We start from the raw sequence: 57,671 nt of genomic DNA on the forward strand, positions 1-57,671 counted from the left end.
TCTCCCAATCCAAATAAAAATCACCCTTTTTTAGAGTTTTTTTCAAACACCTGATTACTCGAATTTTACAAATGTCATTCGTCGATGTTTTGCTTTTCGAAGCGTTTTTAAAAACACAAAACCTGCTCATTTAGCCCCGATAGGAGCTGGCTACCATGTAGCGCGGATAGCGGGACGACGAGTCTTTAAGACAGCTATTGTTCTGCTCCTGATAAATCTTTCCCATATTATACCCTATATATATTGTATGTGTTTTGTTAATCTGTTATATTTGCAGTCCATAAAATTTTAGGAATGATAAAGATTACACTACCTGACGGATCGGTTAAGGAGTTTGGACAGAATTCAACTCCGATGGATGTTGCGAGAAGCATCAGTGAAGGATTAGCACGAAATGTGATTTCGGCAGCCTTTAATGGTACAACCATTGAAACGGAAACTCCATTAACGACCGACGGTTCTCTTATATTATATACATGGAATGACAAAGAGGGTAAAAAAGCTTTTTGGCATTCGACTTCGCACGTGATGGCGCAAGTATTGGAAGAAAAATTTCCAGGCATCAAATTAACCCTTGGACCTGCGATTGACAATGGATTTTATTATGACGTAGACTTTGGGGATAAAAAAATCACCGATGCCGACTTTAAAGCCATTGAAGACCGTGTGTTGGAAATCTCGAGAGAAAAACATGAATTTAAAATGCGTGCCGTTTCTAAAGCAGAAGCTTTGGAAGTTTATAAAAATAACGAATACAAAACCGAATTGATTTCGAATTTGGAAGACGGAACGATTACATTTTGTGATCATGCCAATTTCTTTGATTTGTGTCGTGGTGGTCATATTCCGAATACCGGAATCATCAAAGCGATGAAAATCATGAGCGTTGCCGGTGCTTATTGGCGCGGTGATGAGAAAAATAAGCAGTTGACTCGTGTTTACGGAGTTTCGTTTCCTAAACAAAAAGACTTGACCGATTATTTAGAATTACTGGAAGAAGCGAAACGTCGTGACCACAGAAAACTAGGTAAAGAATTAGATTTATTTACATTTTCACAAAAAGTAGGTCAAGGTTTACCATTATGGTTGCCGAAAGGCGCGGCTTTGAGAGACAGGCTAGAGCAATTTTTGAAAAAAGCACAGAAAAAAGCCGGTTACGAACAAGTAGTTACACCACATATCGGGCAAAAAGAATTGTATGTCACTTCGGGTCACTATGCTAAATATGGTGCTGACAGTTTCCAACCGATTCACACACCGGCAGAAGGCGAAGAGTTTTTGTTAAAACCCATGAACTGCCCGCACCACTGTGAGATTTACAACAACAAACCTTGGTCATACAAAGATTTGCCAAAGCGTTATGCAGAATTCGGAACCGTTTACCGTTATGAGCAATCTGGAGAATTACACGGTTTGACTCGTGTTCGTGGGTTTACTCAGGATGACGCACATATTTTCTGTACACCGGATCAATTGGACAGAGAGTTCAAAAATGTAATCGACCTTGTACTTTATGTATTCGGTTCGTTAGGCTTTGAAAACTTTACTGCTCAGGTTTCGTTGAGAGACAAAGAAAATAGAGATAAGTATATCGGAAGTGATGAAAACTGGGAAAAAGCTGAAAGCGCGATTATCAGTGCGGCCAGCGACAAAGGTTTGAATTACGTGATTGAATATGGCGAAGCCGCTTTCTATGGCCCGAAACTGGATTTCATGGTCAAAGATGCTTTAGGTAGACAATGGCAATTGGGAACGATTCAGGTAGATTACAATTTACCGGAGCGTTTTGAATTGACTTATAAAGGTGCGGATGACAAATTACACCGACCGGTGATGATTCACCGAGCGCCATTTGGTTCGATGGAACGTTTTATCGCTATTTTATTGGAACATACGGCTGGAAATTTCCCACTTTGGCTGATGCCGGAGCAAGCTATTATCTTGTCTTTGAGTGAGAAATATGAAAATTATGCGAAAAAAGTTTTAGAATTGCTAGAAAATCACGAAATTCGCGCCCTAATTGACAACCGCAACGAGACGATTGGAAAGAAAATTCGAGAAGCAGAAGTGCAAAAAATGCCGTTTATGCTGATTGTTGGTGAGGAAGAAGAGAAAAACGGTACGATTTCTGTACGTCGTCACGGACAAGAAGGAAAGGGAAATATCACGGTTACAATTGAGGAATTTGCCAAAATTGTAAACGAAGAAATTGCCAAAACATTAAAAACATTTGAAGTTTAATTTAAATAAGTAAGCCATAGCAATTAGAAACAACAGAGGTTACCAACCTCGAGTAGAAAAAACAGCAGCCCACAGAATTAATAACTTAATTCGTGGTGTAGCAGAAGTTCGTTTAGTCGGAGAAAATATAGAACCGGGAGTGTTTAAGTTTTCCGATGCAATGCGTCTCGCAGAAGAGCAAGAAGTAGATTTGGTAGAGATTTCTCCAAATGCGGATCCACCTGTTTGTAAGTTAATGGATTATGGGAAATTCATTTATCAACAAAAAAAGCGTGATAAAGAATTAAAAGCAAAGTCAACGCAAATCACCGTTAAAGAGATTCGTTTCGGACCTCAAACGGATGAGCATGATTATGAATTCAAAAGAAAGAATGCAGAAAAGTTCCTAAAAGAAGGCTCAAAATTAAAAGCTTTTGTATTCTTCAAAGGACGTTCTATCATTTATAAAGAACAAGGTCAAATCTTATTGTTGCGTTTAGCACAAGATTTGGAAGAATACGGAAAAGTGGAAGCCATGCCCGTATTAGAAGGAAAGAGAATGATTATGTTCATTGCTCCTAAAAAGAAAAGTAAGTAAGTTAAATTAAATAAACTAGGAAAAGATGCCTAAAATGAAAACAAAATCCAGTGCTAAGAAGCGATTCAAAGTAACTGGCTCTGGAAAAATCAAGAGAAAACACGCTTTTAAAAGTCACATCCTGACTAAAAAATCTAAAAAGCGTAAATTGGCTTTAACTCACTCTGCGTTGGTTCACAAAACAGATGAGAAAAGTATCAAACAACAATTAAGAATTATCTAATTTAGTGATTAGTAATTAGTGACTAGTAATTAGTCGTTAAGCTTTTCAATAAATAAAATTCTTTAGGTTAAAAAATTATTTAAAATAACCTTGGAGTATGGCTTTAAAGTTCCCTTGATTCAATTCGGGACGCCTGCTACAAAAAAACAGAAAAATTATGCCAAGATCAGTAAATTCAGTTGCTAAAAGAGCAAGAAGAAAAAAGATAATGAAGCAAGCCAAAGGTTTCTTTGGTCGTCGTAAAAACGTTTGGACAGTTGCTAAAAACGCAGTAGAAAAAGCCATGTGCTATGCTTACCGCGATAGAAAGCAAAACAAAAGAAACTTCCGTTCACTATGGATCACGCGTATCAACGCTGGTGCTCGTTTGGAAGGAATGAGTTACTCACAATTCATGGGATTAGTTAAGAAAAACGGTATCGAATTGAACCGTAAAGTATTGGCTGATTTAGCAATGAATCACCCGGAAGCTTTTAAAGCTGTTGTGAAAAAAGTAAAATAAACGTTTGTACAAACTCAATTTAACTTACTTACATAGAAAATCCCAACCACTCGGTTGGGATTTTTTTTATTTCCTATATTTGACAAAAAAAGCCATGAAAACAAAATCATTAATCAAAACAATACTCTTACTAATTACGCTCACTTTGGGCAGTAGTTGTTCCAAAGACGATAGCGCTCCTGAAGGAGATGTCAGCTTACTGTACAACAGATGGTGGTACAACGATAATGATTCAGCTCCGGCGCCTGATTTGTTATTTAATTCCATAGGTGCTTATCAACAACACCAAGTGATTTCGGGAGTTAGCATTTTTTATAACGGAACTTGGATTTGGGAAAACCAAGACCAAAAAATTATGAAAGTCACTCACGACAACGGAACCGGAACGACAACTACGATTTGGTATCAGTTTTCAGGAATTCAGGAAGGTCGCTTTAAAGTCAAACAATCCACTGATGGCGTCACTTTCTCGAACACCACTTTGGTTTACCTTTATACTAACGAATAAAACCAAGTCCCAACACATTGTTGGGATTTTTTTTATGGCGTGACCACAAGGGTCGCGCTGTCCGCAGTACATGGTACTTCGCTTCCATCGCTCACGCGACAACTTAGACTTCAAGTTGACTAATAATCAATCTTCTTCTTTACAACCAAAGGTCAACCACACCCATTCATTTTAACATTTGTTTTTAAAAATGACACCATTTGATTCCTTACTTTTGGGCTAAACTAAATCCATTATGAAAAAAATTATAATTGCAAGTTGCTTCTTACTCGCCGTGAGCACAACAATAGCACAAAACTATTCTACAGAAAAAAAACAAGACACTCAAGGGTACACTTATGAAACGGTAAAAAACGACAAAACCGGCGTTAGAGTATACACCTTAAAAAACGGACTAAAAGTCTATTTAGCCCAAAATACAGACGAACCTAGAATTCAAACCTATATTCCCGTAAGAACCGGTTCCAACAATGATCCCGCTGACAATACCGGATTAGCGCATTATTTGGAGCACATGGTTTTCAAAGGAACCAGCAAAGTTGGCACCCAAAATTGGGAAACCGAAAAGAAACTCCTTGCCCAAATTTCAGATTTATACGAGCAACACAAAGCAGAAACTGATCCTGAAAAAAAGATTGCGATTTACAAACAAATCGATCAAGTTTCTCAAGAAGCTTCGAAATATTCGGTTGCCAATGAATATGACAAACTAATTTCATCACTTGGTGCTAAGGGAACTAATGCACACACTTCGCTAAACGAGACCGTGTACAAAAACAACATTCCGGCCAATGAATTAGAGAAATGGATGATCGTAGAAAAAGAACGATTTTCTGAGTTAGTGTTGCGTCTTTTTCACACCGAATTAGAAGCTGTGTATGAAGAATTCAACCGCTCTCAAGACAATGATGGGCGTTTGGTTAACTTTGAATTAATGGCTGCTTTATTTCCGGATACGCCTTATGGGCAACAAACCACAATCGGTAAATCGGAACATTTGAAAAACCCTTCTATGGTTGCCATTCACAACTATTTCGATACTTATTATGTGCCTAATAATATGGCTGTAGTTTTAGTAGGTGACTTAGATTTCGATAAAACCATCAAAATGGTAGACCAATACTTTGGTACATTCCAATACAAAGAATTGCCAATGAAGAAAAAAACAGTCGAAAAACCAATGACCACTATCGTTTCAAGAGAAGTTAAAAGCCCAACGGCCGAACGTTTAAATATGGCCTGGAGAACTTCCGGTGACGGAACCAAAGAAGCACAATTAGCAGAAATGGTAGCCGAAATATTGTCAAACGCCGGCGATGTTGGTTTAATTGACATTAATATCAACCAAAAACAATTGGCTTTAAATGCCGGTGGATTCAGCACTACTTTCAATGAATACGGCTATTTAGGCATGAGCATCACCCCAAAAGAAGGGCAAACACTAGAAGAAGCTAGAGATTTACTGCTTACTCAAGTAGAAAAAATCAAAAAAGGCGAATTCGATGAGTGGATGATTCAAGCCATCGTGAACAACATGAAATTAAACCAAATGAAGGCTTATGAATCGGGCGACGGGTTAGCAACTAGCTTATACCGCGTTTTTATTCAAGGTAGAAGTTGGGAAGAAAACCTAGCCGAAATCAATGAGTATTCGAAAATTACCAAAGCGGATATCGTAAAATTTGCCAATGATTTTTTCAAAGACAACTATGTAATTGTTTACAAAAGAAAAGGTGTTAATGACAAATTGGTTCGTGTTTCTAACCCAAAAATCACCCCAATTCAATTGAATCGCGATGCGCAATCAGAGTTTTACAAAAACTTTGCTAAACAAACCGCAACCGATTTAGCACCGGTATTTGTTGATTTCAACAAAGAAATCCAAACCAAAAAAATAAAGAATACCAATGTTAGTTTTATCAAGAACAACACAAATTCTATTTCAAGTTTGTACTATATTTTCAATATGGGTTCAGACCATGACAATAAATTACAATTGGCTGCCGGTATGTTAGATTATTTAGGCACGGATAAAATGAGTTCGGAACAGGTAAAAAAAGAATTTTACAAAATCGGAATCTCTTATTCAGTGAACTTTACTAATGATATGACTTACATTTCGCTTTCGGGCTTGGAGAATAATTTACCAAAAGGAATTGCTTTATTGGAAGACTTATTGAAAAATGTAAAACCGGATCAAAAAGTATATCAAACCCAAGTAGAAAGTATTTTAAACGCTCGAAATAATGCCAAAAAGCGAAAAGAAAGCATCATAAATGCCTTAGTAAATTATGCTAAATACGGTAAAAATTCTCGATTCAGAGATATCATTTCTGAACAAGAATTGAAGGCAATGGATGTGGCCAAACTAACTGATATGATTAAAGGAATGACGAGCTATGAACACCAAATTTTCTTTTATGGAACCGATATGAATCCCATAGTAGCGGCTTTAGAAAAGAACCACAATTTGGCAGCCAACAAACCAATTCCGGCACCAAAACCATATACAGAACCGGAAACAGCCAACAAAGTTTACTTTGCCAATTACGATATGGTTCAAACCGAAATGACCAGAGTTGCCAAAGGCACTCAATACAATCCTAAAATGACCGGAACAGTCAATGTATTTAATTCCTATTTCGGTTCCGGATTGTCTTCCATTGTATTCCAAGAAATCAGAGAATCTAAGTCTTTGGCTTATTCAGCTCGAGCTAATTATGTTATGGCTAACGATAAAAATCTAAGCGATTATATGCAGGTAGCCATCGGAACTCAAGCCAATAAATTACCTCAAGCGGTGGAAGCTATTAATGCTTTATTATCCGAAATGCCCAAAATTGACAAACAATTCAACAATGCCAAAGAGTCGAGTTTGAAACAAATCGCCAGCAGCCGAATTATGAAAACCAATATTTTCTTCAACCAACTTAACTTGAAAAAATTAGGTTTCGATTATGACATTCGTCAAGACATTTATAAAGACATTCAAGGGTTGACTCTAGAAGCAACAAATGATTTTTTCAACAAAGAAGTAAAAACTAAAAAGTACAATACCGCCATTATCGGTAAAAAAGAAAGTTTAGATTTCGCTGCCTTACAAAAATTAGGTGAAATTGAAGAAGTAACTTTAGAGGAAATCTTTAATTACTAATAGTACTCTTTTTAATTATTATAAAAATCTCGGTCTAGCAACCGAGATTTTTTTTTATAAGCGAGTCCAGTTAAAAAAAACTTAAGATTTGCATGTTACATCAAATATTATAGTACTTTGGTTAGTTTTTTAAGACTAACACTTAACCTTATTCATCAATCTATTTAAATTTTTAACTATGAACAAAATTAGACTTACGTTCATGCTTTCTTTAGCGGTACTTCTTAGTTCCGGGTTGTCTCAAGCACAAGACAAATCGAATCGTAAAAAGAAAAACGAAAAAGAAGTGGCTGCGGCAAAAGCAGATTCAATTAAAAACAAAAAGCCGGCTAAAGTTTCTATCACAGATAAGATAAAAACCAGCAAAAAAACAGAAGGCCTTTTTACCATTTACCAAGATACGGTAACCGGAAGCATCCAACTTTACATCAAAAATGACCAATTAAACAAAGAGTTTATTTATCAAAGTTATTCGATGAACGGACCAACAATGCTAGGATTAAACCAAAGCATGCACAGGGCTACAAATATCTTTAACATTAAAAAGGCCAATGACAAAATCGAATTTGGCTTAGTCAATACCAGTTTTTATTATGATAAAGACAATGCGGTAAGCAAAACAGCCGGAACCGACATTGCAGAAGCTATTTTCTTAGCCGAAAAAATTGTGGCCAAAGACAGTACCGGTTATTTAATTGCTGCAGACGGTTTATTTTTAAGTGAAAAATTAGATCCGGTTAAACCGGTAATGCCTCCCGGAATTCCACCGGGTGCAGTTTTTAATTTAGGAAATTTCAATGCTGCCAAATCAAAGTACCACAGTGTTCGCTCGTATCCAAACAATACTGATGTTTTAGTAGACTTAGCTTATGACAATCCTGCTCCTTTAAATGGTGGAGGCGAAGACATTACCGATGCACGTTATGTACGTGTTCGTATCCAACATACTTTTCTAGAAATCCCGGTAAACAACTTCAAATCTCGAAGAGATGATCCACGTGTGGGTTATTTTGGGCAAACCATCAATGACCAGACTAGTATAAAACCAACACCTTACAGAGATATCATCAACCGATGGTATTTGACCAAAAAAGATCCTGCAGCTTTCCTGAGTGAACCGTTAGAACCAATCGTTTGGTGGGTTGAAAACACAACCCCGATAGAGTACAGAGAAACAGTTGTAAATGCAGGAAACAAATGGAACGAAGCTTTTGAAAAAGCAGGTTTTAAAAATGCTGTAGTGATGAAAATCCAACCGGATGATGCTGATTGGGATGCCGGTGATGTTCGCTACAATGTAATTCGATGGGTAGCTTCCGCTAATCCTCCCTATGGTGCTATCGGACCAAGCTTTGCCAATCCTCGTACCGGTCAAATTTTAGGTGCTGATATTACTATTGAATGGGCTTCGGGAAGTAATTCTCCTACTATGGATGAATTGTATTCTGCAAAAACTTCAGAAGAATCAGAAGCACATCTCAATCATTATTTCCACAAAGACGGAACAGCTTGTACCTTAGCAAACGAACTAAAAAATCAGTTCTTAATGGGTACAACGTTAGCTGAATCTTTTGGAGAAGACAAAGCAACCCTATTGAAAGTACACGAAGAGTTTTTATACTATTTGGTTTTACATGAAATGGGACATACGCTTGGCTTAAACCACAACATGAAATCGAGCCAAATGTTGAGTCCGGCTGATTTACACAATAAAGCCATAACAGAAAAAATTGGACTTATCGGTTCGGTAATGGATTATCCGTCGATCAATCTTTCTTTAGACAGAAGCAAACAAGGTAATTACTATACCACTAAACCGGGACCGTATGATCTTTGGGCTATTGAATATGGATACAAAGAATTTGATGAAAAATCAGAAGAAGCTGAATTAGCGAAAATCCTAAGCAGAAGTACTGATCCAAATTTGACTTTCGGAAATGATGCTGATGACATGAGATCACCGGGCAAAGCCATTGATCCTAGAGTAATGGTTAACGACTTAAGCAGCGATGCCGTTGGAAATGCTGAAGAAAGATTTAAATTGGTTAACAATATAATGACCAAATTAAAAACAAAATATAGTAAAACAGGCCAAAGTTATGCCGAATTGAGATCTCGTTTCGGCATGTTAAATGGACAAAGAAGAAATATGGCTTCAGTGGTAAGCCGATATGTTGGTGGAGTTTATGTAGACCGAAGTTTTGTGGGACAAAATACAACCCAAAAACCTTTTACACCGGTAACGGAAGCCCAACAAAAAAGAGCGATTGACATTTTAAATAAATATGTTTTTGCACCGGATGCTTATGATGCCGACGCACCATTGTATCCTTATTTGCAAATGCAACGACGTGGATTTGGTTTCTTCTCTTCTACAGAAGATCCCAAATTAGGCAGTATCTATCAATCGATACAAACTGATGCTACTTTAGGACACATTCTTCACCCAACCACTTTACAAAGGGTTTCCAATTCAAGTTTATATGGCAATACTTATTCTGTTGCTGAAATAATGGGAGATTTAACCAACGGTATTTTTAAAGCAGATTTAGTAGGTAAAGTAAACATGCAACGCCAATACCTTCAGACATATTTTGTTAAAGAAGTGGCTAAAATTGCTGATGTTGATGATGCCAGAAGCAGACACGATGATATTTCAAAAGCGGCCGCACGTCAAACTTTAAAGAAAATTAAATTGATGCTTGCCACTGCTTCCTCTTTAGACGAAAGTACCAGAGCACACAGAAACTATATTGCCTTTTTAATTGAAAATGCTTTAACCATTAAGTAATTGATTTACTTAAAAACATAAATCCCAATTTCGTTTTAAAAAGCGAGATTGGGATTTTTTATTTCTATTTCAAAAAGGTCAACTAAAAACTTCCTCTTTCAAACCATCAAAACTCGCAAAAACCATACTCGGATGCGAATCTTGGTGAAAGATATTTCCTTTTTTATCAATCGCAATAGCGCCGGCAAAACCGTCGAAAGGTTTGAGTTCGTTGAACGTTTTTTCAAAGGCTTGTGCCAATGTAAATCCGTCCGTTACACGAGTTACAATCTTAGCCGCTACAGCACCACTAACAATGTCCTCGCCTACTCCGGTTAAACTTACGCCACAAAATTCGTTGGCATAATTTCCGGCCACGGTAGCTGAATCTGAAATTCTGCCCGGAATTTCAAATCCTTTTCCGCCAGTTGAAGTCGCTACCGCTATTTTACCTTCAGCATCTAAAGCCACACAACCCACAGTCCCGGTTCCGGTTGCTGCTAATTTGGCTTCGTATTCTGCGCTGCGCTGTGGAATTTCGGTAGAAAACTTTTCAAATCCGTGTTGGCGGGCGAAATTCGTAGCACCACTTCCACCCAAGACTTTATCATCATAATTCAACAAAACTTGTGCGACTTGCACCGGATTTTTGACTTCTTCAATATTAATCACACCACTCATTTTCATCGTCGAACCATCCATCAAAGAAGCACTCATTCTGATTTTTCCGTCGCTTTGAATTTGGGAACCAATCCCGGCATTAAACAATTCATCATCTTCCAAAAGAGTAACGGCATAAACAACCGTTTCTAAGGCAGAATGACTTTGTAAGTAAGCATACGATTCTTTAGCAATTCGCAATAATGCTTGCTGTTTCGCTACTTTAGTTTCGTGATTGGTTGATGATTCAGAGAAAAATCCGCCGTGGATTATGATTTTAGACATGTTAGATTATTAGATTGTTAGACATTTTAGACGTCTTAGATAGTTGACTTTCTAAAAATCTAACAATCTAAGCAGTCTAATTATCTAAACATATTGTGAAGACTTAATCGTCATTTTAAAAGTATCCAAATCGAATGTATCACTTTTACTCATTACGTGAGTCACCAAATGATTGATAGAAATGGGTTGACCCAATTCCACTTGAGTTAAATTTGTGTCTTTAATTTCTCTTCCATCCACCAAAATTACCAATCCCGAACCTAAGGCTTCCATTTGACGACCATTGGTAATTAAAAGTCCGGTGTCTTCTCCGAGTCCGATTCCCAATACTTTTGGATTCCCGACTACGGCTTGAAACAAACGTCCGATTCGACCTCTTTGCACAAAATGGGTATCAATAACTACATCGTCAATTAATCCCAATCCCGAAGTGATTTTGACTTCGCCTTTTAATAAAGCTTCATGACTGCTTCCTTGATAAATCATATTATTAGAAGCGGCAGCGGCACCGGCTGAAGTTCCGGCATAGACAAAATCTTCGTTTCGGTATTTACCAATTAGGATTTCATCGAATGTCGTTCCGCCTAAAATGGAGGTCAAACGCAATTGGTCTCCACCGGTAAACATCACCACATCAGCCGCTCGCAGTCTATCCAAAACTTCAGGTTCGGAAGCTTGTTCTCTTCGCTCGATATGAATAACATCTACATTATTTGCCCCTAAATAATTAAAGGCTTTAACATATTCGGGACCAATTTCTCTGGGGATTTTTGAAGCCGTAGTAATGACTTCTATTCTGGAGTTCTCTTTGTTTTTCGATTCCTTGATGATGCGCTTTAAAATACCTTCTTCAAAGAAATTCAAATTCTGCGGAGCGCTTTTGTCCAAATCGGTTTCTGTGAAACTTCCTTTGTCAACCGCACCGCCAATTATTATAAGTTTGCCTTGTATATTCATGTTGGTAAAAATAGGAAAAACTTAAAACTTACCAACCTTTTTTACGATTTTTGAAGCCAATTTATCAACGGACTTATCAAGAATTTCTATTCTCAAATTGTATTATATTTGCCCAATGGAAGTCAATCAAACCCGTATCAATAAATTCTTGTCCGAATCCGGATTCTGTTCGCGTCGCGAAGCCGATAAACTATTGGAACAAGGCCGAATTACCATTAACGGAATTGTACCCGAATTGGGAACCAAAGTTTCTTCGGAAGATGAAATACGTGTCGACGGAAAACTCATTCGTGAAAAAACAGAAAAACCGGTCTATTTGGCTTTCAACAAACCCGTTGGTATTGAATGTACTACGAATCAAAGTGTACGCGACAACATTGTAGATTACATCAATTATCCGAAACGAATTTTTCCAATTGGTCGTTTAGACAAAGCCAGTGAAGGCTTGATTTTCATGACCAATGACGGCGATATTGTCAACAAAATACTTCGAGCACGAAACAACCACGAGAAAGAATATGTAGTGACCGTCGACCGACCGATAACGGACCGATTTATCGAAAGAATGAGCAACGGCATTCCGATTTTGGACACCGTAACCCGTAAATGTAAAGTGGAACAAATCAGTAAATATGTTTTCCGAATCATCTTAACCCAAGGTTTGAACCGTCAAATCCGCAGAATGTGTGAGTATTTGGATTATGAAGTTACGGCCTTGAAAAGAACCCGAATCATCAATATTTCATTGGATGTTCACGTAGGTCGATACAGAGATTTAACTGATGATGAAATTAAGCAGTTGAACAAGTTGATTGAACCTTCGAGCAAAACCGAAGAAGCGAGTTTACCCAAAAAAATCAATCCCAATTTCAATCGCAATAACACTAAGAGATAAATGCTAAAAACGATTTTATATATAGCTTTAGGTGGGGCAATTGGTAGTGTTTTAAGATTTTTGACAACCGTTTTGGTGTCAAAATTTTGGGCAAATCACTTTCCGTTAGCCACCTTTTTAGCGAATATCATCGGGTGTTTCTTAATTGGATTGTTCATCGGTATTTTAGAAAAAAATCAAGTAACAGACAGCAACCTCAAATGGTTTTTAGTCACAGGATTTTGTGGAGGTTATACGACTTTTTCTACTTTTGGAATGGAAAATTACAATTTGTTTCAGAACAATCATTCGCTTTTAGCTTTTGGGTATATAGGTTTGAGTATTATACTCGGACTTTTTGCGGTTTGGTTCGGACTTTTTGTATCCAAATAATTTCCAATTCCTGAAAAAAATGTAACTTCGCCCTCTATGAAAAAAGAAGACATTTTTGCCATCCAACAAGAATTGGCTACGCCGAAAAAAATTGCCATCATTCCGCACCGAAGTCCCGATGGTGACGCTATGGGTTCTACTTTGGCTTTGTACCATTTTCTACTAAAGCTGAATCATCAACCCGTTGTAATTGCCCCAAATGATTTTCCGAATTTTTTAGCTTGGTTACCGGGTTCAGAGACAGTTTTGATTTATGAAAATGACAAAGGGAATTGTACTAAAATTATTCAGGAAGCCGAAATGGTTTTTACCTTAGATTTCAATGCGTTGCACCGAACCGGCGAAATGGAACAAGTGCTCAATAAAGTTACCGTTCCGATGGTAATGATTGACCACCATCAAAAACCTGACAATTACGCTACTTATACTTATTCGGATACAATTTTTGGATCGACTTGTGAGATGATTTACAATTTTATTGCGTTCTTAGGTCACAAGAATTTAATCGATAAAACTATCGCGAGTTGTATTTATACCGGAATAACAACTGATTCGGGTTCGTTTCGCTTTCCGTCAACTACAGGAACCACGCACAGAATTGTGGCTGATTTAATTGATTTAGGCATTGACAACAGTGAAATACACAACCAACTTTTTGACAATAATTCGTACAATCGCTTGCAACTTTTAGGAAGAGCTTTACAAAATATGAAAGTGTTTCCGGAATTTAAAACGTCTTACATCACGCTTTCGCAAAAGGAATTAGACGAATTTCACTATGAAAAAGGAGATACAGAAGGCGTAGTTAATTATGGTTTAACCATTAAAGGCATACATTTTGCGGCAATTTTTATCGAACACCGAGATGAAAATATAATTAAAATCTCGTTCCGTTCGCAAGGAAATTTCGATGTAAATCAATTTGCCAGAGACCATTTCAACGGTGGCGGACACATCAATGCTGCCGGTGGAAAATCATACGAAAGCATGAGAGAAACCATCAAAAAATTTGAACTTTTAATTTCGAAAATAACTATTTAGTACATGAAAAAGAGAAACCAAATTGCTGTTTTACTAATAGTTTTTGTTACAATGATTAGTTGTAAACAACAACAGGCTCGTATGCCGATTTCACGTTCGTCGGGTACTTTTATGAAAGAATCTATTGAACGTAACAAAAAACTAGTGGCAGGAGAAGAAGCTAAAATTGATTCTATTATCAAGAGTAATCCGCAAATTCAATACATTGCTTCAAAAAAAGGGTATTGGTACCATTATGAAAGCAAAAATGAAACCGATACGCTTCGCCCTAAAAAAGGAGACATCGCTAATTTTGACTATGAAATCAAAGACTTAAAGGGCAATGTGGTTTACTCAGAAGTGGAATTGCGCCCGCAAACTTATGCAGTTGATAAACAAAACATCATGATGGGATTACGTCACGGGATTAAACTGATGCGCAAAAACGAGAAGGTGACTTTTCTTTTCCCATCGCATATGGCCTATGGTTACCATGGAGATAATAAACGAATTGGGTCAAACGAGCCTTTAATTTGCACCGTAACTTTAAACGATTTTAAACCTGAAACCAAATTAAAAACCGAAAATTAAAAACTAAAATGAACAAAGCACTCTGTCTTTTTGTATTGGGTTTAGCCTTAATGGTGAGCTCATGTAAAAACGAACACAAGAACTTAAAAGACGGTTTATATGCCGAAATTATTACCTCAAAAGGAACTATTATTTTAGCCTTAGATTATAAAAAAGCACCTATTACAGTCGCCAACTTTGTGACTTTAGCTGAAGGAAATAATCCTTACGTTATGGAAGATTTAAAAGGAAAACCTTTTTATAACGGAACCGTTTTTCATCGCGTAGAAAAAGGATTTGTCATTCAAGGTGGCGATCCATATGGAAATGGTTCGGGAGATCCGGGCTATATCTTTAAAAATGAAATCTGTGATTTAAAACACGATAAGGCAGGTATTTTGGCTATGGCCAATTCGGGACCGGATACCAATGGTTGCCAATTTTACATCACCCAAAAACCAACACCGCAACTCGATGGGAATTACAGCATATTTGGTCATGTTGTTGAAGGCATGAATGTGGTAGATTCTATAGCCATCAATGACGAAATGACTGAGGTAAACATTATCCGAAAAGGAGAAGATGTGAAAAAATTTGATGCCGTTAAAGTATTCTCAGACTTTATCAAAAAACAAAATTCAGCCAAAGATCAAAAAGCTGCTTATTTTAAAGAATTAAAAAAATCGGCTACTAAATCAGCATCGGGTTTAGCTTATAAAATTACACAACCTTCTTCGGCTTCAAGTCCAAAATCAGGTACAGTTGTAATGATTAATTATTCCGGTTACTTAGAAGACGGAACGCTTTTTGATACTAGCGACACTCAAGTAGCCAAACAATTCGGTAAATATGATGAACAAAGGGCTATGCAAAACGGGTATACAAAAATTGCTTTTACCATTGGTGGCCAAAACCAATTAATTCCGGGTTTTGTTGAAGGAATAGAAAAACTGAAAGTAGGAGAAAAAGCAGTACTTTTTATCCCTTCAAATTTAGGATACGGTGAACAAGGTGCAGGAAAAGTAATCCCGCCCAATGCCAATATCATTTTTGAAATAGAATTATTAGAAAAATAAATACAAACGAAATCTATTAAACCATGAAAATAAAAATTAGTATTCTTTGCCTACTTGTCGTGGGATTGACAAGCGGTTTAGCACAAACCAAGAAAAAACCAGCTACCACAAAAACAACAACAGCAGTAGCAGCTAAGCCAAACCCAAATACTGGTAACGAGGGGATTTTTGCTGAAATCGAAACTGATAAAGGTAAAATTTTACTGCAGTTAGAGTATAAAAAAACTCCTATTACCGTAGCTAATTTCATTTCATTAGCTGAAGGAACCAACACTTCAATAGTGGATGAAAAGTACAAAGGAAAACCTTTTTACGACGGATTAAAATTCCATAGAGTAATCGCTGATTTCATGATACAAGGTGGAGATCCTGCCGGAAATGGTTCGGGCGGACCGGGTTACGCATTTAAAGATGAAATTGTTGCCGATTTAAAACACAATCGTCCGGGCGTATTGTCTATGGCCAATTCCGGACCAAGAACAAATGGTTCTCAATTCTTTATCACACACAAAGAAACTCCTTGGTTAGATGGTAAACATACCGTTTTCGGATATGTTCTTAAAGGGCAAGAAGTAGTAACGGCTACCAAACAAGATGATGTTATTAAAAAAATAACTATTACTCGTAAAGGTACAGAAGCCAACAAGTTTGATGCACCAAAAGTTTTTGCCAACTATATGGCCAACAAAGCTGGTGATGAAGCAAAAGAAGCCGCTCTTGCTGCTGAAACCAAAAGAAAACAACAAGAAGCAGAAGCACAAAAACAAGCAGAATACAAAGCCAAATATGGACCGGTTGCCATCGCAAAAGCCAAATATTTAAGTGAAGTGAAAACTACTGCAACTGAAACCACATCCGGCTTAAGATACAAAATCATCCAAACCGGAACCGGAAAAAAACCGGTAGACGGAACTAATGTATTTATTCATTATGCAGGTTATTTAGAAGATGGTTCTTTATTTGATAGTAGCTACGAAACTGTTAATAAAGAATTTGGTAAATTTGATGAAAACAGAGCTAAACAAAATGGTTACCAACCATTTCCTTTTCAATATGGTAAAAAAGACGGACTAATTCCAGGATTTGTTGAAGCATTAGGCACGATGACCTTAGGGGATAAACTAATTGCTTTTATCCCATCTAAATTAGGTTATGGAGAAAGAGGTGCAGGAAATGTGATTCCACCAAACTCCAATATTATTTTTGAAATTGAAATGTTAGAAGCTGTTCCGACTAAATAATTTTCAATTGTTATTAAAAAAAGAGTCCCGAAAATCGGGACTCTTTTTTTATTCTTTTTTATTCATGAACAAATAATACACCGGTATTCCTAAGGCCACTATGACCAAACCTAATCCGGTGTTGACTGTGTCATAAATCAACAAGGCAACACAAATAGCTGCTGTCAAAATAATATATAAGGCCGGAATAATTGGATAACCAAAAGCCTTGTAAGGCCTTTCCGCATCGGGTTCTTTCTTTCTTAGGATAAATATACCGTAAATAGTTAGTATGTAAAAGAGAAGCGAAGCAAAAGTCGCATAAGTCAGTAAGTCGCCATATCTTCCTGATATACAAAGAACACAAGCCCAAAGACATTGAAACCAAAGTGCTTTTTCGGGCACATCATGTTTATTCAATTCGCCTGCTTTTTTGAAGAACAAATTATCTTTGGCCATAGCATAAAACAATCTTCCGCCTGATAAAACCAAGCCACTGTTACAACCAAAAGTCGAAACCATAATCAAACCGGCCATCACAAAAACCCCAATATTACCCATGATCATATTGGCTGCAGCAGCTCCTACTCTATCTTGAGCGGCAAACATGATTCCGTTTTCTACTACCGAACCGTCAGGCGTTCCGGTTAAAGGCAATAAAGCCAAATAGGCAATATTCGCTAAAATATAAATGATGGTAACTATTAAAGTACCCAAAAATAAACTACGCGGAATGTTTTTCTTTGGGTCTTTAATTTCTCCGGCTATAAAAGTCACATTGTTCCAAGCATCACTTGAAAACAAAGAGTTGATTATTGTTGCTCCTATAGCTCCAACTATGGCAATTCCGGTAAGTTTAGTAACAGTAACTGTCTTTGTAGTTTCATCAAAAACTGTTTTACTGGCTTCCCAAGTATTGTCAAAATTATTAGAAAAAGTATCCGTACTGAAGCCTATATACAATCCGAAACCTATTAAAGCAAAGAGCGCAATCAATTTGGCAGAAGTAAAAACCAACTGAATTACCTTTCCGTTTTTAACGCCTTTAGTGTTGATGTAAGTAAGCAAAGCAATGCTCAACATGGCCAAAACCTGGCTGTTTTTAAACACAAAAGAATCGCCTATTCTAAATATTTCATCCTGTAAAAAAGGAAAGAAAACCGCAGCATAATTAGCAAACGTCACGGCTACTGCAGCAATCACTCCGGTTTGAATAACAGTAAAAACAGTCCAACCGTAAAGAAAAGAAGCCAGTTTTCCGTAAGCTCTTTGGATGTAAACAAATTGTCCTCCGGCGGTTGGCATCATTCCGGCTAATTCTCCGTAACTCAATGCGGCTGACATGGTCAACAAACCTGTAATTAACCATGTTACTAATATCCACGCAGCCGAACCTAAATCGCGCGCCATATAAACGGTTACTACAAAAATACCGGATCCTATCATGGAACCGGCAACTATACTGGTGGCGTCAATTAAGCCGAGGGAACGTTTTAATTCGTGTTTTTCTGTCATGTTGGTGGTTTATAGTTTTTGGTTGGTGGTTTAGTTTATCAAATATAGTCAAATAGAGAAAAGAAAATTGAACAAAGAAAAAGACTATTAACTGCTGCTTACTGTGACTGGAAACTGAATACTAGAGTTTTTTCGCTTCTTCCCAAAAGACATCCATCTCTGCCAATGTCATATCGGCTAACGGTTTGCCTAACTCACCGGCTTTGCTTTCCAGATACATGAATCGCTTCATGAATTTTTTATTGGTGCGTTCCAAAGCATCTTCGGGATTGACTTTTAGGAATCGGGCATAGTTAATCATCGAAAAAAGGACATCGCCAAATTCGGCTTCAATTTTATCTTGGTTGCCGGCATTGACCTCAACTTGAAGTTCGGTTAACTCTTCCTGGACTTTGTCCCAAACTTGATGTGGTTCTTCCCAATCGAAACCAACGCCTTTGACTTTGTCTTGAATTCGGCTCGCTTTGACTAAGGCAGGTAAACTTTTCGGTACGCCTTCGAGCACTGATTTTTTACCTTCTTTTAACTTAAGTTTTTCCCAGTTTTGTTTTACTTCTTCTTCATCGGCGACAATTACATCTCCATAAATATGAGGATGACGGTCGATTAATTTGTCACAAATGCTGTTCGCTACATCGGCTATGTCGAAATCATTGGTTTCGCTACCAATTTTGGCATAAAAAACAATGTGCAATAACAAGTCGCCCAACTCTTTTTTGATTTCTTGCAAATCATTATCCAAAATAGCATCGCCCAATTCATAGGTTTCTTCAATGGTTAAATGACGTAAACTTTCGAGGGTTTGCTTTTTGTCCCAAGGACATTTTTCGCGCAAATCATCCATAATATCCAGTAATCGACCGAAAGCTTCAAGTTGTTGTTGACGAGTATTCATAGTTAAGAATTTGTATAAAAATAGAAAATCCTATCATTGCATTGCAACCATAGGATTTGTATTTATAAAGAAGTAATTAACTATTCTTCTTTCTTGGTGTTTTTCTTCGGTGTTTTTTTAGCTTTTACTTCTTCAACCACTTCTTCTTTGATGGCTTCTGCGTTTGCTACTTTTGGTTCTTCTTTAGAAACCAAGCCTTTATCTTGAAGAATATTATACCAATTCAACACTTTTTTAATATCCGAAGCATAAACTCTTTCCTCGTCGTAATCAGGAAGAATTTCTTTGAAATAGGCAATTAGTTTATGGTTGTCTTCTTTGTGAGAAATGGCCGGACCTTCATTTTCTTTGATAGCAATCGCTCTCATAATATCAGCTAACGGTTTCTCTTCGCTATAAGTATACATCGAAATCTCAGAAAGCAAACTCACGTTACTTCTCATTCCTACGGTGATTTTTTTTCCGTCTAATAATGATTCTGCTAAAAACCCGGAACGAGTTTGCAATTTCAATTCGAATAAACCCGGTTTTCCGGCAATAGCTAATATTTTCTCTACGTTCATTGTCTTAATTTAATTTAGGGCACAAATATATTTAAATGTTTATTTCAGCAATGTTAATTATCTTCCTTTTTTGTTGGCAAATTTCATTCTGTAATCAGGGAAAGCTTTGCCATCCATAATGTTTTGTAATTTCTTCTTAATCAATGTTTTTTTCAAGGTCGAAATTTTGTCCGTAAACAAAACACCTTCAATGTGATCGTATTCGTGTTGGATAACTCGAGCAATCAAACCGTCAAACACTTCTGTTTTTTTGTTGAAATCTTCGTCACAATATTCAATCGTGATTCTTTCATTTCTATATACATCTTCGCGCACATCCGGAATACTTAAGCAACCTTCGTTAAAACCCCATTCTTCGCCTTCTTCTTTCAACATTTTGGCATTGATAAAGGTTCTTTTGAAGTTTTTCAACTGGGCCTGTTCTTCTTTAGACAAATCATCGCTGTCGCTGAACGGTTCGGTATCAATGACAAATAATCGGATCGCCATGCCTACTTGTGGCGCGGCCAAACCAACACCATACGCATTGTACATCGTGTCATACATATTGGTGATAATCTCTTTTAAATTTGGATAATCGGGCGTAATTTCTTCCCCAACTTTTCTTAAAACCGGTTCACCATATCCGTAAATAGGAATAATCATTTCTGAATTTTTTTTGCAAAAATAAGGAATTTAAATCATTTTTCTTGTCAAATAATCCTGAAGCAAAATCGTCGCTGCTATTTCATCTACTAAGCCTTTGTTTTGGCGTTGCTTCTTAGATAAGCCACTATCAATCATAGTTTGGAAAGCCATTTTGGAAGTAAAACGCTCATCTACTCTTTCGATTTTCATTTCGGGAAAAGTTGCAGTGAATTTGGTCACAAACTTTTCAATAATCGGCGTACTCTCGGAAGGCTGCCCATTCATTTGCTTGGGTTCACCTATCAAAACTTTAGCGACATTTTCTTTTGAAAAATAATCTTTTAAAAAGGCAATCGCCGTTTCAGACGGAATGGTTGTCAAGCCCGAAGCAATGATTTGCAACTCATCGGTCACGGCTAATCCCGTACGTTTCATTCCATAATCGATGGCGAGAATTCTTGGCATTCTTTATTATTTTGTGGGTTCAAAGGTAGCCAAAATTGCTATTTTTCCTTTCTGAAGTTTAAGAATATTATCTTTAATGGTGTATCGGTCAGTTTCTTCGAGCGCTTTTGAAAAACGGGTTTCCAAATCCATATTGGGACAAGCCATTCGGGTCATGGCAACATTGGAAAATGACAACCCAAAAGCCGATGGCATCACATAACTTCCCATCATCGAATTACATCCGGCATATGCACTAAATCTGCCATCCTTAGAATTTAGCTTCAAAAAATAGTCTTTCTTGCCTTTATGTTCAACTACTTTCCCGTTCAATGTTATTAGTTTCCATTTGGTTTCTGCTAAAGTAACTTTGCCTATAGCAGGATTTACTTTTTTGATCACCGTTTGTGACTCTATTCTATTGTTTAAATCTACAGTTGATTTATCTTTTTCAGTAGTCTCAATAGTTGCATTGGTTTCAGGTTGTTTGGCTAAAACATAAGTCGCCGCCAAATCACCTGTGATTTTTTTACCTGACATATCCAATTGTGTCAAGGTATTTTCACCCACAAAATATTGATTCGGACCATTTTTAACATCTTCTAAAACAATCGCATTACCTTCTTTGTTCCAGGAAAAAGTGCCTTTTTGTTCGAATACTTTGTCTCCTTTGCCTTGGTATTGCGTTTTAATGTTATACGTGTTGTTTTCATTGATGCAGATAACAGTCTCTAAACCTTCGCAATCGGCACAAGGCAATATGCCTTTGTAAGTTCCAATGTAATCCAAGGAATTTTTAGCATTGTGTGCTGCAATATTGTTAAGTGAATCAACCTTTGCAATAGAATCTTGGGTAACTGCTTTGCTATCAGTTTGCTTTTGACAGCTTATAAAAAAGATTAAAAACAATGTAAAAGGTAAAATTTTTGCTTTCATAAGCTATCGTAATTAATGATAAATTAGTCAAGACAAACATACTTATTCTAAAGACTAATACTATGAATTTAACATTTTTTTGATACAATAACCATAGAAATAAATGCTTGGCACTTTCTAAAAATGAAACTATCTTTGCTCAAATTAAAAAACCATGACAACACTACAAAATACCATTGAAAAAGCTTGGGACAACCGCGCTTTATTGCAAGAAGAAACTACTACAACAGCCATCCGAGAAGTGATTGCTTTATTAGATGCCGGAACTTTACGTGTGGCCGAACCAACTTTAGATGGTTGGCAAGTAAACGAATGGGTTAAGAAAGCAGTTGTTATGTATTTCCCAATCCAAAAAATGGAAACCTGGGAAGCCGGAATTTTTGAATACCACGATAAAATGCTTCTTAAAACCGGTTATGCCGAAAAAGGAATCCGCGTAGTGCCACCGGCTACTGCTCGTTATGGAGCTTACATTTCTAAAGGCGTAATTTTAATGCCAAGTTATGTAAACATCGGCGCTTATGTTGATGAAGGAACTATGGTAGATACATGGGCCACGGTTGGTAGTTGTGCCCAAATCGGGAAAGATGTTCACCTTTCCGGCGGTGTTGGAATCGGCGGTGTTTTAGAACCATTACAAGCCGCACCGGTTATCATTGAAGATGGCGCTTTTGTCGGTTCAAGATGTATTGTTGTGGAAGGCGTTCACGTGGGTAAAGAAGCTGTTCTTGGTGCCAATGTATGTCTGACTGCTTCAACCAAAATCATCGACGTAACCGGAAGCGAACCAATCGAATACAAAGGATTTGTTCCGGCGCGTTCCGTAGTCATTCCGGGAAGTTATACTAAATCTTTTGCCGCTGGCGATTACCAAGTGCCTTGTGCCTTAATTATTGGAACCCGTAAACCTTCAACCGATTTAAAAACATCGCTGAACAATGCGTTGAGAGAATACGACGTTGCTGTATAATTTTAAATATCAGATATTAGATATAAATCTAATATTTGAAATCTAATATCTAATATTCCTTATGAAAGTACTGGTAATTCAAATCAAGATGATTGGCGATGTTTTGGCCAGTACTGTCATTTGTGAAACCATCAAAAAAAACCATCCCGAAGCCGAAGTCCATTATCTGATTCAGAAAAATACTTTTGCAGTAGTCGATAACAATCCGTTTATAGACAAGGTGGTTTTCTTTGAACCCGAAGAACATAAAGGTTTTATAAATCTTTATAAATTCGGTAAGGAACTAAAAAAGAGCAATTACGATATTGTCATCGATGCTTATTGTAAATGGGACAGCATTTTGCCGGCTTATTTTTCGGGTGCCAAAACGATTGTCGGGCATTACAAATGGTACACGACTTTTTTCTACACCAAAACCGTAGTTCCGGATGCCGATTGTAATGCAACAGCCAATGCTTATCGCTTATTACTTTCTAAAACGGCGCTGGGCAAAGAAGTGGAAATGATTTATCCACAAATTCATTTACGACAAGAAGAAATCGACAAAGCCAAAGCTTCCGTCAAAATCCATTGCGATACCTCCAAACCTATTTTCATGATTGGTATTTTAGGCAGCGGAAAGAACAAAAGTTTGCCTCCAAAATACATGGCGGAAACTTTAGACATCATCGCGAATACCAAAGATGTCCAGATGCTGTTCAATTATATGCCAAATCAGTTGGAAGAAGTGAAAGCCATTTATGATTTGTGTGTCAAATCTACTCAAGAGAAAATCAACTTAGATTTTTATGCAAAAAGTTTAAGAGATTTTATCGCGCTTCAATCCCAATGCGATGCTTTGATTGGCAACGAAGGCGGCGCGACTAATATGGCTAAAGCTTTGAACATTCCAACCTTTACCATTTATGCTCCATGGATTAACCGAACTTCCTGGAATATCAAAGAAGAAACCGGTTTCTACGACATCGTACACTTAAGTGATTATTATCCTGAATTGTACCTAAAGCACGCCAAAAACTACAAAGGGTTAGCCTTTGAATGGTACGAAAAATTAAAACCGGAATTGTTTGCAGAAAAGTTGAAAGCGTTCGTCAATAGGATTACGAAGTAAACTTATCCAAATACCATTGTACTTGTTGCTCCAACCCTTTTTTGAAGGTGACTTTAGGTTCATAACCCAATAGTTTTCGGGCTTTATCAATCACGGCAGAAGTTCTTTCCTGATCGCCTTTTCGCGCCGGTTTGTGGTCGATTATCAATTGTTTGTTCATGATTGCTTCCACTAAGTTAATTCCTTCTTGTGTCGTGTGAACTTCATCAGTACCTAAGTTGATGATTTCGCCGTTGACGATGTCTTCTTTGCCAATAATAGCAGATAATCCATCTACAATATCGCCCACAAAAGTAAAACTTCTTTCGTGTTTTACGCTGCCTTCAAAAAGAGGAAAAGGCTTGTCGGCATAAAGGTTTTCAATCAGTTTGGTATATAATTTTTCCGGACGTTCTCTTGGTCCGTAAACGGAATACAATCGAATAGAACAGGCATTCATTTTACCCAAACGTTGCAATCCTAAAACCAATTGTTCGGCTGCTAATTTGGTACTGCCGTAAAAAGAAATCGGCTTAGCCGGAACATTTTCATTCACATTCGCCACCAAACCATATACGGAAGACGTCGCAATATTGATAAAGGATTTTAAATTCGGATTGTATTGTAAAACCGCATCGAGTAAATTTTGCGTCGCAAAAATATTATTGGTCACATAATCACTCAAAGGCGTTTCGGCAGAAATTCCCGGTTGCGCCGCTAAGTGATAGATATAATCATAAGGTGTTGAAAAAACCGGTTGCAAGTTGTCATTCAAATCAATTTCGAAAACAGTAATGCCTTTGGTTTTCAAATCGGAAGCGTTTAAACGTTTTAGCGCCGGACTGTAATAATCATTAAAATTATCCAATCCAACCACGTCATGACCTAAATCATGCAGTTTTTCACAAAGATGTGACGCAATAAAACCTGCTGCTCCGGTGACTAATATCCTCATGAACTACTCTTTATCTTTTTTGATACCAAAAGGGGTCCAAACTATTTTTTTGTCCTTTACTTCTTTTCGAATCGCCAAGTTGGCCGCCAAAGATTCTGGCGTTTTGTAACCTCTTGGATGATCTAAATGTAAAACTATGGCTTTGTGCCGAATTTGTTTTCCTTTAATGCCGTTATTTTCCAAACGTTCACCAAATTCTCTATCCGGACCACCGTACTTCATGCGTTCGTCGTACCCGTTAATCGCAATCATGTCTTCTCTGAAACCCGAAGAATTACAGTTGTTGAATGACGCATTGGTTGGCGAGAAGAAATCTAAAATATTAGCCGATAAATCATTAGCTCCGATTTTTAATTTATTCGAAAGGTTTAATTTGTCAATGCTTTTCAACCATTTCAAATTAAAACATCTTCCGGAAAGTATATCGTCTTTGGAAATCTCCGAACTCAATTTCATTGATAACTTGCAGTAACCACCGGAAAGGAATTTTCCTTTTTCGGCATATTTGGCATGAATCTCGACAAAATCTTTTCTGGGAATACAATCACCATCAGTCATCAAAATATATTCGTTAGCCGCTTCCATAATCGCCACATTCAGGATTTCCTGACGCCGGTAACCCAAATCCTCGTGCCACAAATGACGCACCGGAACCGGATAATTTTTAGCATAACTATCAATCAATTCCTTAGTGGAAGATCTTGATCCATCGTCGGCAATAATCAATTCAAAATCTTTGTAAGTCTGAACGCTGTAGCCAATCAATACTTTTTCTAACCATTCTTCGGCATTGTAAGTACTAACGATAACTGATATTTTCATAAGAAGTAATTATGTTGCAAAGGTAATTATATTTTCAATTTATCAATCCCATTCTCGATTCGGATTACGTTGTGCTTTTTGTTGTAGCGCCGGATTTCCATATTTTGCTTGATTTTTTCTTCATCAGCATAGCCTCGAGCATGGTCTAAATGCAGGCAAATCGCACTGTACCGAATTTGTTTGGACAACATACCGTTATTGAACATACGTTCACCCAATTCTCGATCCATTCCGCCATAATCCATTTCTTCGTTGAAGCCGTTAACGTCTAAAATATCTTGCTTAAAACCCGATGAATTGTGTCCATTCCACGAGCGTTTGGTTGGTGTCAACCAATTCATAAATGCGGCAATGTATTTATTATGCGTGAGTTTGGAAACCTTAAAATTGGCTTTCAGCCCTAGTTTTAATAACCATGAAATTTCAAAACATTTTTGGCTTAAAATATCTTCGTCAACAATTGCTTTGGAAATACGCATCGGCAACTTAAAATAACCTCCGGAAAGAAAATAACCTTCCTGCTTTTCTTTGATATGAACGGCAACATAATCCTTTCGCGGAATACAATCGCCATCGGTAAAAAGCAAATAATCGGAATTGGATTTTAGGATCGCTTTGTTGAGAATTCTCGACTTCCGAAAGCCTTTGTCTTCGTGCCAAACGTGCACAATCGGGTATTGAAATCTCCCTTGAAACGTTGCAATAACGTCAGCCGTTTTGGCAGTCGAACCATCATCAGCAATTACCACTTCGAAGTCTTTTTCGGTTTGAACAATGAAGCCCAAAAGTACTTTGCGCAACCATTCTTCCGAGTTGTAAGTAGTAATAATGACTGATAATTTCATCTAAATATAAAAATGGAAATTACACTTTTTTGGGCAACCACCATTGGTTTTTTAGGAGTTTTTTTAAAGCAATATTCTTCGTAAAAGTAACCAATTGGCTTTTAGACTCAAACAAATTGATTATTTTTGGAAAAAAAATATGATTTTTGAGCATTACCTCATTACCAGATTCAATTTAAAAAATCCCAAGTGGAAGTTCACCAAGAACAACGAATTGCTTTTGAATGACCAATGGATGGATGAAAGAATCGAACTTTTTGCCAACTTTTGTCTGCCGTCAGTAGTCGCACAAACGAATAAAAACTTCAAGTGGTTGCTTTATTTTGACACTAACACTTCCGAAAAACACAAAGCACAAATTGCTCAATTAATCCAACCGCATTCGTTTATCGAAGCTTATTATATTGATGGTATGCCGATGTTGGTAGAATCGATTAGAAATTATATCACCACCAATGTTAAGTCGGAATACTTAATTACGTCCCGAATTGACAACGACGACAGCATCAGCAAGCATTTCATTGAAACCATACAGTCGAAATTTGGCCAACAAGAACATTTAGCCGTTGACGTAACTGCCGGATATACCTTGAATTTATCACCGGTGATGATTGGTAAAAAAGAACATTTGTTCAATCCGTTTATGAGTTTGATTGAAAAAAGCGCCAATGCCAAAACCGTTTGGTTCTACGACCATAATATGTGGAAAAAGGAAAAGAACATCATTCATTTATCAAGTCCAAGATTGTGGATGTCCAACATTCACGAGAAAAACAAAGTCAATGAATTTGACGGTTATGGGAACGTGAGTTGGGCCAAAGTGAGTGAAGATTTTATCCTTTCACCCGAAAAAAATGCCGAAATCGCGGCCAAAATAATTCCGCAATCAAAATGGTGGTATTTGAGTTTTAAGAACCAACTTTATGTTAATTTTGGCTTTTATTTAAAACTCATCAAAAAGAAATTAGGACTTTATAAAATCAAATAACAAATGAAAATTGTAATTCTCGCTGCCGGAATCGGCTCTAGACTTGGAAATCCATTCCCGAAACCGCTAACGACGCTCGATGACGGCAAAAGTATCATGGAGAAACAAATCGAAAACATTACGCAATACTTCGACATCAATGACATTTTCATCGTAGTTGGTTTTAAAAAAGAACTGATTATGGAACGCTTTGACGAAGTGGCATATGTGTACAATCCGTTATTTGATTGCACCAATACGTCTAAAAGTTTGTTGAAAGTCCTGAAAAAATTCAAAAACGAACCGGTACTCTGGTTCAATGGCGATGTGGTTTTTGATGCCAAATTGTTATCCGAATTGATGCCGGATATCAAAGCTAATAATTCTTTCGTAGCCGTAAATACTTCCCGAGTTTCCGACGAAGAAGTGAAATATACTTTGACCGATGGTTATATCGACGAATTGTCTAAAGTCGTGAAAAACGGTTTGGGCGAAGCGGTTGGCATTAATTTTATCGGTTCCAATGATTTGCAGCATTTCGTAACCCGTTTGGAAGAAGTCGATGACAATGATTACTTCGAAAGAGGTTTGGAATTAGCCATCCAATTGGACAATCTGAAAATCAAACCGATTGACATTTCTAAATACGATTGCATCGAAGTCGATTTCAAAGAAGATTTGGCGAATGCTAATCAATTATTGAAAAAATAATGAAAACAGTGCTCTTTTGCGAACATGCGTATGCTTTTGGAATATTAGAACCGATTGCCGATGTCTTGAAAGCAAAACAATACGACTATGTTTGGTTTACGACCAAAGCTTTAGCGCCTAAGTTTCCTTTTAAAAACGAACCGCATATCAGCAGCATGGCCGACTTGCGAAAGTTCAAAAGCGACTGTCTTTTCATTCCCGGAAATTACGCTCCGTTTTACATTCGTGGTTATAAAGCGCAAGTTTTTCACGGTTTGGCCGGAGAAAAAGCCTCGCATTTTAAAGTCAGAGGTTATTTTGATGTTTACTTAACTCAAGGTCCGTATTTCACCGAAAGATTCAACGAAATCAAAGGCAAACACCAAAACTTCGAAGTCATCGAAACCGGTTGGTGCAAACTCGATGTCTACGAAAAAAACAAAGCGAGTTATTTAGCTGAGAAAGCCGAATTACTTCAAAAACACCATGCCAAAAAACTGTTGGTCTTTGCTCCTACGCACAATGTCAGTATGAATTGCGCGCCATTTTTGACTGAAGAGTTTGAAAAATTATCGGCGAATAAAGACTATCTGATTGTGGTGAAATTCCACGATTTGACCAAGCCCGAAGTCATGACAGCTTATGAAGCATTAGCATCCAAACACGATAACATCGTGATGTCCAAAGATCCAAATATCAGCAAACTGATTTACATTGGCGACTTACTAATAAGCGATACGTCTTCTGTAGTATATGAATTTATTTTATTGGACAAACCGGTACTGACCTACAAATCAAAAGCAGAAAATATCCTTTGGGACGATGCCAAGGAATACACAAATCTGGAAGAAAAAGTCAAAGAGAATTTGACTATTGATAACTTCAAAGACCAAAGAGCAAAAGTCATCGCCGCTTACAATCCGTATCACGACGGCAAATCTTCCTTGAGAATGATTGAAGCCGTAGAAAAAATGATAGCCGAAAAAGGCGTACCTACATACCGCAAAATGGGACTCGACCGCATGATAGAATCGATTAAGATTTTCAATATAAAAAACCGTTAAATGAATCTCAACGAAGAAGTACACAAAGCTTTTGAAGTCATCCAAAATGGTGGCATCATCCTTTACCCAACCGATACCGTTTGGGGCATTGGTTGCGATGCTACTAATGTGGAGGCCATAAAAAAAATCTACGCGCTCAAACAACGCGAAGAAACCAAAAGCATGATTGTGTTGATGAATGGCGAAAAAATGATGTACAATGTTTTCAAAGAAATTCCTGAAGTCGCTTGGCAAATTTTAGATTTATCCGAAAAACCAACGACCTTAATTCTTGATAATCCCAGAAATGTAGCTGCTAATATTATTGCAGAAGACAAAACCCTTGGCGTGCGAATCGTGAAGGAACCGTTTTGTTTCAAATTGATGGAGCGCATGAAAAAACCATTAGTTTCGACTTCAGCAAATATTTCGGGAATGTTTACGCCAAAATCTTTTAAAGAAATTAGTCCCGAAATTATAAAGGGTGTAGACTATGTAGTAAATTTGCACCACGAAAAAATCTGCGACAAACCATCGACGATTATCAAACTTACGAGTGATAGTCAGGTGAAAATCATTAGAAAATAGTTTTCAGTAGCAGTCGCAGTTTTCAGAACAAAAAGCATGAATTATACCAAAGCATTAGACAATAAAATCTTCGAAATTATTTCAAAAGCTTCTCAAGAACTTAACTTGGAGAGTTATGTGATTGGTGGCTTTGTACGTGACTTTTTATTGCAACGCGATTTCAAAAAAGATATTGATATCGTGGCTGTGGGTTCCGGGATTGATTTGGCGCTGAAAGTTTCCGAATTGTTACCACACAAACCGAAAGTACAAGTTTTCAAAAACTATGGCACGGCGATGTTGCGTTATAAAGAAATCGATATTGAATTTGTAGGTGCGAGAAAAGAAAGTTATACCCAAGATAGTCGGAATCCTGTAGTAGAAAACGGCACTTTAGAAGACGACCAAAACCGCCGTGATTTTACGATTAATGCCTTGGCTTTTTCTTTGAATCCGAATAATTACGGTCAATTGATTGACCCTTTCAATGGTTTAACTGATTTGGAAAACAAACTCATCAAAACACCTTTGAATCCTGATATTACCTATTCAGATGATCCTTTGCGCATGATGCGTGCCATTCGCTTTGCGACGCAATTAAACTTCACCATAGAAGAAAAATCTTTGCAAGCCATTGCCGATAATAAAGACCGTATCAAAATTATTTCTGGCGAGCGAATTGTGGACGAATTGAACAAAATTCTCGAAACCCCGAAACCGTCCATTGGTTTTTTACATTTATACAAAACCGGCTTACTCGACATCATTTTGCCCGAATTGACCGCACTCAACAACGTAGAAGAAATCGAAGGGCATACGCATAAAAACAACTTCTATCACACGTTGGAAGTAGTAGATAATATTTGCCCGAATACCGATGATGTTTGGTTGCGTTGGGCAGCATTGTTGCACGATATTGGCAAAGCGCCAACGAAACGTTTCAATAAAAAACAAGGCTGGACATTCCACGGACATGAATTTTTAGGTGGCAAAATGGTGAAGAAAATCTTTGAAAGATTGCACATGCCGTTGAACCAAAAAATGAAATTCGTGCAAAAAATGGTGATGCTGAGTTCACGCCCAATTGTCTTGTCTGAAGACATCGTAACCGATTCGGCTGTACGTCGTCTGGTATTTGATGCTGGAGAAGATGTGGACAATTTGATGACGCTTTGTGAAGCCGATATCACTACTAAGAATCCAACGAAATTCAAAAAATACCACAACAATTTTGATATTGTTCGTCGAAAAATTATTGAAGTCGAAGAACGCGATCATGTGCGTCAATTTCAACCGCCCATTAGTGGTGAAGAAATCATGGTTCTGTTCAACTTACAACCTTCAAGAGAAATTGGGGTTTTAAAAGAAGCGGTAAAAGAAGCTATTCTAGAAGGAGAAATTCCGAATGAATACCAAGCCGCGTATAATTTTGTTTTGGCGAAAGCCGAGAAAATGGGTTTGAAGAGAGTTATTGAGTAGCTGAGTGGCTGAGTGGCTGAGCATGACCATTTTCTTAAAAAATTAATAAAATATTATAATTTGTTTTTAGTCGAAAAGACAAAGTCAACATAAATTTGCAACTCAAAAACTAAAAAGACTCAGTTACTCAGCCACTCAGTAACTCAGCGACTCAAAAAATATGAAAAAAGACAAATCAGTCATTTATTGGCTACTTTCCGGTTGTATTTTAGTATTTATTATGGTCGTAGTTGGCGGGATTACTCGTTTAACTAACTCGGGTTTATCCATGACCGATTGGCATTTGGTTACCGACACTTTTCCACCGATGAGTGAAGACAAATGGTTTCAAGCTTTTGAAGAATACAAAAAGTTTCCGGAGTACCAAAAAATCAATATCCACAATGATTTTCAATTGGATGACTATAAATTCATCTACTTTTGGGAATGGTTTCACCGTTTTATCGGCAGAGTAATTGGTTTGGTTTTCATCATTCCGTTTGTGTACTTTTTAATCAAAAAACGAATTGACCAAGACACTTTAAAAAAATGCTTTATTCTACTCGGAATGGGCGCTTTGCAAGGTTTCTTTGGTTGGTTTATGGTGAAAAGCGGTTTGGTTGACAATCCGGATGTGAGTCATTTCAGATTGGCGTTGCACTTGACTTTTGCGTTTATCACCTTTGCTTACACGCTTTGGGTTTCTTTGGATTTGATTTATCCAGAAAGAAAAGAAGTGATTGTTCCTTTGAAGAAGTTGGCCCGAATTACGATGTTTTTCTTAATCGCGCAAATCATTTACGGTGGTTTCGTCGCCGGATTAAACGCCGGATTAGTGCACAACCATTGGCCATTAATGAGCGACGGACAATTTTTTCACGACAGCATTGCTTTGGAAAAAGACAGTTGGTTACTGCGTTTCACCGAAGGTAAAAGTGGTGTGCAATTTGTGCACCGAACGATGGCTTACGTTGTCGTTGGATTAGTTTTATATTTGTATTTCAAAAGCAAAAAATATACGCTTTCAAACCAACAACAAAAGAGTTTGAATGCATTAGTGGTATTGGTTTTTGTCCAATTCGCTTTAGGAGTTTTCACGTTGTTGTATGCGGTTCCGCTTTGGTTGGGATTGGCACACCAAGTGATGGCCTTCTTTTTATTGACTGCGATGACTTATACGCTTCATCGTTTGTCAAAATAATACGCTTATCCTGACTATATTGTCGCAATTACCTTGTTTACTAACTTAAATGTCTAAACTTGCCGCTCAAGATAAATTTCTAGATTTATCCGATTACGGAAGATCTTTCGGGAGATTTTTCGCCCTTCAATTAAAAGATTCCCGCTTTACGCCTATTCATGTTACCTTACTTTTTGGGCTATCCGGATTGATTGCCATTTATTGCATATTGGTACACCAATACCTTTGGGCCGGATTTTTCATTCTCTTAAAATCCGGAATTGATGCCGCCGATGGTGAATTGGCCCGATTGAAAAATACGCCTTCCTATTCCGGAAGGTATTTAGACAGTGTGTTTGATATCATTTTGAACTTTATGTTTTTAATGGCGATTTGTTATGTTTCTGAAACCTCGATTTGGTTTACCCTTTTGGCTTTTATAGGGCTACAATTGCAAGGCACTTTGTATAATTACTACTATGTAATTTTGAGAAATAAATCGGTTGGAGGCGATAGTACCAGTAAAATTTTCGAATACAAAACACCCAAAGCTTTGCCGGGTGAGAGCCAAAAATCAGTCAACATCTTATTTAGCATTTACCAAATTGTATACGGTACCTTCGACAAAATCATCCACGCTTTAGATGCAGAAGCTTATAAGGTTAAAACCTTTCCCAACTGGTTTATGACCTTGCTTTCATTATATGGTTTAGGCTTTCAACTGTTAATTATAGCGGTGATGCTGCCATTGGGTTGGATTGAATTAATCGTCCCATTTTTTATTGCTTATACCATTCTAATCTTTGCTTTGATTGGGATTCGAAAGGTTTGTATTAAATAAAAAAGTCCCGATTTTATCAGGACTTTTTGGTTATGCTTTTTTCTTCGTTTTTATAGAACAACCGATGGCTTTGGTTTGTGCCGGCGTAGGTTCAGTTCCGTTGCTTAACGCTCTGATGGCATTTTCAAGATATTTTTCTTTAACGGCTGAGGCATCATCCGAATTGTCATCAATAGCACCAATGTATTTTACGATTAAGTTTTTGTCTAACAAAAATACATGTGGCGTTTTAGTAGCACCATATTGCGGATAAATCTTTTGGCCTTCATCTACTAAATAAGGAAAGGCAAACCCTTTTTCTTTGGCTTTAGCCTGCATTAACTCGTATGTATCTGCCGGTTGCGCTTCAGGATCATTAGGATTGATGGCTAACAAAACATATCCTTTTGGAGTGTATTTTTTAGCTAATGCATTGATTCGGTCTTCATATTTTATGGCAAACGGACAAGTGTTACAAGTAAAAACTACAATAAAACCTTTGGCGTCTTTGTAATCGGCCATGCTGTACATTTTGCCATCAACAGACTTTAATTTGAAATCGGTGGCTTTGTCTCCGGGTTGGTAACCATTGGATACAGTATTTTCTCCGACAAATAAACTGCTTAAGAATAGAATTAATAAGGGTAAAACTTTCATGGTGTAATTATTTAATTAAGATTGATAAATGAGTTAACATAGTCATTGAGCTCAGTAAAGTTCTCAAATTCGCGCTCGGAAAATAAGTGCTTTTTACCTTCTAAGAGTAAAGTAGCCGGAATGGCACCCGACCAATCCTTATCGATTTTAGACAACCAAGTATTATAATCTTTATCGCTTAGGAGCAATACCTCAGCGGTGATTTTTTTTCTTTCTATAAAGGGAATGAGCTTTTTTTCCAGGTCTTTTTGACTGTCGAGACTGACCAATAGTACTTTTACTTTTTTATTCTCTTGATGAAGTTGTTCAAAATAAGGCAATTCTTTGATACACGGTGCGCACCAAGTCGCCCAAAAGTTAATCACATAAACTGTATCATTGGCTTTAATTATAGCCTTTTCAAAATCGTCAAACTTTTCATAGACGGTTATTTGCGCCAAAGATATGTTGGCAAAAGTCAAGGTAAAAAGGATGGATAAGGTGTAAAGTAACTTCATTGGAGAGAATTAAGCATAACGAAGTTAATGAGTTAGAGTTTAGTTTGGAATTTACTTAACAAAATTTTACCAACTTTAACACCCATTTTGTCATTCGGCTTTCCTCTAAAAAGACGAAACAGAATGACAAAAAGGAAAAATAGCCTAAAAACCAACTTTTGAGCATTTTCAAGGCCTCACAGCCCTCAAACGAGCTTCGGACTCCCGCAAACGAGCTTCGGACTCACACAAATATTCTTCGGACGGCCACGAAAAAACTTCGGAAAGACAAGAATGCATTTCGGACATCCAATAACAAGCTTCAGACAACCAAGAAAGGATTTTTAACTCATACAAAACAGCTTCGGAGTTTAGAAATTGTGCTTCGAATGGTAATTGCAGTACTTTGGAAGATGTTTTGGCTAATAACCTCAAATAAATTTAAAACTAATGATGTATGAATCTTTTTTGAAAAAGTAATCTTTACAATAGACAATAATAAGTAAAACCTTTCGTTTACTTTAAATACTTAAACTCAAAGTCAATATGATTAAGTCTTTTTTAATTCTTCTCCTCTTACATGCTTTCCTCTTATTTTCTCAAAACCAAAGTCAATATCCCGATGTAATAATTGATTCCTACAACAGTACGACTAAAACAAAAGATGTTTTTTATGGAGGCTCAAAAGTTCCCTCAAGAAAAACAGTTATCGCTTTAGATTCTCTTTTCTATAAAAATGATTGTTTTATAAGTTTACCACAAGGAAGTTTTGTAGTAGTAGGTTTCACTAATAACTATATCATTGATGCTCCTAATCAAAATGATATTTTTATTGAAGAGGTCGGCGGTGCTGGAGAATATGCAGATGTGTTTGTAAGTTCTGATAATGTGCAGTATACGCTTTTAGGAATCGCTGGTAATGGAAGTGTGAATGAATTTGATTTAGCAACAATTGCCTATAAAAAACAAGTCAAATTCATTAAAATTATCGGGAAAGATAATAAAGGTTCCTCACCAGGATTTGATTTGGGAAGTGTCTATGGATTGCCCGGAGCCAATAAATATGAAGAGGTTGTAATTTTGGAAAGCGTACTATTCCAAACCAACAAATCCGTTTTATTAGAGCAGTCCTTTGCGTCATTAGATAAATTAGCCCTTCAACTTCTGACCAATAAATCAATAAAAATAGAAATAAGAGGCCATACCGATAATGTAGGCAAAGAAGCCAAAAATAAGCTTCTTTCAGAACAGCGAGCCAAAGCAGTTTTAAATTACCTTGTTTCAAAAGGTATTGATGCCAATCGTTTTACCTATAATGGATTTGGGAGTTTACAACCTATCGCTTCTAATGATACCGAAGAAGGACGTAATAAAAATAGGCGCGTTGAATTCTTAAAAACAGAATGAAAGTGCTACTTACCCCAACCACTCCTTAAAATCATTCACTCTTTCTCGCGTCACAACTGCTTTCCCAAAACTTTCCATTAAAAAAATTGTTTAATTACCAAATTTTGGTAACTTTACTTAAAAATGAGATTATCATGGGAAAAAACACCTCAATATCATTAGGCACTCATTTCGAAAGTTTTATTGAAACAACGGTTTCTAAAGGCCGTTTCAGTAATGCAAGTGAAGTTGTGCGTGCCGGACTTCGTCTTTTGGAAGAAGAAGAAAATCGCGTAATGGTTTTGCGCAATGCTATCCGTGAAGGAATTGATAGCGGTCGTGCTGTCGACTTTGATCCGAAAAAACATTTAGAAACACTGAAGTCAACAAAAAAGAATGGCTAAGTTTTACTTAACCAACAAAGCCGTTAAAGATTTAGGAGCTATTTGGCATTATACAGCAGAAACTTGGTCTGAAAACCAAGCCTCAATTTATTATAATTTACTTATTGATTCTTGCCAAGAATTAGCCAACAAACCCAATCAAGGTAAATCATACGAAGTCGTTGAAAAAAACATTTTAGGTTTTAAAACCGGAGAACACCTAATTTTTTACAGAATAATAGCTGTAAATGAAATCGAAATTGTTAGAATATTACACGGCATGATGGATTTAAAAAAACACCTATAAAACGCCTACCCCAACCACTCCTTAAAATCATTCACTCTTTCTCGCGCTACGATTACCTCATCGTCTTTATATGTCGGCAAAATGACTTTAAGCCTTGAATTGCTGTGCAACTGAATCTCTTTAATGGTTTTCATCGGGATGATGAATTTGCGCGAAACACGGTAGAAGTCTTTTGGGTCAAGTTCGGTTTCGAGTTGTTCCAAAGTGTTATCCAATAAATAATCACGATTGTCTAAAGTGTGTAAATAAGTGCCTTTGTTTTCGCTGTAAAAACATTCGACTTCCTCAATATTAATCATCTTCAACTGCTGTCCCATTTTAATGGTGAAGCGCTTTTTGTAGGTTCTGTCTATTGGGTTGACCAACATTTTTTTGATCATTTCAAAATCCAATGAAAGATTCGGCGCTGCGATATTTCTCGCTTTGAATTTATTGACGGCCGTTTCCAAATCGTCTTCGTCAATTGGTTTCAATAGGTAATCGATACTATTCAGTTTGAACGCCCGCAACGCATATTCGTCATAAGCCGTAGTAAAAATCACCGCACTTTTGATGTCAATATTTTCAAAGATTTCAAACGATAAACCATCGGACAATTGGATATCGAGAAAAATCAAATCGGGATGCGGATTCGAGTTGAACCAATGAATCGATTCTTCTACAGAATGTAAAAGTGTATTGATTTGCAAGCCTAGCTTTTCCACTTTGCGTTGGAGTAATCTGGCGGCGGGTTTTTCGTCTTCTATTATTATGATGTTCATTTTTCTTAAGGTTCTGAGGATCTTAGGTACTAAGGTTCTGAGGTCTTTTTACTTAGAACCTTAGTACCTCAGCGCCTTAGCACCTATTTTATTCCCATTTATTATTTTTCTCCTTCTCCATCAACTCTTTAATCTTTTTATCTTCCCAATTTTTGCCCAAAATCATTGTAGGTACAAAAACTGAAAATCCGTGAGCCACTAAACCTATGCCCCAAAATAAAGGCGTGGTAAAGTTTTTCCAGTTTAAAAAACCTTCGGAAGAATTTTGAGTGTTTACGATTAACAGTATGATGTTAATCAACACATAAACCGCAGCATGCGAGTAAAAACCTTTAATTCGCTTCACTCTTTTGGCGGCTTCCTGGTATTTGATTTCGTCTAAATTTTCCATCATTATTCAAATTTATTTCTTTTATTTTCTTTTTCCATGTATTCTCTTATCTTTTTTTCTTCCCAATTATAACCTAAAAATGATAATTTATCAAAAACATTCAATGCATGTATTATTACACCTATTCCCCAAAAAAAAGGAACATAAAATGCGTGCCAAATAGTTTCACCTTCATCAATTTTTTGAGTCTTTTTTACCACAATAAATAAACTAATTAACACATATACAGCTAAGTGAGAATAAAATCCTTTAATTTTTTGTACTCTCTTTACTGCTTCTTGGTATTTTATTTCGTCTAAATTTTCCATAACTATTCGTATTTAGATTTATTATTTTCTTCTTCCATGTATTCTCTGATCTTTTTTTCTTCCCATTCTTGGTTAAAGAATGGCATCCAATTGAACACTTTCATCGCGTGGAAAAACAATCCAATTCCCCAACCCATCATCGACCAAAGAAACCAAAGATATTGCGGTGTGTATTTTAAATTAATAAAGATTAAAATGGCCATTACTAAGATATAAGAAGCCAAGTGACTATAAAATCCTTTGATTTGTTCTACTTGTTTTTTGGCACGCTGGTATTTTTCGTAGTCGTTATTTGTTTCCATGTTTTTTTTTAGTTGCTGAGTGACTGAGTTGCTACTTCTAATCAACTCCATTTGTTGCTTTGACTATTTTCTTTATTCAAAATCTCTTGAATTTTCTTTTCTTCCCATGATTTTCCGTAACCGAAAGTTTCTAGGGCATGGAATGTCAATCCCATTCCCCAACCTAACATTGGGAACCAAAACCATTGAAATCCTCCGCTTTTTAAGTTGATAAAGATTAAAAACGGAATCACGCAACAGTATGAAATTAAGTTGCCGTAAAATCCTTTGAGTTTTTCTACTCGTTCTTTGGCTTTCATGTAAGCCATGTTTTCATTATAAATATTTTTTGTTTCCATGATGACAATTTGTTTGGTTAAAATCGGAATTTTTACTTTGAAAGCGGTTTCGGTTTGGTCTACCAAAACTTTTCGGGCCGAAATCAAAGCATAACGATTGACGATGTTCTGCAGTCCAACGCCTTTTCGGTCTTGCAAGACTTCTTTTTTCTGTAAATTATTCTCAACGATTAAGTAATTATTTTCAATATAAATTTTAATGTGCAATGGTTTTTGCTCGCTAGCCACATTGTGCTTAATGGTGTTTTCCAATAAAAGTTGTAACGATAGCGGTACCACTTTAGCATTCGGATTCTCAAATTCACTTGGCAATTCGTAACTGATGCTGTTTTCAAAACGCATTTTGAGCAAATTCATATACGTTTTGGCGAAAGCCAATTCCTCTTCTACCGAAACCAGTTCTTTGTCTTTTTGTTCCAATACATAACGGTAGATTTTAGACAAAGAAGTCGTAAACTTTTGTGCATTATCGGGGTTTTCTTCTATCAATGAACTCAGTACATTCAAGCTATTGAACAAGAAATGTGGGTCGATTTGGTTTTTTAAACTTTCAAACTGTGCCGATGCAGTGCCGGCGATAACCTTTTGTTCTTTGACTTTGTTTTCGGCGTAAGCTTTGTAAAAATAAAACGCATGAAAAGCCAGTGTAACAAAGAAGGTAATGATAATGGATACCAAATAATTCGAAAGCTGTTCCTTACTTAAAAAATCCGTCAATGAAACACCTTCGACAATCACATCTTCAAAAACTCTCAATAAAAAAATTACCGCAATTGAAACTAAAAAAGAAAATGTAAAGCCAAGAAATATTCTTTTTGGGGTAAACCTATCAGCCTTAAAAACTTGATCCAAATAGATAAAAATGGCAGCATTAGCAAAGTACAACGAGAAACCATAAAGCATGGTGTATCCAAAGTTGACCAACAAAGCATGATTAAACTCAACTTTATTTCCAACAATCAGCCTAATCAATAACAACACAAAAAAAATAGTGATGGAAATGATTATCGCTCTTGGGATTTCTTTGATTAATTGTTTCATTACTTACTTTTTTTAGGTTCTGAGGTTCTGAGGCACTAAGGTACTGAGGTTTTTACTTAGAACCTAAGAGCCTCAGCACCTTAGTACCTTTTTATTTATTTACAATTCTTCAAGGATTGTTGTGCTCTTTCTAAACCCCAATTTGGGTGAAAAGGAGTTTCCGGTTTGAATCTTTCAAACAGTGGAATTGAACTTGCGATTTCCTCGCATAATTTTTTCACATCGGCTCCGGTCCATTGTGCGCCACCCATTTCGAAATCGGCTTTGCTAAAAACTACTCTCGGATTTTCGGGTGCAATGATTCTGGCTTTAGTGTATAATTCCATTACTTTGGGAGAATATTTCATGCCGTTGACCATCGGATCTTGAACAATCATTGCGGTGTAAATCATCGCTTGCATTACCATTAATTCCGGGTTGTTAGGGCTAATCATTGTGGCTGCATCTTGTGCGTTTTGTGCTTTTTCCAACAACGCTGCAACTTTTGCTTTGTTAGCCGGTTTAAAAGCTTCTGTGGTGTTGATTAAAGCTACGTAATAATTTGGTAACCAATTTGTTTTCTCTGCAGCTGAGATGCGTTCCATTAAATCAGAAGCTTCCTGTGCTTTGCCTTCTCCCCAAAGTCCGAGAGATCTTCCCATGCCTTGTTCAAATTGTGTTTGTGCTGATAATAACGAACAAACGAATAATGCGATAGTGGTGATAATTTTTGTCATGTCTTTTAATTTATTTGATGATTAAAACTCTTGTTATTTTATAGTCCAAAAGTATCTCGGTTTTTGTTGTTGTAAAACTTATAGTTACTGAACTGTTGATTTTTGGGGATGAATTGTTTTTCTTGAAGGTTCTGAGGTTCTGAGGAGCTAAGGTTCTAAGGCTTTTCCCTTAGTACCTCAGCGCCTTAGCGCCTCTTAAAGATTATCCAACTGATTCTCCTTCTTATTCTCACTAATCGTCCAAAAGAAGCCTACAAAGAAAAACTGGTCAGCCGTTGGTCTGATGGTTCTTCTGTTGTAAACGCCATCGGTATTTGGTGAGTTTGCATATTCGTAACCAAAAACGTTGGCAGTTCCTAAAACATTCGATACTGAAAAGTACAAAATCTTTTGTTGTGTCATTAAATAAGCCCAGCCTAAACTCAAATTATTGTAGCCTTTGGTTCTGCCATTCATAAATTGTGTCTCATTCGGATTGTTGAATGGTCTTCCAGTGGAAAACGAATTGGTTATACTGACTTGAGATTTTAGTTTGTTAATCCACCATTTGCTTACCACACTTAAACTGTGGTTGGCCACAAAACTTGGGGTTACTTCGGCAGTAAAGTTTTTATAATTTCTTTGGGTATCGATGTAAGAATACGAAATCCAATATTCAACATTTTTGATGGTTTTATTGTCTCTCCAAAACACATCCAAACCTCTGGCATATCCTGTTCCTGAATTATTGAAATCGGAATTAAACTGAGTAGCTTCTGTATCATATTTGACCAAATCGGAATAGTCTTTAAAATAAACCTCAGCACGGAATGTTCTTCGGTCTTTACTGTATTGGTAATTCAAAATATAATGTTGTGCTTTTTCGCTATCCAAATAATCGGCATATTTCAAATAATCTTGTCTTGGTGCTTGGGTAAAGCTTCCGTAAGCAAAAGAAAACTGACCGTTTTTGGAAATTTTATAAGCCAATGATGCTCTAGGAGCAATTACGGTTTCCTGTAACAAATCGTTATTGGATATCCTTGCGCCTAATTTTACGGCAAACTTTTTAGAGAAGAAAATATCCGCTTCGGTAAAGAATGCTGCAATGTTGGCATCGTAACCGCTGTTGAAAGTGTTACCTTCATACGCTTTGAATTCTTCGTCGAATTTTGTGATGAAATAATCGCCACCAAAAGACAATTTAACTCTATCAGAGAATGATTTTTTTAGTTTTAATTTCAAATGAGACGAATGTTCTGAGTTGGCTACATTATCTGAATCAATCCCGATTTTATTTTGGCTGTAACCATAACTTAAACCGGTAAACAATTGCCATTGCGAACCAAAATTACCTTTGTAGGACGAATTCAGATAAAAATTATTATTGTCCAAATCTACTCTGATTTTATCCGGATTGTTGATGGATTCACTGTTGATATCGAATTGAGAAGCATCAAACGCCGCATATAATTTAAACAACCCATTAGTAAAACTGTGTCGGTATACCGATTCACCCGAAAGCGATTGAAAAGGTTTGTTCCAATCGGCACGTTGCGGAAACACTTTTTGGTACGGAGCCAAATTAATATAAGCTGAATTGAAACTTAAGGAGTTGTTGCCCCATTTTTGGGTATTGGCTAAACCTAAACCCACAGTCATCAAAGAAATATCGGTTTTCTCTTCAACGGCTTCGTCTTGGGTGTTTAATAGTAAGACACTCGACAACGCTTCGCCATATTCGGCAGAATAACCACCGGTAGAAAACGACATTCCGCTGAACAAGAACGGTGAAAATCTACCACGAGTTGGTACATTCGCTGTCGTCGCACCATAAGGTTGTGCTACTCTTATACCATCTACAAAAGTTTGGGTTTCATCAGCTTCGCCACCGCGAACGAATAATCTTCCGTCTTCGCCAACGGTTTGTGTTCCGGGTAAGGTTTGCAATGCTGAAACGATATCACCCATCGCACCGGCTGTAGTCACTATGTCTAAGGGTTTTAAAACTGAAACTCTGGCTTTATCGCCTGCGTCAAAAGTTCCGGCTGTTACAATCACAGCATCAAGTGTGTTGACACTTTCTTTAAGCTTGAAGGATTTGTCTTGGCAAGTGGCAACATCAATTGGAGCCTTTAAAGTTTCATACGTCAAAAAACTAATCACTAAAATCTGATTGCCTTTGGCTGTTGTAGTGAATTTAAAATTTCCGTTCTCATCAGACGAAGTGCCATCATAAGTGCCATCGATGAAAATATTCGCCCCGACTATAGGTTTGCTTTTTTCATCAAGCACAGTACCTGAAACAATTTGTTGGGCGTTACCGGTTAAAACAACTAAAAAAAACAGAAAGGTGTAAATGGTCTTCATGGGTTTTATTTTGATGAAGCAAACTTGCGACAAAAAATAAAACTAAGAAATTTAAGTTTACCGAATTGTTGTTTTATGCCGATGAGTTGTAAATGGTTTTCAAAAAATAAAATCCTTTAACTAAAAATACGAATAAAAATTAGTAGCATTGTATCACCAAAAAAAAAAAACTTAACCTATGAAAATTATCAAATCGCTTTTTGCTTTTGCAGCATTCTTTGCTTTCAATTCTGTCTCAGCACAGACTATCATTGAAAAATGGCCTCAAATCAAAGCTTACCACGAAGTAATGTCTAAAACCTTTCATTCTTCTGCAGAAGGAAATTTGAATCCGATTAAAACATACTCCGAATTACTTTTAGAAAAAGCCAAAGCCTTGTCGGTTGAAAACATGCCCGAAGAATTCAGAAGTCCAAAGTTAATCGAATCACTGGTTGTTCTCAAAAGAGACACTAAAACACTTTACGACTTGGTCCAACAAAAAGGCAACGATGACGAAATAACCAAAGTATTGGGTAAACTAAATGACACTTTCCTCAGCATTGTCAGTATGAGTAAAACCGAAAAAAAATAAAGCTAAAAACCTAACTTAACCGTTAGGTTTTTTTGTGGAAATACTTTTCAACAATTTACCTATCGTAAATCGTTTTTACCAAATTAAATTTACCTTTGTGCGCTTATTAAAATTACGATTATGATTTATAAATTCAGAGCAATTCTCGATGCCGAAGAAGATGTTTTCAGAGATATTGCGATTCAGGAAGACGATACTTTAGAAGATTTACACAATGCTATTGTCAACGCTTTTGGTTTTGACGGTTTGGAAGTGGCTTCCTTTTACACCTGTGATGACCAATGGAATCAGGAAGAAGAAATCCCGATGTTTGACACCGGTGATGTTGCCGGCGAACAAAAAATCATGAGTGATTATCCATTGAATCAATTATTAGGTGAAGACCAAACCAAAATCATTTACGTTTACGACTTCATCAATATGTGGACATTCCTGGTAGAATTGGCCGCAGTCGAAGACGAAGAAATTGGTATAACTTATCCAAACCTATTATTCTCTCACGGTGTATTACCGGCTATTGCTCCGGAAAAAGAATTCGAAGCCGAAAACGAAGATTTCTACTCCGAGTTTGAAGATGATTTAGATGAAGACGATTTAGATATGTTTGGCGGCGATGACAGCTTTGAGGATTTTGGGTTTGAGGAGAATTGGAATTAGTATTTAGGTCCTGAGGAACTAAGATTCTGAGGTGCTAAGGCTTGTAATTATAAGATTTTTATTATTTTTAATTAAATTTTAAATCAATTAAAAATGAGCAACTTTAGAAATCTACAAGTATGGCAGAAATCCATGACACTAACTACCAATATTTATTTTTCAACCAATAACTTTCCTAAAGAAGAAATTTTTGGATTAACATCACAAATCAGACGAAGCGCCATATCGATTCCAAGTAATATAGCCGAAGGCTTTGGAAGAGATAGCAACAAAGAATATCTTAGATTTTTAAATGTCTCAATAGCCTCATTATTTGAATTGCAAACACAATTAGAGATTGGGAAAAATAAAGAATACTTAACCGAACAAGAATTTAACAAAATATACGAAGACAGTCGAGAACTTGAAAGAATGTTAGTCTCATTCATCAACAAAATTAAAGAAAGAGACTAAAACCTTAGAACCTCTGCGCCTCAGCACCTTAGCACCTTAGACCAAAAATGATCAACCTATTCAACGCCCACATCGAGTCCTTATCCATCCACCGAGTTGGAAACAAAAGCCGCAACGAAGCCATTTTCCTTTCAGAACAACCTTATGGATTGAATGACGAAATTGTTCCTCTGTTAAAAGAATATTTCTTTAAGCCTTTCCGTGAAAAGGAAGAAAATTATTTTCAGTTTGCCCATGATGTCGATTTGGAATACAATGACATGTTCAACTTGGCGACTGAGATTTTCACCAATCCGAATGATACCCATGAAATTTCTAAAAAGATAACCAAACACTTATTCGAGCAATCCAACCATCCGCATATTAAGAATGGGGAAGTTTATGTTGCCCATTTGACCAATGTTTCAATCGACAATAATGTAGTCGATGCGATTGGTGTTTTTAAAAGCGAGATCAAGTCTGATTTTATGCAGTTTGAGGAGAAAGGCAGTACTTTGGAAATGATTTTGCAACAAGGGATTAACTTGAATAAATTAGACAAAGGTTGTTTAATTTTCAATTATAAAAAAGAAGAAGGTTACAAGATTTTAACCATTGACAGCAACCGTTATGACGCGCGTTATTGGTTGGAGCATTTCCTTTCGGTAGATGCTTTTCAGGATGAAAATTTCTACACCAAAAAGTATTTGAAATTCTGCCAAGGCTTTGCCAAAGATGTAGTACTTCCGGCAGAAGACAAGAAAGAAGAAGTGATGTTTATGAACCGTTCGGTAAATTATTTTGCTAAAAATGACGAATTCGAAGAGAGTAAATTCTTAAACGAAGTATTAGACAATCCTGATTTGATTCCGGAATTCAAAAACTACAAAGTAGACAAAGGTGAAAAATACAGTATAGAAGACATTACCAATTTCCCGATTGCCAATGCTGCCGTAACCGACGCACGAAAATCAATCAAAAACGTGATTAATTTAGACACTAATATTCAAATTAAACTTGATTTCATCAACCCGGAAAGTGCTGAGAAATATGTAGAAAAAGGTTGGGACGAAGAAAAACAAATGTATTATTACTTGGTTTATTTCAACAAAGAACAAAAAAGTTAGAGTTTTAAGCTCCAAATAAATAAGGAATGACAAAAAAATCCTCAATTGTTAAAAGAATTGGGGATTTTTTTTATGTGGTGAATTATTTTATACCTTTCACCATTAGTTAACACAATTCAATGTCCTCAAAGCATTTTATATACTTCCTACTGCTTCTTTTTTGTTGCCAAAATTTATCGGCGCAACAAAAGGAAACTAATAGTGGTAATGATTCTGTAAAAGTATACAAGAACATTGAAAAGTTGTCTAAAAAGAGTAAGTTCAATAAGTTCATTTACAAACTGCTGTTCAAATCTAACCGAAAGGCAAAAGCCTCATCGTCAAGCGTCAAAAGAAGAAGATTCTTAATCAAAAAGGCATTTGATCGAAGCGAAGGAAAAATTGTCAGAAACATCAATATCGAAACCTTAGATCCTTTTGGGTATTCTATTGACAATTACAAAGATGTACCCGAAAAAGGATTTGAAAAATTCGGGAATAGACTCCACCTTAAATCGAAAGTCTGGACCATCCGAAACCTTCTTCTCTTCAAAAAGAATGAACCATTAGATTCTCTGGTTGTCAAGGAATCTGAGCGTTTAATTCGTCGCCAACGTTACACGAGAAGTGTCATAATCAAACCGGTAGAAATTCCGGGCAGCAAAGACTCTGTTGACATTTCAATAAGGGTTTTAGATTCTTGGAGTTTGATCCCAACCGGAAGTTTGTCAAGTACCAGAGGAAATTTTGAGTTAACCGAACGTAATTTTTTGGGATTGGGACACGAATTCAGAAACGATTTCACTAAACGATTTGACACCGGTCAAAATGCTTATTTAGGTCAATATTCGATAAATAATATTAAAAATACTTTTATCAATTCGGTCTTTACTTATGAAAATTCAATCAATAATAATACGACCAAAAGTGCCCGAATTGAACGGCAATTTTTCTCTCCTTTCACCCGATTGGCCGGCGGTGTCTATTTTGAAAATCGATTTTATGTTGATTCCTTATCGTTGGAGAATAGTAATTATGAAACCCAACGGTTTAAACTGGAAACCCAAGAATATTGGTTAGGCCATTCGTTTAAAATATTTAAAGGAAGAGATGAAGATTACCGAACTACAAACTTGGTTACCACCATTGGCTACAAGAATGTTGATTATCGTGAAATGCCATCTTTGGTTTATGATCCTGAAAGATTTTTTGCTTCAGAAAAATTATACTTAGCCACAATTGGATTGAATACCCGAAAATTTGCCGAGGACAAATACTTATTCAACTTTGGGATTATTGAAGATATTCCCTATGGACAAATCTATTCAATTACCGGAGGATTTCAGGATAAAAATGACATGAGAAGAAGTTATTTTGGTGCCCGATTTGCCTACGGAGATTATTTTTCTTTTGGTTATTTAAGTATAAATACGGAATGGGGAAGTTTTTTCAATAACGGTTGTACAGAAGAAACCACTTTTAAAATTGAAGGAAACTATTTTACCAATTTGCAATACTTGGGGAACTGGAAAATAAGACAATTCATCAAACCTAAATTGGTTATTGGAAATCATAGAGCTCCGGTGAGTAGAGACCGTCTACTACTTTCAGATGACAATGGAATAATCGGATTTAACAATCCTTCGATTAATGGCACCAAAAAATTTTCTATGGCCTTGCAAACGCAAACCTATGCTCCGGGCAATTGGCATGGCTTTCACTTTAGTCCGTTTTACAACATGACCTTTGGATTTTTAGGGGATGAAACGGATAAAGTTTTTGATAGTAAACTGTACTCTAAATTTAGTTTGGGCGTTTTAATTAACAATGATTATTTAGTATTTAACAGTTTCCAAATTTCCCTTTCTTATTATCCATCTATTCCCTTTGAAGGTGATAATGTTTACAAAACAAATTCCTTCAAAAATGATGACTTAGCCTTACCGGATTTCCAGATTGGCCAACCAGTAATTGTCCCTTATAAATAAAACCACACTACCTTACTGTTTACTTATTGTAAGTTTTATCATTTATAAATTATTGATATCGTGTAATTTAACGATTATTTTTGGCATTTCAACGTCAAAGAAATAAGTTTACAATACTAAATTAAAACCTTATCCTATGAAACTAAACTACTTAACTCATGGAATGGTAAAAAAAAATTTTCGCTGTTCCTTTCTTGGACATCGGTTTACAGAAACTAAAAAAATCAATATTCATTTTAGTGAATACCAATGTGAAATTTGCAAATTACAAGCAACGAATGACAGTAGAGGTCATAAAATAACATTGACTTCTAAACTCAAAGACATCAACGAAACGCTTTTCTATTTAAATCTGAAAAAGCAATTTATCAATAGGTTTTACTTTCAAAAAAAAGAACAGTAACAAATTCAGATTTCAATCGTCATACCTGAAACCAAAAAAAACTGACCATTGGAATCTACCATTCTCTCCATTAACAAACTCAACAAACGTTACGGCAAAATTCATGCTGTAAAAGACGTTTCTCTAGAAATACACAAAGGCAATGTTTACGGCATACTCGGACCAAACGGAAGTGGAAAATCTACTACTTTAGGTATTGTTTTAAATGTGGTTAACAAAACTTCCGGAGACTACAGTTGGTTTGGCGGCGCCTTGCAAACACATGAAGCTTTGAAAAAAGTCGGAGCCATTATTGAGCGTCCCAATTTTTATCCTTACATGTCAGCCAAAGAAAACCTTGAATTAGTTTGTAAAATTAAAGGCATCAATTATAGTAAAGTCGATGAAAAATTAGAGGTCGTTGGCCTTATCGATAGAAAAGACAGTAAGTTTAAAACTTTCTCACTGGGAATGAAACAGCGTTTGGCTATTGCGTCTGCCCTTTTGAATGATCCCGAAATTTTAATTTTGGATGAACCCACCAATGGTTTAGATCCGCAGGGCATTCATCAAATTCGTGACATTATAAGATTAATTGCTTCCCAAGGCACAACGATACTTTTGGCTTCACATCTTTTAGACGAAGTGGAGAAAGTTTGCAGTCATGTGTTGGTTTTGCGCTATGGTGAAATTCTTTACAGTGGAACTGTGGATGGAATGGTGGCGCATGAAGCCTATTTTGAATTACAAGCAAACGATACTAAAAAGCTTGTAGACACCATCAAGTCGCATCCTGACATAGAGAAAGTTTCAGAAACAGAAGGTAAAGTCATCGTTCATTTTAAAAATGAAGTCGATGCTGCACAATTAAATCAATACTTGTCTGAAAGAGCTGTTTACCTCAATCATTTAGTGGTGAAAAAACTGAGTTTAGAAGAACAATTTTTAGCCTTAACCAATAAATAAAAGCCACGATTATGAAAAGATTAATCTCTATAGAACTCCAAAAAATCTGGAAAAACCGAGCCAGTAAAATTTTAACCATCGGTTATTTTGTCATTCTTTCATTTATCGCATTAATCGCTTCTATAAAGTTTGATATTGGAAATTTTAAAATTCATTTTGCTGAAATGGGTATTTTTAATTTTCCTTTTATATGGCATTTCAACACATGGGTTGCTTCTTTTTTAAAATTCTTTTTAGCCATTGTTATTGTTTCTATGATGGCCAATGAATACAGTTATGGTACTTTAAAACAGAACCTTATTGACGGAATGAGCAAAAAAGAATTTATCCTTTCTAAATTCCTGACAGTAGTTCTTTTTGCTTTGGGCTCAACTGTTTTCATTTTTGTAATGTCATTAATTCTAGGGTATAGTTTCTCTTCTTATACAGAGTTTAGCATCGTTTTTTCCGACATGGAATACTTGTTAGCTTACTTTGTGAAATTATTGGGATTCTTCTCTTTCTGTTTGTTTTTAGGGGTATTAATCAAACGCTCTGCTTTTGCCATCGGGTTTTTATTTATTTGGTTTTTAATTGAAAAAATATCTTATGGCATTTTAAAATTTGAAGTCTTTAACCGAAACCCTAAAGTAGATGACTTTTACGCCTTTATGCCCTTAGAATCAATGAGTAACCTTGTAGTTGAACCTTTTACTCGATTGAGTGTAATCAAAAATATCCAAACTGCTGTGGGAGAAAATAATATAAAAGACTACGACGTTCATTTTTCATCCTTACTGATTGTTTTAGTTTGGTCGGCCATTTTCATTTTCTCTTCTTATAAAATAATCAAAAAACGAGATTTATAAATCAATATTTAATCAATTCTTAAAGAAAGCATAAATAGAAAACTTCTCTTTATGTTTTCTTTTTTATTTGTTATTTTTAGCAAATGAAAAAGAAGTTGTTTTTTTTATTATTTTTCGCATTCCTCACCACAAATTGTTTTTCACAATTTAGTAAAACTCATTACATTCCTCCACTTTCGGGTTCAACAGTTGTTACTGCGGAAGATCAATTTCTCTATATTTCTACACCTAATATCAATCCGATTAATTTCCGAATTATTGAATTAGGCGGAAGCATCATTAACGGAACCGTTTCCAAAAGCACCCCATATATTTACAATGTTGGCTTTGGTAATGACACTCAACTGCATGTTGATGCCAGTCAAACTAACAACATTTTCAGCAACAAAGGCTATATAGTAGAAGCAGATGATTTGATTTATGTTTCTGCCAGAGTAACCGCCGGAAGCGGCAATCAAGCTGGTGAATTAGTTTCAAAAGGAAAAGCATCCCTCGGCAATCGTTTCAGAATTGGTGCCATAACTAATCTTGCTGTTACTAATTATAATGAAATCCATACTACCTTCATCTCCGTTTTGGCTTCTGAAAATGACACTACGGTAAACTTTAGTGGCTTCAGACCCGGAGTACTACCCATCAATAGCAGTACCGGAAACAATCCGTTCAGTATCGTTTTAAATAGCGGAGAAAGTTACGTAATTGCAGTACAAGGGCCACATGATCCCAACCGTGACGGGTTAATTGGAGCCTTAGTAACTTCTGATAAACCGATTGCCTTAAATTGCGGTTCCTTTGGGGGAAGTAATGCACCGGGAAATCTAGATTTAGGCTTTGATCAAATTGTACCGGCAGAGCGCCTCAATAACAATGAATACATTTTTATCAAAAGTACCGGAATTGACATAGTCGAAACCGTTTTGTTAGTCGCGGATGTGGACAATACAGAGGTCTTTTTAAGTGGCTCCACTACACCAGCTTTAACTCTAAATGCAGGAAACTATGCTGTTTTTGACGGTTCCAATTTTGATGCAAACGGCAATCTATACATCAGAACCAATCAAAAAGTTTTTGCCTACCAAACCATTGGAGACAACAGTGCTTCTGACCAACGAAATCAGGAAATGTTCTTTGTACCACCATTGAGTTGTCAAACGCCAAGAATTATCGACAACATTCCTTCGATAGATTTTATAGGAAGCCGACAGTTCACAGGACGTGTGACTTTAGTAACTAAAACCGGTGCAACTTTAAACTTTACTATTGATGGGGTAAATTATACTTTAGCTGAGTTGTCTTTACTAACTAATTTATCAGGGCCAACCAATGTGGTAGGGAACAGTAACTACCAAACCTATGTAATTACCGGGTTAAGCGGTGATGTTTCCGTTTTTTCTACAGAAGAGTTATATTTAGCTGCTTATGGAACCAGTGGTGCAGCAACCTTTGGTGGATTTTACTCCGGTTTTACTTTTGAACCTGAAATTTCATTTACCCAATTAGATCTTAGCCAAGCCAATTGTATTCCGAACACCAGTTTATCTGTAAACACTTTGAGTCCGTTTGATGTTTTTCAATGGTATTTTAATGGAAACTTAATTTCAGGAGCAACTAACAGCACTTATGTGCCTTCAACACTTGGTCCCGGCTATTATTTCGTTTCGGCCACCATATCAAATTGTTCTCTTCCCATAAATTCAAATGAAATACCGGTCAGTACTTGCCCAATTGACTCAGACAATGACGGCGTAAACAACAACATTGACCTTGACAATGACAATGATGGGATAACCAACTGTAATGAATCTTACGGAGATCAAAACGTCAATCTAACCAATAGCGGTAATGGTTCAGTCAACGTTGGTAGTTATATCAATTCCTTTTTAGGTACGGTTGCACTTGCCGGTTCAGGCACTCCTTCGGCAACGCCAATTGTAGGTGATGCTAATGGAAATTTCGTAACCGAAGCTGCCGCGGGAAAACAAAATAAAGTCAGTTATACTACCACTTGGAACAATCCGATAAGCTTAGCTGTTGAATATGCTACTTCAGCAGCAGCTACTGATTTGTTTACTTCTTCAACTGAAATTAGAATTACTTGCCCAATCAATAAAACCTTGACTATTTTAAATCCGAATGATCAGGTTTTGGTGGATACTAATTACGATGGCATTTTCGAAAGCGGTGTTACTGCCTACTCCTCTTTTGAAATCCGTTTCCGTTTAAACGAAAATACCTCTTTGCCGGCCGGAACGGGTTCCTTTTCTGTGAGAGGGAATTTAATTGAAACTATTACTATTACTAACATCAACTTGATTGATGTAACAACCAGTAAAGTAGCCTTGAAATTAATCGCAACCTGTTTGCCAAATGACACTGATAATGATGGTGTTCCTGACCAAATGGATTATGATAGTGACAATGATACTTTGCCTGATTTCTTTGAAACTCAAGGTGAAACTATAACGGCATTAGTAAATGTAGATTCTAATAATGACGGAATTGATGACCTTTTTGGAACCGGTATTACAGCCGCAGATTCTGATGGCGATGGGGTGCCTAACTACTTGGATTTAGACAGTGATAACGATGGTATTTTTGACATCATCGAATCGGGAAGTACCGGAAATGGCTCAAATACTAACGGCATCACAGTTAATCCTGTTGGAAGTAACGGTCTTGATAATAGTTTGGAAACGACAATAAACAATGGTATTCTCAATTATACCTTAGCAGATACCGATGGCGATGGTATTTTAAACTATATTGAAATGGATAGCGATGACGATGATTGTAACGATGTAACAGAAGCCGGTTTCACAGATACTAACAACGATGGCATTGTTGGAGATGATACTCCTGCAGTAATAAGTGGACCAGGATTGGTCATAAGTAGTAGCGGATATGGTGTACCCAACGGTGATTATATTATTAGCGCGCCAATTTCAATTTCGGTTCAACCGGTTGATGTAACGACTTGTGAATTGCAATCAGCTACTTTTACAATAACCTCTGTGGCAGTCGACAGCTACCAATGGCAACTTTCAACGGATGACGAAACCAGTTGGACCGACTTGACCAATAACGCTACTTACTCGGGCGTAAATACGGTTGCACTGACAGTTTCCAATGTTACTCCTGCTATGGTAGGTTACAAATACAGAGTGTTTATTAATAAAAATGGCAATGGCTGCGGACTTTACTCTGAAGCTGCTACTTTGACAACACTTGCCTTACCGGTAGTTACAGCATCCATTTCTTTAATTCAATGCGACGATGATACCGATGCGATTTCTGTATTCAATTTAACACAGAAGAACGATGTGATTTCGGCCAATTATCTTAATGAAACTTTTTCTTACTATACCAATACACTTGCTGCCAATACTGAAGACAGTGCTTTTGAGATTACAACTCCTTTAAATTACACTTCGGGGAATGCTGTGGTTTATGCACGAATAGAAAACAGCGATGGTTGTTTTAGAGTAACTCAAATAAATTTAGTGGTTTCGGTGACTCAAATTCCGGCCAACTTTGTGATTCCGAACCAATATTTGTGTGATGATTATTTGGATGCCATTAATGATGACTATGACGGCATCTCCGGTCCGTTTAACTTTACCGGGATTCAAAATAGTTTAGCGGCTATTTTGCCCAACAACACCACTATCAAATTTTATAAAACAGAAGCCGATTTTTTAGCCGAAACCGATGCGGCAGGAAACTCCTTGGCTATTGCAAATATTGCTAATTATAGGAATATAGGCTTCCCTAATTTACAAAAAATATGGGTTCGTGTGGATAGTACCATTGACAATTCCTGTTTTGGTTTTAAAACATTTGATGTTGTAGTTGAATCGCTACCGGTGGCTTATCCGGTGAATGCAAATAACCTAATTCGTTCATGTGATGACAACCAAGATGGCGTTTTTGGTTTTGATTCTTCCGGAATTCAAGCTGCAGTTTTGAACGGACAAACCGGAGTAAACGTAACCTATTTCCGTGCAGACGGCTCGCCTATTTTGCCATTCACCAATCCGTATTTTGTAACCGGTTCGGAAACCATAACCATTCGGGTTAGTAATAACACTACACAAACCGGTGGTCAACCTTGTTATGATGAAGTAACATTACAATTCATTGTAGACGATTTACCGGAAGCCTTTGCAGTGCCAACCCCTTTGACAACCACTTGTGATGACGAGGTAAATTCTATTGACCAAAACGGTCTTTTTGATTTTGACACTTCTGGTTTTTTAAGCGCCATCATCGGAACACAAACAGGAATGAATGTTTACTATTATGATGAAAATAATGTTCTTATTCCGAGTGCTATCCCAAATCAGTTGCCAAATCCATTTAGAACTGCAACACAAAATGTAACCGTTGTAGTTGAAAACAGTATAAACAATACTTGTACGGCTCAAGTAATCATCCCTTTTGTAGTTAATCCTACCCCGAAAATTGATCAGGAAGAAAGCATCATCATCTGTATTCCGGATACTCAGGCCTTAATTGATGCGGGCATTGTTGATGGTACACCAATAGCCAACTACACTTACCAATGGTATTTTAACAATGCTATTATGCCGGGACAAACCGGTTATTCCATTACCGTGAGTTCACCCGGAGTTTACAGTGTTACTGTAACCAACACTTTTGGCTGTAACAAAACCAGAATCATCACAGTTAGCGGTTCAGAAATAGCTACTGTAGAAAGTATAGAGGTGATTGATTTAAGCGAAATCAATTCGATTTCTGTAATTGTTAGTGGCTTAGGCGATTATGAATATGCCTTAAACGATATAAACGGACCGTACCAAGACATCGGATTTTTTAATAATGTCCCAATAGGATTATACCAACTCTACATTCGTGACAAAAACGGCTGCGGATTGTTAGGACCAATAGAAATTCCGGTATTGGGAATACCAAAATATTTTACCCCAAACGGTGATGGTTTCCACGACTATTGGAATGTAAAAGGAGTTAGTCTGTTATCAAATACCAATTCTATCATCTATATTTTTGACCGATACGGTAAATTATTAAAACAACTTAGTGCTTTTAGTGCGGGTTGGGATGGTACCTATAACGGAAATCAAATGCCGGCTGATGATTATTGGTACTCAATTCAATTTGAAGATGGTCGTAGCATCAAAGGACATTTCACTTTAAAGCGATAAGATTATGAAAACTCAACTGACTGCGGCAATTATTCTTTTTTGTTCTCTTATAAATGCTCAAGACATCAAAGTTTCCAAAGGCAGGGTTCAACGATTTGAGAATTTTAAATCCCAATTTGTCGATGCCCGAAATGTAGATGTTTGGTTGCCCAATGGGTATAATGCTAATGAAAAATATTCCGTTTTGTACATGCACGACGGTCAAATGCTGTTTGATGCTTCAACCACTTGGAACAAACAAGCTTGGGAAGTGGATGAAGTCGCCGGAAAATTAAACGATGAAGGCAAAGTCAAGAAATTTATCGTTGTTGGGATTTGGAATATTGCCGCAAAACGCCATCCCGAATACTTTCCGCAAAAGCCTTATGAGAGTTTAACACAAACCCAAAAAGATACAATCACGGCTCAATTGCAGAAAGCAGGAAGAACGATGCAAGTTTTCAAACCTTATTCCGATTTGTATTTGAAATTTTTGGTGACTGAGTTGAAACCTTTTATTGACAAAAACTTTTCAACGCATAAGGATAAAGACAACACTTTTATTGCCGGTTCAAGTATGGGTGGATTGGTTTCGATGTATGCGATTTGTGAATATCCGGAAGTTTTTGGCGCGGCCGCTTGTATTTCGACGCATTGGCCTGGCATTTTTGCGGTAGAAAACAATCCGATTCCGGAAGCTTTTTATACGTATTTGAGAAAGAAACTTCCCAATCCAAAGACTAACCGAATTTACTTTGATTACGGTGACCAAACTTTAGATGCTTTGTATCCGCCGTTGCAAGAGAAAGTTGATGCGGTTATGATTGAAAAAGGATTTACTTCAGACCATTGGATTACTAAATTCTTTCCGGGAAAAAATCATTCGGAAGAAGCTTGGGCTGAACGTTTGGCTATTCCGCTGGAGTTTTTGTTGAGGAAATAGAAAATTGCCTGACTTACTTTTTGGAACATGGATGACACAGATTAGACTGATTTAAAAAGATTTTTTAAAACTGTTAGTGAAAATGTAAGGTCATAATTTTGACTGAATACTAAACCCTAGCCCGGATTGCAATGAAAATCCTTTTGCACAGTTCCAAACTGTGGAAAAGATTGTAATGGAAAGCCGGAAATAGCTCCTACTAAAAAACCCATTCAGTTACGAATGGGTTTCTTTTTATAATCAATAGAAATTATATTTTATTACGTTTTCTGTCGTTTTCGTTTAAGTAAATTTTTCTCAAACGAATAGATTTTGGCGTAACCTCCACATATTCATCTTTTTGAATGTACTCTAAAGCTTCTTCTAGAGAGAAAATGATTGGCGGAATAATTCTGGCTTTTTCATCATTTCCAGAAGAACGAACGTTAGACTGTTTTTTAGCCTTAGTTACGTTGATACTCATATCATCGCTACGAGAGTTTTCACCGATTACTTGACCTTCGTAGATTTCGTCGTTAGGGTTAACGAAGAATTTACCACGATCTTGTAATTTATCGATAGAATAAGGAATGGCTTTTCCGTTTTCCATAGAGATTAACGAACCGTTGTTACGTCCCGGAATTTCACCTTTGAATGGTTCGTAACCAATGTAACGGTGAGACATAATCGCTTCACCGGCTGTAGCCGTCAGTAATTGATTACGCAATCCGATGATTCCACGAGATGGAATATTGAATTTTACGATCATACGTTCGCCTTTGGCTTCCATAGAAAGCATTTCCCCTTTACGGATAGAAACGAATTCGACAGCACGACCTGACAAATGCTCTGGTAAATCGATAGTTAACTCTTCAATTGGCTCACATTTAACCCCATCAATTTCTTTGATGATTACTTGTGGTTGTCCAATTTGCAATTCGTAACCTTCTCTTCTCATGGTTTCAATTAAAACCGATAAGTGAAGTACACCACGACCGAATACCATAAATTTATCTGCAGAATCAGTTTCACCCAATTTCATCGCTAAGTTTTTCTCTAACTCTTTGGTCAGTCTGTCTCTAATGTGACGTGACGTGACAAATTTACCTTCTTTACCAAAGAAAGGTGAGTCATTAATAGTAAACAACATGCTCATGGTTGGTTCATCGATAGCAATGGTTTGCAAAGCTTCCGGGTTTTCGAAGTCGGCGATAGTATCTCCAATTTCAAAACCTTCTACTCCAACAATGGCACAGATATCTCCGGCTATAACTTCAGCAACTTTTTTACGGCCAAGACCTTCAAAAGTGTGTAATTCTTTGATTCTTGATTTCATTATGGTGCCGTCTCTTTTTACCAAAGAGATTGGCATTCCTTCTTTTAAAACACCTCTTTCCAAACGACCGATGGCGATACGACCGGTAAATGAAGAGAAGTCTAAGGATGTAATTAACATTTGAGGGGTTCCTTCAGACACTTTTGGCGCCGGAACGTGTTCCACTACCATGTCTAATAAAGGTTCGATGTTTGTCGTTACATTTCTGAAGTCATCTGACATCCAGTTTTGTTTGGCCGAACCGTAAACGGTTGGGAAATCCAACTGCCATTCTTCTGCGCCTAATTCGAACATTAAGTCGAATACTTTTTCGTGTACTTCTTCCGGAGTACAGTTTTCTTTGTCTACTTTATTGATAACCACACAAGGTTTTAATCCTAGATCGATAGCCTTTTGCAACACAAAACGGGTTTGTGGCATTGGTCCTTCGAAAGCATCTACTAAAAGACAAACGCCGTCAGCCATG

Annotated in this window: 56 protein-coding genes (1 of these 56 running past the window's edge); 35 read left to right on the plus strand and 21 right to left on the minus strand. The window is 36.8% G+C overall.

The window, feature by feature from the left end:
* Positions 1–294: 294 nt before the first annotated feature.
* The 7 genes from thrS (at position 295) to ICG50_RS09065 (ending at position 9,996) form a co-directional block, all read left to right on the plus strand.
* Positions 295–2,241: a threonine--tRNA ligase gene (gene thrS / locus ICG50_RS09035; protein WP_187660591.1), complete on the plus strand. Its 1,947-nt coding sequence runs from the start codon at positions 295–297 to the stop codon at positions 2,239–2,241.
* Positions 2,242–2,317: 76 nt separating this feature from the next.
* Positions 2,318–2,818, plus strand: coding sequence for a translation initiation factor IF-3 (gene infC / locus ICG50_RS09040; protein ID WP_187660748.1), 501 nt, complete (start codon positions 2,318–2,320; stop codon positions 2,816–2,818).
* 25 nt (positions 2,819–2,843) lie between these two features.
* Positions 2,844–3,041, plus strand: a complete 198-nt coding sequence (rpmI, locus tag ICG50_RS09045) for a 50S ribosomal protein L35 (protein WP_011921545.1) — start codon at positions 2,844–2,846, stop codon at positions 3,039–3,041.
* A 157-nt stretch (positions 3,042–3,198) separates the two neighbouring features.
* The gene (gene rplT, locus ICG50_RS09050; protein ID WP_121313103.1) at positions 3,199–3,543 is read left to right on the plus strand and encodes a 50S ribosomal protein L20; all 345 of its coding nucleotides are present in this window, start codon (positions 3,199–3,201) and stop codon (positions 3,541–3,543) included.
* A gap of 94 nt (positions 3,544–3,637) precedes the next feature.
* On the plus strand, positions 3,638–4,051 hold the full coding sequence (locus ICG50_RS09055) for a hypothetical protein (RefSeq protein ID WP_187660592.1): 414 nt from the start codon (positions 3,638–3,640) through the stop codon (positions 4,049–4,051).
* Positions 4,052–4,286: 235 nt separating this feature from the next.
* The gene (locus tag ICG50_RS09060) at positions 4,287–7,205 is read left to right on the plus strand and encodes a M16 family metallopeptidase (protein ID WP_187660593.1); all 2,919 of its coding nucleotides are present in this window, start codon (positions 4,287–4,289) and stop codon (positions 7,203–7,205) included.
* Between the two features lie 178 nt (positions 7,206–7,383).
* Positions 7,384–9,996 carry a zinc-dependent metalloprotease gene (locus ICG50_RS09065; RefSeq protein WP_187660594.1) on the plus strand — a complete coding sequence of 871 codons (2,613 nt, stop codon included), beginning with the start codon at positions 7,384–7,386 and terminating at the stop codon, positions 9,994–9,996.
* 78 nt (positions 9,997–10,074) lie between these two features.
* Here ICG50_RS09065 and ICG50_RS09070 read toward each other — a convergent pair whose 3' ends face one another.
* Together ICG50_RS09070 and ICG50_RS09075 are read right to left on the minus strand one after the other, a co-directional pair.
* On the minus strand, positions 10,075–10,920 hold the full coding sequence (locus ICG50_RS09070; RefSeq protein ID WP_187660595.1) for an isoaspartyl peptidase/L-asparaginase: 846 nt from the start codon (positions 10,918–10,920) through the stop codon (positions 10,075–10,077).
* An 84-nt stretch (positions 10,921–11,004) separates the two neighbouring features.
* Entirely contained in the window at positions 11,005–11,877 is an 873-nt protein-coding gene (locus ICG50_RS09075; RefSeq protein WP_187660596.1) for a cyanophycinase, read from the minus strand.
* A gap of 115 nt (positions 11,878–11,992) precedes the next feature.
* On the opposite strand from ICG50_RS09075, the gene rluF reads away from it, so the two are divergent.
* From rluF to ICG50_RS09105, 6 genes are read left to right on the plus strand one after another with little or no spacing between them, the layout of a single operon-like run.
* On the plus strand, positions 11,993–12,772 hold the full coding sequence (rluF, locus tag ICG50_RS09080) for a 23S rRNA pseudouridine(2604) synthase RluF (RefSeq protein ID WP_187660597.1): 780 nt from the start codon (positions 11,993–11,995) through the stop codon (positions 12,770–12,772).
* Positions 12,773–13,144: a fluoride efflux transporter CrcB gene (crcB, locus tag ICG50_RS09085; RefSeq protein WP_187660598.1), complete on the plus strand. Its 372-nt coding sequence runs from the start codon at positions 12,773–12,775 to the stop codon at positions 13,142–13,144.
* Between the two features lie 36 nt (positions 13,145–13,180).
* Positions 13,181–14,185: a DHH family phosphoesterase gene (locus ICG50_RS09090; protein WP_187660599.1), complete on the plus strand. Its 1,005-nt coding sequence runs from the start codon at positions 13,181–13,183 to the stop codon at positions 14,183–14,185.
* 3 nt (positions 14,186–14,188) lie between these two features.
* On the plus strand, positions 14,189–14,755 hold the full coding sequence (gene gldI / locus ICG50_RS09095; protein WP_187660600.1) for a gliding motility-associated peptidyl-prolyl isomerase GldI: 567 nt from the start codon (positions 14,189–14,191) through the stop codon (positions 14,753–14,755).
* Positions 14,756–14,763: 8 nt separating this feature from the next.
* Complete coding sequence (locus ICG50_RS09100) at positions 14,764–15,810, plus strand: peptidylprolyl isomerase (protein WP_187660601.1); 1,047 nt, start codon at positions 14,764–14,766, stop codon at positions 15,808–15,810.
* 23 nt (positions 15,811–15,833) lie between these two features.
* Entirely contained in the window at positions 15,834–17,051 is a 1,218-nt protein-coding gene (locus ICG50_RS09105) for a peptidylprolyl isomerase (RefSeq protein WP_187660602.1), read from the plus strand.
* 48 nt (positions 17,052–17,099) lie between these two features.
* On the opposite strand, the gene ICG50_RS09110 is transcribed toward ICG50_RS09105, so the two are convergent.
* The 6 genes from ICG50_RS09110 to ICG50_RS09135 all read right to left on the minus strand — a co-directional run bounded on the left by ICG50_RS09110 (position 17,100) and on the right by ICG50_RS09135 (position 22,010).
* Positions 17,100–18,545, minus strand: coding sequence for an APC family permease (locus ICG50_RS09110; RefSeq protein ID WP_187660603.1), 1,446 nt, complete (start codon positions 18,543–18,545; stop codon positions 17,100–17,102).
* Positions 18,546–18,666: 121 nt separating this feature from the next.
* Entirely contained in the window at positions 18,667–19,440 is a 774-nt protein-coding gene (gene mazG / locus ICG50_RS09115; protein WP_187660604.1) for a nucleoside triphosphate pyrophosphohydrolase, read from the minus strand.
* A gap of 80 nt (positions 19,441–19,520) precedes the next feature.
* Positions 19,521–20,003 carry a DUF5606 family protein gene (locus ICG50_RS09120; protein WP_187660605.1) on the minus strand — a complete coding sequence of 161 codons (483 nt, stop codon included), beginning with the start codon at positions 20,001–20,003 and terminating at the stop codon, positions 19,521–19,523.
* Positions 20,004–20,060: 57 nt separating this feature from the next.
* The gene (def, locus tag ICG50_RS09125) at positions 20,061–20,648 is read right to left on the minus strand and encodes a peptide deformylase (protein WP_187660606.1); all 588 of its coding nucleotides are present in this window, start codon (positions 20,646–20,648) and stop codon (positions 20,061–20,063) included.
* Positions 20,649–20,678: 30 nt separating this feature from the next.
* The gene (gene ruvX / locus ICG50_RS09130; protein WP_187660607.1) at positions 20,679–21,095 is read right to left on the minus strand and encodes a Holliday junction resolvase RuvX; all 417 of its coding nucleotides are present in this window, start codon (positions 21,093–21,095) and stop codon (positions 20,679–20,681) included.
* Between the two features lie 6 nt (positions 21,096–21,101).
* Positions 21,102–22,010 (minus strand): copper resistance protein NlpE N-terminal domain-containing protein, encoded by a 909-nt coding sequence (locus ICG50_RS09135; RefSeq protein ID WP_187660608.1) that lies wholly within the window; start codon positions 22,008–22,010, stop codon positions 21,102–21,104.
* 154 nt (positions 22,011–22,164) lie between these two features.
* Here ICG50_RS09135 and ICG50_RS09140 point away from each other — a divergent pair, with 154 nt between their 5' ends.
* Complete coding sequence (locus ICG50_RS09140) at positions 22,165–22,980, plus strand: 2,3,4,5-tetrahydropyridine-2,6-dicarboxylate N-succinyltransferase (protein WP_187660609.1); 816 nt, start codon at positions 22,165–22,167, stop codon at positions 22,978–22,980.
* 61 nt (positions 22,981–23,041) lie between these two features.
* Positions 23,042–24,091 carry a glycosyltransferase family 9 protein gene (locus ICG50_RS09145; RefSeq protein ID WP_187660610.1) on the plus strand — a complete coding sequence of 350 codons (1,050 nt, stop codon included), beginning with the start codon at positions 23,042–23,044 and terminating at the stop codon, positions 24,089–24,091.
* Here the strand turns inward: ICG50_RS09145 and ICG50_RS09150 are convergent.
* From ICG50_RS09150 to ICG50_RS09160, 3 genes are read right to left on the minus strand one after another with little or no spacing between them, the layout of a single operon-like run.
* Positions 24,081–25,025, minus strand: coding sequence for an NAD-dependent epimerase/dehydratase family protein (locus tag ICG50_RS09150; RefSeq protein ID WP_187660611.1), 945 nt, complete (start codon positions 25,023–25,025; stop codon positions 24,081–24,083). The two genes, ICG50_RS09145 and ICG50_RS09150, sit on opposite strands and share 11 nt — an antisense overlap.
* A gap of 3 nt (positions 25,026–25,028) precedes the next feature.
* Positions 25,029–25,847 carry a glycosyltransferase family 2 protein gene (locus ICG50_RS09155; RefSeq protein WP_187660612.1) on the minus strand — a complete coding sequence of 273 codons (819 nt, stop codon included), beginning with the start codon at positions 25,845–25,847 and terminating at the stop codon, positions 25,029–25,031.
* A 26-nt stretch (positions 25,848–25,873) separates the two neighbouring features.
* A complete protein-coding gene (locus tag ICG50_RS09160; RefSeq protein ID WP_187660613.1) occupies positions 25,874–26,692 on the minus strand; it encodes a glycosyltransferase family 2 protein in 819 nt (272 codons plus the stop codon).
* 94 nt (positions 26,693–26,786) lie between these two features.
* Here ICG50_RS09160 and ICG50_RS09165 point away from each other — a divergent pair, with 94 nt between their 5' ends.
* From ICG50_RS09165 to ICG50_RS09195, 7 genes are all read left to right on the plus strand, one after another.
* On the plus strand, positions 26,787–27,680 hold the full coding sequence (locus ICG50_RS09165; RefSeq protein ID WP_222940176.1) for a glycosyltransferase: 894 nt from the start codon (positions 26,787–26,789) through the stop codon (positions 27,678–27,680).
* A 3-nt stretch (positions 27,681–27,683) separates the two neighbouring features.
* Complete coding sequence (locus ICG50_RS09170) at positions 27,684–28,370, plus strand: phosphocholine cytidylyltransferase family protein (RefSeq protein WP_187660615.1); 687 nt, start codon at positions 27,684–27,686, stop codon at positions 28,368–28,370.
* Positions 28,370–29,413 (plus strand): CDP-glycerol glycerophosphotransferase family protein, encoded by a 1,044-nt coding sequence (locus tag ICG50_RS09175; RefSeq protein WP_187660616.1) that lies wholly within the window; start codon positions 28,370–28,372, stop codon positions 29,411–29,413. The genes ICG50_RS09170 and ICG50_RS09175 overlap by 1 nt, the downstream gene beginning before the upstream one ends.
* Complete coding sequence (locus ICG50_RS09180) at positions 29,414–29,980, plus strand: L-threonylcarbamoyladenylate synthase (protein WP_187660617.1); 567 nt, start codon at positions 29,414–29,416, stop codon at positions 29,978–29,980.
* Between the two features lie 36 nt (positions 29,981–30,016).
* Positions 30,017–31,438: a CCA tRNA nucleotidyltransferase gene (locus ICG50_RS09185; protein WP_187660618.1), complete on the plus strand. Its 1,422-nt coding sequence runs from the start codon at positions 30,017–30,019 to the stop codon at positions 31,436–31,438.
* 160 nt (positions 31,439–31,598) lie between these two features.
* The gene (locus ICG50_RS09190) at positions 31,599–32,618 is read left to right on the plus strand and encodes a COX15/CtaA family protein (protein WP_187660619.1); all 1,020 of its coding nucleotides are present in this window, start codon (positions 31,599–31,601) and stop codon (positions 32,616–32,618) included.
* A 49-nt stretch (positions 32,619–32,667) separates the two neighbouring features.
* Positions 32,668–33,438, plus strand: coding sequence for a CDP-alcohol phosphatidyltransferase family protein (locus ICG50_RS09195; RefSeq protein WP_187660620.1), 771 nt, complete (start codon positions 32,668–32,670; stop codon positions 33,436–33,438).
* A gap of 30 nt (positions 33,439–33,468) precedes the next feature.
* Here ICG50_RS09195 and ICG50_RS09200 read toward each other — a convergent pair whose 3' ends face one another.
* Together ICG50_RS09200 and ICG50_RS09205 are read right to left on the minus strand one after the other, a co-directional pair.
* Positions 33,469–34,074, minus strand: a complete 606-nt coding sequence (locus ICG50_RS09200) for a thioredoxin family protein (protein ID WP_187660621.1) — start codon at positions 34,072–34,074, stop codon at positions 33,469–33,471.
* 11 nt (positions 34,075–34,085) lie between these two features.
* Positions 34,086–34,571 (minus strand): TlpA family protein disulfide reductase, encoded by a 486-nt coding sequence (locus ICG50_RS09205; protein ID WP_187660622.1) that lies wholly within the window; start codon positions 34,569–34,571, stop codon positions 34,086–34,088.
* A gap of 525 nt (positions 34,572–35,096) precedes the next feature.
* On the opposite strand from ICG50_RS09205, the gene ICG50_RS09210 reads away from it, so the two are divergent.
* The 3 genes from ICG50_RS09210 to ICG50_RS09220 all read left to right on the plus strand — a co-directional run bounded on the left by ICG50_RS09210 (position 35,097) and on the right by ICG50_RS09220 (position 36,626).
* A complete protein-coding gene (locus tag ICG50_RS09210) occupies positions 35,097–35,957 on the plus strand; it encodes an OmpA family protein (protein ID WP_187660623.1) in 861 nt (286 codons plus the stop codon).
* 134 nt (positions 35,958–36,091) lie between these two features.
* Positions 36,092–36,340 (plus strand): type II toxin-antitoxin system ParD family antitoxin, encoded by a 249-nt coding sequence (locus tag ICG50_RS09215; protein WP_187660624.1) that lies wholly within the window; start codon positions 36,092–36,094, stop codon positions 36,338–36,340.
* Positions 36,333–36,626, plus strand: a complete 294-nt coding sequence (locus ICG50_RS09220; RefSeq protein WP_187660625.1) for a type II toxin-antitoxin system RelE/ParE family toxin — start codon at positions 36,333–36,335, stop codon at positions 36,624–36,626. Before ICG50_RS09215 ends, ICG50_RS09220 begins: the two co-directional genes overlap by 8 nt.
* 5 nt (positions 36,627–36,631) lie before the next feature.
* Here the strand turns inward: ICG50_RS09220 and ICG50_RS09225 are convergent, their stop codons facing one another.
* The 7 genes from ICG50_RS09225 to ICG50_RS09255 all read right to left on the minus strand — a co-directional run bounded on the left by ICG50_RS09225 (position 36,632) and on the right by ICG50_RS09255 (position 42,832).
* Positions 36,632–37,387: a LytR/AlgR family response regulator transcription factor gene (locus ICG50_RS09225; protein WP_187660626.1), complete on the minus strand. Its 756-nt coding sequence runs from the start codon at positions 37,385–37,387 to the stop codon at positions 36,632–36,634.
* A gap of 88 nt (positions 37,388–37,475) precedes the next feature.
* Positions 37,476–37,778, minus strand: a complete 303-nt coding sequence (locus tag ICG50_RS09230) for a 2TM domain-containing protein (protein ID WP_246448732.1) — start codon at positions 37,776–37,778, stop codon at positions 37,476–37,478.
* A gap of 2 nt (positions 37,779–37,780) precedes the next feature.
* The gene (locus tag ICG50_RS09235) at positions 37,781–38,086 is read right to left on the minus strand and encodes a 2TM domain-containing protein (RefSeq protein ID WP_187660628.1); all 306 of its coding nucleotides are present in this window, start codon (positions 38,084–38,086) and stop codon (positions 37,781–37,783) included.
* A 2-nt stretch (positions 38,087–38,088) separates the two neighbouring features.
* Positions 38,089–38,388, minus strand: a complete 300-nt coding sequence (locus tag ICG50_RS09240) for a 2TM domain-containing protein (protein WP_187660629.1) — start codon at positions 38,386–38,388, stop codon at positions 38,089–38,091.
* Between the two features lie 41 nt (positions 38,389–38,429).
* Complete coding sequence (locus ICG50_RS09245) at positions 38,430–39,767, minus strand: 2TM domain-containing protein (protein WP_187660630.1); 1,338 nt, start codon at positions 39,765–39,767, stop codon at positions 38,430–38,432.
* A gap of 95 nt (positions 39,768–39,862) precedes the next feature.
* On the minus strand, positions 39,863–40,483 hold the full coding sequence (locus ICG50_RS09250; protein WP_187660631.1) for a tetratricopeptide repeat protein: 621 nt from the start codon (positions 40,481–40,483) through the stop codon (positions 39,863–39,865).
* Between the two features lie 195 nt (positions 40,484–40,678).
* The gene (locus ICG50_RS09255; protein ID WP_187660632.1) at positions 40,679–42,832 is read right to left on the minus strand and encodes a TonB-dependent receptor; all 2,154 of its coding nucleotides are present in this window, start codon (positions 42,830–42,832) and stop codon (positions 40,679–40,681) included.
* A gap of 178 nt (positions 42,833–43,010) precedes the next feature.
* On the opposite strand from ICG50_RS09255, the gene ICG50_RS09260 reads away from it, so the two are divergent.
* The 10 genes from ICG50_RS09260 (at position 43,011) to ICG50_RS09305 (ending at position 55,890) form a co-directional block, all read left to right on the plus strand.
* Positions 43,011–43,406 (plus strand): hypothetical protein, encoded by a 396-nt coding sequence (locus ICG50_RS09260; RefSeq protein WP_187660633.1) that lies wholly within the window; start codon positions 43,011–43,013, stop codon positions 43,404–43,406.
* Between the two features lie 120 nt (positions 43,407–43,526).
* A complete protein-coding gene (locus ICG50_RS09265; RefSeq protein ID WP_187660634.1) occupies positions 43,527–44,063 on the plus strand; it encodes an IS1096 element passenger TnpR family protein in 537 nt (178 codons plus the stop codon).
* 93 nt (positions 44,064–44,156) lie between these two features.
* Positions 44,157–44,516, plus strand: a complete 360-nt coding sequence (locus tag ICG50_RS09270; protein WP_187660635.1) for a four helix bundle protein — start codon at positions 44,157–44,159, stop codon at positions 44,514–44,516.
* Positions 44,517–44,563: 47 nt separating this feature from the next.
* A complete protein-coding gene (locus ICG50_RS09275) occupies positions 44,564–45,622 on the plus strand; it encodes a nucleoid-associated protein (protein WP_187660636.1) in 1,059 nt (352 codons plus the stop codon).
* 119 nt (positions 45,623–45,741) lie between these two features.
* Positions 45,742–47,589: a hypothetical protein gene (locus ICG50_RS09280; protein ID WP_187660637.1), complete on the plus strand. Its 1,848-nt coding sequence runs from the start codon at positions 45,742–45,744 to the stop codon at positions 47,587–47,589.
* Positions 47,590–47,725: 136 nt separating this feature from the next.
* Complete coding sequence (locus tag ICG50_RS09285) at positions 47,726–47,992, plus strand: hypothetical protein (RefSeq protein ID WP_187660638.1); 267 nt, start codon at positions 47,726–47,728, stop codon at positions 47,990–47,992.
* Positions 47,993–48,040: 48 nt separating this feature from the next.
* Positions 48,041–48,937: an ABC transporter ATP-binding protein gene (locus ICG50_RS09290; protein ID WP_187660639.1), complete on the plus strand. Its 897-nt coding sequence runs from the start codon at positions 48,041–48,043 to the stop codon at positions 48,935–48,937.
* Between the two features lie 11 nt (positions 48,938–48,948).
* Positions 48,949–49,785 carry an ABC transporter permease gene (locus tag ICG50_RS09295; RefSeq protein ID WP_187660640.1) on the plus strand — a complete coding sequence of 279 codons (837 nt, stop codon included), beginning with the start codon at positions 48,949–48,951 and terminating at the stop codon, positions 49,783–49,785.
* Between the two features lie 83 nt (positions 49,786–49,868).
* The gene (locus tag ICG50_RS09300; RefSeq protein ID WP_187660641.1) at positions 49,869–54,968 is read left to right on the plus strand and encodes a T9SS type B sorting domain-containing protein; all 5,100 of its coding nucleotides are present in this window, start codon (positions 49,869–49,871) and stop codon (positions 54,966–54,968) included.
* A gap of 4 nt (positions 54,969–54,972) precedes the next feature.
* Positions 54,973–55,890, plus strand: a complete 918-nt coding sequence (locus ICG50_RS09305) for an alpha/beta hydrolase (RefSeq protein WP_187660642.1) — start codon at positions 54,973–54,975, stop codon at positions 55,888–55,890.
* A gap of 250 nt (positions 55,891–56,140) precedes the next feature.
* On the opposite strand, the gene typA is transcribed toward ICG50_RS09305, so the two are convergent.
* Positions 56,141–57,671, minus strand: partial view of a translational GTPase TypA gene (typA, locus tag ICG50_RS09310; protein ID WP_187660643.1) — the 3' portion only. It continues 266 nt past the right edge of the window; only the last 1,531 of its 1,797 coding nucleotides appear in the window; the start codon falls outside the window, past its right edge; its stop codon occupies positions 56,141–56,143.

Source organism: Flavobacterium buctense, from assembly GCF_014486695.1.
GTDB classification, from domain to species: domain Bacteria; phylum Bacteroidota; class Bacteroidia; order Flavobacteriales; family Flavobacteriaceae; genus Flavobacterium; species Flavobacterium buctense.

Coding starts and splice junctions, on each gene's coding strand:
- thrS (WP_187660591.1), top strand. CDS start 295: ATGATAAAGATTACACTACCTGACGGATCGGTTAAGGAGTTTGGACAG.
- rpmI (WP_011921545.1), top strand. CDS start 2,844: ATGCCTAAAATGAAAACAAAATCCAGTGCTAAGAAGCGATTCAAAGTA.
- rplT (WP_121313103.1), top strand. CDS start 3,199: ATGCCAAGATCAGTAAATTCAGTTGCTAAAAGAGCAAGAAGAAAAAAG.
- ICG50_RS09055 (WP_187660592.1), top strand. CDS start 3,638: ATGAAAACAAAATCATTAATCAAAACAATACTCTTACTAATTACGCTC.
- ICG50_RS09060 (WP_187660593.1), top strand. CDS start 4,287: ATGAAAAAAATTATAATTGCAAGTTGCTTCTTACTCGCCGTGAGCACA.
- ICG50_RS09065 (WP_187660594.1), top strand. CDS start 7,384: ATGAACAAAATTAGACTTACGTTCATGCTTTCTTTAGCGGTACTTCTT.
- ICG50_RS09070 (WP_187660595.1), bottom strand. CDS start 10,920: ATGTCTAAAATCATAATCCACGGCGGATTTTTCTCTGAATCATCAACC.
- ICG50_RS09075 (WP_187660596.1), bottom strand. CDS start 11,877: ATGAATATACAAGGCAAACTTATAATAATTGGCGGTGCGGTTGACAAA.
- rluF (WP_187660597.1), top strand. CDS start 11,993: ATGGAAGTCAATCAAACCCGTATCAATAAATTCTTGTCCGAATCCGGA.
- crcB (WP_187660598.1), top strand. CDS start 12,773: ATGCTAAAAACGATTTTATATATAGCTTTAGGTGGGGCAATTGGTAGT.
- ICG50_RS09090 (WP_187660599.1), top strand. CDS start 13,181: ATGAAAAAAGAAGACATTTTTGCCATCCAACAAGAATTGGCTACGCCG.
- gldI (WP_187660600.1), top strand. CDS start 14,189: ATGAAAAAGAGAAACCAAATTGCTGTTTTACTAATAGTTTTTGTTACA.
- ICG50_RS09100 (WP_187660601.1), top strand. CDS start 14,764: ATGAACAAAGCACTCTGTCTTTTTGTATTGGGTTTAGCCTTAATGGTG.
- ICG50_RS09105 (WP_187660602.1), top strand. CDS start 15,834: ATGAAAATAAAAATTAGTATTCTTTGCCTACTTGTCGTGGGATTGACA.
- ICG50_RS09110 (WP_187660603.1), bottom strand. CDS start 18,545: ATGACAGAAAAACACGAATTAAAACGTTCCCTCGGCTTAATTGACGCC.
- mazG (WP_187660604.1), bottom strand. CDS start 19,440: ATGAATACTCGTCAACAACAACTTGAAGCTTTCGGTCGATTACTGGAT.
- ICG50_RS09120 (WP_187660605.1), bottom strand. CDS start 20,003: ATGAACGTAGAGAAAATATTAGCTATTGCCGGAAAACCGGGTTTATTC.
- def (WP_187660606.1), bottom strand. CDS start 20,648: ATGATTATTCCTATTTACGGATATGGTGAACCGGTTTTAAGAAAAGTT.
- ruvX (WP_187660607.1), bottom strand. CDS start 21,095: ATGCCAAGAATTCTCGCCATCGATTATGGAATGAAACGTACGGGATTA.
- ICG50_RS09135 (WP_187660608.1), bottom strand. CDS start 22,010: ATGAAAGCAAAAATTTTACCTTTTACATTGTTTTTAATCTTTTTTATA.
- ICG50_RS09140 (WP_187660609.1), top strand. CDS start 22,165: ATGACAACACTACAAAATACCATTGAAAAAGCTTGGGACAACCGCGCT.
- ICG50_RS09145 (WP_187660610.1), top strand. CDS start 23,042: ATGAAAGTACTGGTAATTCAAATCAAGATGATTGGCGATGTTTTGGCC.
- ICG50_RS09150 (WP_187660611.1), bottom strand. CDS start 25,025: ATGAGGATATTAGTCACCGGAGCAGCAGGTTTTATTGCGTCACATCTT.
- ICG50_RS09155 (WP_187660612.1), bottom strand. CDS start 25,847: ATGAAAATATCAGTTATCGTTAGTACTTACAATGCCGAAGAATGGTTA.
- ICG50_RS09160 (WP_187660613.1), bottom strand. CDS start 26,692: ATGAAATTATCAGTCATTATTACTACTTACAACTCGGAAGAATGGTTG.
- ICG50_RS09170 (WP_187660615.1), top strand. CDS start 27,684: ATGAAAATTGTAATTCTCGCTGCCGGAATCGGCTCTAGACTTGGAAAT.
- ICG50_RS09175 (WP_187660616.1), top strand. CDS start 28,370: ATGAAAACAGTGCTCTTTTGCGAACATGCGTATGCTTTTGGAATATTA.
- ICG50_RS09180 (WP_187660617.1), top strand. CDS start 29,414: ATGAATCTCAACGAAGAAGTACACAAAGCTTTTGAAGTCATCCAAAAT.
- ICG50_RS09185 (WP_187660618.1), top strand. CDS start 30,017: ATGAATTATACCAAAGCATTAGACAATAAAATCTTCGAAATTATTTCA.
- ICG50_RS09190 (WP_187660619.1), top strand. CDS start 31,599: ATGAAAAAAGACAAATCAGTCATTTATTGGCTACTTTCCGGTTGTATT.
- ICG50_RS09195 (WP_187660620.1), top strand. CDS start 32,668: ATGTCTAAACTTGCCGCTCAAGATAAATTTCTAGATTTATCCGATTAC.
- ICG50_RS09200 (WP_187660621.1), bottom strand. CDS start 34,074: ATGAAAGTTTTACCCTTATTAATTCTATTCTTAAGCAGTTTATTTGTC.
- ICG50_RS09205 (WP_187660622.1), bottom strand. CDS start 34,571: ATGAAGTTACTTTACACCTTATCCATCCTTTTTACCTTGACTTTTGCC.
- ICG50_RS09210 (WP_187660623.1), top strand. CDS start 35,097: ATGATTAAGTCTTTTTTAATTCTTCTCCTCTTACATGCTTTCCTCTTA.
- ICG50_RS09215 (WP_187660624.1), top strand. CDS start 36,092: ATGGGAAAAAACACCTCAATATCATTAGGCACTCATTTCGAAAGTTTT.
- ICG50_RS09220 (WP_187660625.1), top strand. CDS start 36,333: ATGGCTAAGTTTTACTTAACCAACAAAGCCGTTAAAGATTTAGGAGCT.
- ICG50_RS09225 (WP_187660626.1), bottom strand. CDS start 37,387: ATGAACATCATAATAATAGAAGACGAAAAACCCGCCGCCAGATTACTC.
- ICG50_RS09230 (WP_246448732.1), bottom strand. CDS start 37,778: ATGGAAAATTTAGACGAAATCAAATACCAGGAAGCCGCCAAAAGAGTG.
- ICG50_RS09235 (WP_187660628.1), bottom strand. CDS start 38,086: ATGGAAAATTTAGACGAAATAAAATACCAAGAAGCAGTAAAGAGAGTA.
- ICG50_RS09240 (WP_187660629.1), bottom strand. CDS start 38,388: ATGGAAACAAATAACGACTACGAAAAATACCAGCGTGCCAAAAAACAA.
- ICG50_RS09245 (WP_187660630.1), bottom strand. CDS start 39,767: ATGAAACAATTAATCAAAGAAATCCCAAGAGCGATAATCATTTCCATC.
- ICG50_RS09250 (WP_187660631.1), bottom strand. CDS start 40,483: ATGACAAAAATTATCACCACTATCGCATTATTCGTTTGTTCGTTATTA.
- ICG50_RS09255 (WP_187660632.1), bottom strand. CDS start 42,832: ATGAAGACCATTTACACCTTTCTGTTTTTTTTAGTTGTTTTAACCGGT.
- ICG50_RS09260 (WP_187660633.1), top strand. CDS start 43,011: ATGAAAATTATCAAATCGCTTTTTGCTTTTGCAGCATTCTTTGCTTTC.
- ICG50_RS09265 (WP_187660634.1), top strand. CDS start 43,527: ATGATTTATAAATTCAGAGCAATTCTCGATGCCGAAGAAGATGTTTTC.
- ICG50_RS09270 (WP_187660635.1), top strand. CDS start 44,157: ATGAGCAACTTTAGAAATCTACAAGTATGGCAGAAATCCATGACACTA.
- ICG50_RS09275 (WP_187660636.1), top strand. CDS start 44,564: ATGATCAACCTATTCAACGCCCACATCGAGTCCTTATCCATCCACCGA.
- ICG50_RS09280 (WP_187660637.1), top strand. CDS start 45,742: ATGTCCTCAAAGCATTTTATATACTTCCTACTGCTTCTTTTTTGTTGC.
- ICG50_RS09285 (WP_187660638.1), top strand. CDS start 47,726: ATGAAACTAAACTACTTAACTCATGGAATGGTAAAAAAAAATTTTCGC.
- ICG50_RS09295 (WP_187660640.1), top strand. CDS start 48,949: ATGAAAAGATTAATCTCTATAGAACTCCAAAAAATCTGGAAAAACCGA.
- ICG50_RS09300 (WP_187660641.1), top strand. CDS start 49,869: ATGAAAAAGAAGTTGTTTTTTTTATTATTTTTCGCATTCCTCACCACA.
- ICG50_RS09305 (WP_187660642.1), top strand. CDS start 54,973: ATGAAAACTCAACTGACTGCGGCAATTATTCTTTTTTGTTCTCTTATA.